Annotated in this window: 55 protein-coding genes, 2 tRNA genes and 2 pseudogenes (1 of these 59 only partly in view); 40 read left to right on the top strand and 19 right to left on the bottom strand. The window is 35.7% G+C overall.

What is annotated here, in order from left to right:
* The first annotated feature begins 3 nt into the window (after positions 1-3).
* From BAU28_RS07455 to BAU28_RS30340, 4 genes are all read left to right on the top strand, one after another.
* A tRNA-Ser gene (locus BAU28_RS07455) sits at positions 4-94 on the top strand.
* 5 nt (positions 95-99) lie between these two features.
* Positions 100-171 (top strand) — tRNA-Glu (locus BAU28_RS07450).
* 508 nt (positions 172-679) lie between these two features.
* The gene (locus BAU28_RS07440; protein WP_071718203.1) at positions 680-1,033 is read left to right on the top strand and encodes a hypothetical protein; all 354 of its coding nucleotides are present in this window, start codon (positions 680-682) and stop codon (positions 1,031-1,033) included.
* A gap of 521 nt (positions 1,034-1,554) precedes the next feature.
* Positions 1,555-1,713, top strand: a complete 159-nt coding sequence (locus BAU28_RS30340; protein WP_165615151.1) for a hypothetical protein — start codon at positions 1,555-1,557, stop codon at positions 1,711-1,713.
* A 215-nt stretch (positions 1,714-1,928) separates the two neighbouring features.
* On the opposite strand, the gene BAU28_RS07435 is transcribed toward BAU28_RS30340, so the two are convergent.
* On the bottom strand, positions 1,929-2,363 hold the full coding sequence (locus BAU28_RS07435) for a hypothetical protein (protein ID WP_083594594.1): 435 nt from the start codon (positions 2,361-2,363) through the stop codon (positions 1,929-1,931).
* A 381-nt stretch (positions 2,364-2,744) separates the two neighbouring features.
* Here BAU28_RS07435 and BAU28_RS07430 point away from each other — a divergent pair, with 381 nt between their 5' ends.
* Positions 2,745-3,689: an L-lactate dehydrogenase gene (locus BAU28_RS07430; RefSeq protein ID WP_002173979.1), complete on the top strand. Its 945-nt coding sequence runs from the start codon at positions 2,745-2,747 to the stop codon at positions 3,687-3,689.
* 190 nt (positions 3,690-3,879) lie between these two features.
* Here the strand turns inward: BAU28_RS07430 and BAU28_RS07420 are convergent.
* A pseudogene (locus BAU28_RS07420) lies at positions 3,880-4,134 on the bottom strand (dockerin type I domain-containing protein); the annotation flags it as partial.
* A 371-nt stretch (positions 4,135-4,505) separates the two neighbouring features.
* Here BAU28_RS07420 and glgB point away from each other — a divergent pair.
* The 6 genes from glgB (at position 4,506) to BAU28_RS07390 (ending at position 13,335) form a co-directional block, all read left to right on the top strand.
* Complete coding sequence (glgB, locus tag BAU28_RS07415) at positions 4,506-6,443, top strand: 1,4-alpha-glucan branching protein GlgB (RefSeq protein ID WP_071718201.1); 1,938 nt, start codon at positions 4,506-4,508, stop codon at positions 6,441-6,443.
* Positions 6,391-7,521 carry a glucose-1-phosphate adenylyltransferase gene (gene glgC / locus BAU28_RS07410; protein WP_002173977.1) on the top strand — a complete coding sequence of 377 codons (1,131 nt, stop codon included), beginning with the start codon at positions 6,391-6,393 and terminating at the stop codon, positions 7,519-7,521. The genes glgB and glgC overlap by 53 nt, the downstream gene beginning before the upstream one ends.
* Before the next feature lie 18 nt (positions 7,522-7,539).
* Positions 7,540-8,574, top strand: coding sequence for a glucose-1-phosphate adenylyltransferase subunit GlgD (gene glgD, locus BAU28_RS07405; RefSeq protein ID WP_071718200.1), 1,035 nt, complete (start codon positions 7,540-7,542; stop codon positions 8,572-8,574).
* Between the two features lie 139 nt (positions 8,575-8,713).
* Positions 8,714-10,144, top strand: coding sequence for a glycogen synthase GlgA (gene glgA / locus BAU28_RS07400; protein WP_071718199.1), 1,431 nt, complete (start codon positions 8,714-8,716; stop codon positions 10,142-10,144).
* Between the two features lie 18 nt (positions 10,145-10,162).
* A complete protein-coding gene (gene glgP / locus BAU28_RS07395; protein WP_071718198.1) occupies positions 10,163-12,571 on the top strand; it encodes a glycogen phosphorylase in 2,409 nt (802 codons plus the stop codon).
* Positions 12,572-12,777: 206 nt separating this feature from the next.
* The gene (locus BAU28_RS07390) at positions 12,778-13,335 is read left to right on the top strand and encodes a GNAT family N-acetyltransferase (RefSeq protein WP_048374363.1); all 558 of its coding nucleotides are present in this window, start codon (positions 12,778-12,780) and stop codon (positions 13,333-13,335) included.
* A gap of 251 nt (positions 13,336-13,586) precedes the next feature.
* On the opposite strand, the gene BAU28_RS07385 is transcribed toward BAU28_RS07390, so the two are convergent.
* Positions 13,587-14,309 (bottom strand): lipase family protein, encoded by a 723-nt coding sequence (locus tag BAU28_RS07385; protein WP_048374364.1) that lies wholly within the window; start codon positions 14,307-14,309, stop codon positions 13,587-13,589.
* A gap of 81 nt (positions 14,310-14,390) precedes the next feature.
* Between BAU28_RS07385 and BAU28_RS07380 the strand changes: the two are divergent.
* Positions 14,391-14,609, top strand: a pseudogene (locus BAU28_RS07380) (hypothetical protein); the annotation flags it as partial.
* Between the two features lie 26 nt (positions 14,610-14,635).
* On the opposite strand, the gene BAU28_RS07375 reads toward BAU28_RS07380, so the two are convergent.
* Positions 14,636-15,418: a TIGR00266 family protein gene (locus tag BAU28_RS07375; protein ID WP_025148825.1), complete on the bottom strand. Its 783-nt coding sequence runs from the start codon at positions 15,416-15,418 to the stop codon at positions 14,636-14,638.
* 321 nt (positions 15,419-15,739) lie between these two features.
* Between BAU28_RS07375 and cspD the strand changes: the two genes are divergently transcribed.
* Positions 15,740-15,940, top strand: coding sequence for a cold-shock protein CspD (cspD, locus tag BAU28_RS07370; RefSeq protein WP_001193053.1), 201 nt, complete (start codon positions 15,740-15,742; stop codon positions 15,938-15,940).
* 44 nt (positions 15,941-15,984) lie between these two features.
* Here cspD and BAU28_RS07365 read toward each other — a convergent pair whose 3' ends face one another.
* Positions 15,985-16,716 carry a yteA family sporulation protein gene (locus tag BAU28_RS07365; RefSeq protein ID WP_071718197.1) on the bottom strand — a complete coding sequence of 244 codons (732 nt, stop codon included), beginning with the start codon at positions 16,714-16,716 and terminating at the stop codon, positions 15,985-15,987.
* A 155-nt stretch (positions 16,717-16,871) separates the two neighbouring features.
* Positions 16,872-17,825: a 1,4-dihydroxy-2-naphthoate polyprenyltransferase gene (locus BAU28_RS07360; RefSeq protein ID WP_025148827.1), complete on the bottom strand. Its 954-nt coding sequence runs from the start codon at positions 17,823-17,825 to the stop codon at positions 16,872-16,874.
* A 193-nt stretch (positions 17,826-18,018) separates the two neighbouring features.
* On the opposite strand from BAU28_RS07360, the gene BAU28_RS07355 reads away from it, so the two are divergent.
* The 10 genes from BAU28_RS07355 (at position 18,019) to BAU28_RS07310 (ending at position 29,380) form a co-directional block, all read left to right on the top strand.
* Positions 18,019-19,413, top strand: coding sequence for an isochorismate synthase (locus BAU28_RS07355; protein WP_071718196.1), 1,395 nt, complete (start codon positions 18,019-18,021; stop codon positions 19,411-19,413).
* Positions 19,410-21,164: a 2-succinyl-5-enolpyruvyl-6-hydroxy-3-cyclohexene-1-carboxylic-acid synthase gene (menD, locus tag BAU28_RS07350; protein WP_071718195.1), complete on the top strand. Its 1,755-nt coding sequence runs from the start codon at positions 19,410-19,412 to the stop codon at positions 21,162-21,164. The genes BAU28_RS07355 and menD overlap by 4 nt, the downstream gene beginning before the upstream one ends.
* On the top strand, positions 21,161-21,973 hold the full coding sequence (gene menH, locus BAU28_RS07345) for a 2-succinyl-6-hydroxy-2,4-cyclohexadiene-1-carboxylate synthase (protein WP_071718194.1): 813 nt from the start codon (positions 21,161-21,163) through the stop codon (positions 21,971-21,973). Before menD ends, menH begins: the two co-directional genes overlap by 4 nt.
* A gap of 67 nt (positions 21,974-22,040) precedes the next feature.
* Positions 22,041-22,859: a 1,4-dihydroxy-2-naphthoyl-CoA synthase gene (gene menB, locus BAU28_RS07340; RefSeq protein ID WP_000963881.1), complete on the top strand. Its 819-nt coding sequence runs from the start codon at positions 22,041-22,043 to the stop codon at positions 22,857-22,859.
* 320 nt (positions 22,860-23,179) lie between these two features.
* On the top strand, positions 23,180-24,625 hold the full coding sequence (locus tag BAU28_RS07335) for an o-succinylbenzoate--CoA ligase (RefSeq protein ID WP_071718193.1): 1,446 nt from the start codon (positions 23,180-23,182) through the stop codon (positions 24,623-24,625).
* Positions 24,626-25,732 carry an o-succinylbenzoate synthase gene (menC, locus tag BAU28_RS07330; RefSeq protein ID WP_071718192.1) on the top strand — a complete coding sequence of 369 codons (1,107 nt, stop codon included), beginning with the start codon at positions 24,626-24,628 and terminating at the stop codon, positions 25,730-25,732.
* 309 nt (positions 25,733-26,041) lie between these two features.
* A complete protein-coding gene (locus BAU28_RS07325) occupies positions 26,042-26,740 on the top strand; it encodes a response regulator transcription factor (protein WP_071718191.1) in 699 nt (232 codons plus the stop codon).
* Positions 26,733-27,839, top strand: coding sequence for a HAMP domain-containing sensor histidine kinase (locus BAU28_RS07320; protein WP_071718190.1), 1,107 nt, complete (start codon positions 26,733-26,735; stop codon positions 27,837-27,839). Before BAU28_RS07325 ends, BAU28_RS07320 begins: the two co-directional genes overlap by 8 nt.
* Before the next feature lie 82 nt (positions 27,840-27,921).
* Positions 27,922-28,782: a M15 family metallopeptidase gene (locus tag BAU28_RS07315; protein WP_071718189.1), complete on the top strand. Its 861-nt coding sequence runs from the start codon at positions 27,922-27,924 to the stop codon at positions 28,780-28,782.
* 403 nt (positions 28,783-29,185) lie between these two features.
* The gene (locus tag BAU28_RS07310) at positions 29,186-29,380 is read left to right on the top strand and encodes a YjcZ family sporulation protein (RefSeq protein WP_025148836.1); all 195 of its coding nucleotides are present in this window, start codon (positions 29,186-29,188) and stop codon (positions 29,378-29,380) included.
* 54 nt (positions 29,381-29,434) lie between these two features.
* On the opposite strand, the gene BAU28_RS07305 is transcribed toward BAU28_RS07310, so the two are convergent.
* From BAU28_RS07305 to BAU28_RS07280, 6 genes are all read right to left on the bottom strand, one after another.
* A complete protein-coding gene (locus BAU28_RS07305; protein ID WP_071718188.1) occupies positions 29,435-31,408 on the bottom strand; it encodes an ABC transporter permease in 1,974 nt (657 codons plus the stop codon).
* Complete coding sequence (locus BAU28_RS07300) at positions 31,405-32,157, bottom strand: ABC transporter ATP-binding protein (RefSeq protein WP_002173956.1); 753 nt, start codon at positions 32,155-32,157, stop codon at positions 31,405-31,407. Before BAU28_RS07300 ends, BAU28_RS07305 begins: the two co-directional genes overlap by 4 nt.
* Positions 32,158-32,177: 20 nt before the next feature.
* Positions 32,178-34,133 (bottom strand): FtsX-like permease family protein, encoded by a 1,956-nt coding sequence (locus BAU28_RS07295; RefSeq protein WP_071718187.1) that lies wholly within the window; start codon positions 34,131-34,133, stop codon positions 32,178-32,180.
* 93 nt (positions 34,134-34,226) lie between these two features.
* Positions 34,227-36,197, bottom strand: coding sequence for an FtsX-like permease family protein (locus BAU28_RS07290; RefSeq protein WP_071718186.1), 1,971 nt, complete (start codon positions 36,195-36,197; stop codon positions 34,227-34,229).
* Between the two features lie 94 nt (positions 36,198-36,291).
* Positions 36,292-37,314, bottom strand: a complete 1,023-nt coding sequence (locus BAU28_RS07285) for a sensor histidine kinase (RefSeq protein ID WP_071718185.1) — start codon at positions 37,312-37,314, stop codon at positions 36,292-36,294.
* 2 nt (positions 37,315-37,316) lie between these two features.
* Positions 37,317-38,012: a response regulator transcription factor gene (locus BAU28_RS07280; RefSeq protein WP_071718184.1), complete on the bottom strand. Its 696-nt coding sequence runs from the start codon at positions 38,010-38,012 to the stop codon at positions 37,317-37,319.
* 374 nt (positions 38,013-38,386) lie between these two features.
* On the opposite strand from BAU28_RS07280, the gene BAU28_RS07275 reads away from it, so the two are divergent.
* The 5 genes from BAU28_RS07275 (at position 38,387) to BAU28_RS07255 (ending at position 42,381) form a co-directional block, all read left to right on the top strand.
* Positions 38,387-38,659 (top strand): autorepressor SdpR family transcription factor, encoded by a 273-nt coding sequence (locus BAU28_RS07275; RefSeq protein WP_025148842.1) that lies wholly within the window; start codon positions 38,387-38,389, stop codon positions 38,657-38,659.
* Positions 38,656-39,291 (top strand): SdpI family protein, encoded by a 636-nt coding sequence (locus tag BAU28_RS07270; protein ID WP_071718183.1) that lies wholly within the window; start codon positions 38,656-38,658, stop codon positions 39,289-39,291. The genes BAU28_RS07275 and BAU28_RS07270 overlap by 4 nt, the downstream gene beginning before the upstream one ends.
* Before the next feature lie 24 nt (positions 39,292-39,315).
* A complete protein-coding gene (locus tag BAU28_RS07265) occupies positions 39,316-39,954 on the top strand; it encodes an SdpI family protein (protein WP_071718182.1) in 639 nt (212 codons plus the stop codon).
* A 146-nt stretch (positions 39,955-40,100) separates the two neighbouring features.
* Positions 40,101-40,817, top strand: a complete 717-nt coding sequence (locus tag BAU28_RS07260; protein ID WP_002173949.1) for an ABC transporter ATP-binding protein — start codon at positions 40,101-40,103, stop codon at positions 40,815-40,817.
* A complete protein-coding gene (locus BAU28_RS07255) occupies positions 40,807-42,381 on the top strand; it encodes a putative ABC transporter permease subunit (protein WP_071718181.1) in 1,575 nt (524 codons plus the stop codon). The genes BAU28_RS07260 and BAU28_RS07255 overlap by 11 nt, the downstream gene beginning before the upstream one ends.
* Positions 42,382-42,447: 66 nt before the next feature.
* On the opposite strand, the gene BAU28_RS07250 is transcribed toward BAU28_RS07255, so the two are convergent.
* Positions 42,448-43,320 carry an AraC family transcriptional regulator gene (locus tag BAU28_RS07250; RefSeq protein ID WP_071718180.1) on the bottom strand — a complete coding sequence of 291 codons (873 nt, stop codon included), beginning with the start codon at positions 43,318-43,320 and terminating at the stop codon, positions 42,448-42,450.
* 306 nt (positions 43,321-43,626) lie between these two features.
* Here BAU28_RS07250 and BAU28_RS07245 point away from each other — a divergent pair, with 306 nt between their 5' ends.
* From BAU28_RS07245 to BAU28_RS07230, 4 genes are all read left to right on the top strand, one after another.
* Positions 43,627-44,397 (top strand): ABC transporter ATP-binding protein, encoded by a 771-nt coding sequence (locus tag BAU28_RS07245; RefSeq protein ID WP_002173944.1) that lies wholly within the window; start codon positions 43,627-43,629, stop codon positions 44,395-44,397.
* Positions 44,384-46,333, top strand: coding sequence for an ABC transporter permease (locus BAU28_RS07240; RefSeq protein ID WP_071718179.1), 1,950 nt, complete (start codon positions 44,384-44,386; stop codon positions 46,331-46,333). Before BAU28_RS07245 ends, BAU28_RS07240 begins: the two co-directional genes overlap by 14 nt.
* 144 nt (positions 46,334-46,477) lie before the next feature.
* Positions 46,478-47,056: a class I SAM-dependent methyltransferase gene (locus BAU28_RS07235; RefSeq protein WP_071718178.1), complete on the top strand. Its 579-nt coding sequence runs from the start codon at positions 46,478-46,480 to the stop codon at positions 47,054-47,056.
* Complete coding sequence (locus BAU28_RS07230; protein WP_071718177.1) at positions 47,056-47,655, top strand: DedA family protein; 600 nt, start codon at positions 47,056-47,058, stop codon at positions 47,653-47,655. The genes BAU28_RS07235 and BAU28_RS07230 overlap by 1 nt, the downstream gene beginning before the upstream one ends.
* A gap of 84 nt (positions 47,656-47,739) precedes the next feature.
* On the opposite strand, the gene BAU28_RS07225 is transcribed toward BAU28_RS07230, so the two are convergent.
* The 3 genes from BAU28_RS07225 to BAU28_RS07215 are packed head-to-tail and all read right to left on the bottom strand — an operon-like array spanning position 47,740 to position 49,140.
* Entirely contained in the window at positions 47,740-48,123 is a 384-nt protein-coding gene (locus BAU28_RS07225; protein WP_071718176.1) for a hypothetical protein, read from the bottom strand.
* A 35-nt stretch (positions 48,124-48,158) separates the two neighbouring features.
* Positions 48,159-48,629 carry a hypothetical protein gene (locus BAU28_RS07220; protein ID WP_071718175.1) on the bottom strand — a complete coding sequence of 157 codons (471 nt, stop codon included), beginning with the start codon at positions 48,627-48,629 and terminating at the stop codon, positions 48,159-48,161.
* Between the two features lie 52 nt (positions 48,630-48,681).
* Positions 48,682-49,140 carry a helix-turn-helix transcriptional regulator gene (locus tag BAU28_RS07215; protein ID WP_071718174.1) on the bottom strand — a complete coding sequence of 153 codons (459 nt, stop codon included), beginning with the start codon at positions 49,138-49,140 and terminating at the stop codon, positions 48,682-48,684.
* 178 nt (positions 49,141-49,318) lie between these two features.
* Here BAU28_RS07215 and BAU28_RS07210 point away from each other — a divergent pair, with 178 nt between their 5' ends.
* Complete coding sequence (locus BAU28_RS07210) at positions 49,319-49,666, top strand: YxeA family protein (protein WP_071718173.1); 348 nt, start codon at positions 49,319-49,321, stop codon at positions 49,664-49,666.
* A gap of 87 nt (positions 49,667-49,753) precedes the next feature.
* Positions 49,754-49,933 (top strand): hypothetical protein, encoded by a 180-nt coding sequence (locus BAU28_RS07205; protein ID WP_071718172.1) that lies wholly within the window; start codon positions 49,754-49,756, stop codon positions 49,931-49,933.
* 89 nt (positions 49,934-50,022) lie between these two features.
* Here BAU28_RS07205 and BAU28_RS07200 read toward each other — a convergent pair whose 3' ends face one another.
* Together BAU28_RS07200 and hpt are read right to left on the bottom strand one after the other, a co-directional pair.
* The gene (locus BAU28_RS07200) at positions 50,023-50,925 is read right to left on the bottom strand and encodes a diacylglycerol/lipid kinase family protein (RefSeq protein ID WP_071718171.1); all 903 of its coding nucleotides are present in this window, start codon (positions 50,923-50,925) and stop codon (positions 50,023-50,025) included.
* A gap of 78 nt (positions 50,926-51,003) precedes the next feature.
* Entirely contained in the window at positions 51,004-51,531 is a 528-nt protein-coding gene (gene hpt, locus BAU28_RS07195) for a hypoxanthine phosphoribosyltransferase (RefSeq protein ID WP_025148857.1), read from the bottom strand.
* 161 nt (positions 51,532-51,692) lie between these two features.
* Between hpt and BAU28_RS07190 the strand changes: the two genes are divergently transcribed.
* The 6 genes from BAU28_RS07190 to BAU28_RS07165 all read left to right on the top strand — a co-directional run bounded on the left by BAU28_RS07190 (position 51,693) and on the right by BAU28_RS07165 (position 56,381).
* Positions 51,693-51,908 carry a hypothetical protein gene (locus BAU28_RS07190; RefSeq protein WP_071718170.1) on the top strand — a complete coding sequence of 72 codons (216 nt, stop codon included), beginning with the start codon at positions 51,693-51,695 and terminating at the stop codon, positions 51,906-51,908.
* A gap of 185 nt (positions 51,909-52,093) precedes the next feature.
* Complete coding sequence (locus BAU28_RS07185; protein WP_071718169.1) at positions 52,094-52,426, top strand: hypothetical protein; 333 nt, start codon at positions 52,094-52,096, stop codon at positions 52,424-52,426.
* A gap of 177 nt (positions 52,427-52,603) precedes the next feature.
* Positions 52,604-53,095: an LPXTG cell wall anchor domain-containing protein gene (locus BAU28_RS07180; protein ID WP_071718168.1), complete on the top strand. Its 492-nt coding sequence runs from the start codon at positions 52,604-52,606 to the stop codon at positions 53,093-53,095.
* A gap of 89 nt (positions 53,096-53,184) precedes the next feature.
* Complete coding sequence (locus tag BAU28_RS07175; RefSeq protein ID WP_071718167.1) at positions 53,185-53,805, top strand: class D sortase; 621 nt, start codon at positions 53,185-53,187, stop codon at positions 53,803-53,805.
* 39 nt (positions 53,806-53,844) lie between these two features.
* Entirely contained in the window at positions 53,845-54,534 is a 690-nt protein-coding gene (locus BAU28_RS07170) for a response regulator transcription factor (protein ID WP_071718166.1), read from the top strand.
* Entirely contained in the window at positions 54,531-56,381 is a 1,851-nt protein-coding gene (locus tag BAU28_RS07165) for a sensor histidine kinase (protein WP_071718165.1), read from the top strand. Before BAU28_RS07170 ends, BAU28_RS07165 begins: the two co-directional genes overlap by 4 nt.
* Before the next feature lie 219 nt (positions 56,382-56,600).
* On the opposite strand, the gene thiT is transcribed toward BAU28_RS07165, so the two are convergent.
* Positions 56,601-56,850: the final stretch of an energy-coupled thiamine transporter ThiT gene (gene thiT / locus BAU28_RS07160; protein ID WP_071718164.1), read on the bottom strand. It continues 416 nt past the right edge of the window; 250 of the gene's 666 nt are visible here — the last part of the coding sequence; its start codon lies beyond the right edge, outside the window; it ends in the stop codon at positions 56,601-56,603.

Genomic DNA, 56,850 nt, shown 5'->3' with positions numbered 1-56,850 from the left:
TATAGAGAAGTACCCAAGTGGCTCAAGGGGCTCCCCTGCTAAGGGAGTAGATCGCGAACGCGGTGCGAGGGTTCGAATCCCTTCTTCTCTGCCAGAACTGGCCCGTTGGTCAAGTGGTTAAGACACCGCCCTTTCACGGCGGTAACACGGGTTCGAATCCCGTACGGGTCATACTAAAAGAGATAGCATAATCTGCTATCTCTTTTTTGTTATGTAAAAGTAGACTTTGAATAGTCTGCTTTTTTTATGGATTTTTGTATACTTTTTTCTATTTCAATCGTCTAACTAATAGAAAGGAGAGCGCGATGGAGTATGAACAGGTCATTATAGAAACCTCTAAGAGTATTTATAGATATTTTCTTAAAATAGGGCTAACACCACATACCCATCAAGCTAACATTTTGAAGTGCCCCCAAAACGAAAATTTCATCTTTTCATATGTGTCCATGAGAATTCAGTTCATTTTTTTTCGTTTTGGGGAACATTTAATTTCTTAAGTTGATAACGATGTGGTGGGGCCCATTATGGTCTTAATTCAAAATTGATTTTAATAATATGTTCTTGCCTACACACCAAGCGACCATCTATTTTTCTTTACATAATCTCCAGATACAGTCCATATCAACTATAGATTCTTCTCTTATGCTAAATGTATTCCCAAACAAGGAGGTAATGAAAAATGTTTAAAACATTATTAGCAGGAACACTTTTAAGTACAGGATTATTAGCGGGTGGTGCAGTTGGTGCAGAAGATGTAAAATCAGATCAAAAAGTAGAAAAAGCAAAATATAGCGAAACAATTGAAAGAACAGAAGATACAGAATCAAAACCTGTATTTGAAATGGGAGACCCTGAGAAATCGGAATATACAACAACTGTTAAAAGAACAGAAGGTACGGATTCTCAAGAAGGAAAAAATTTACCAATAAAGGAAGGTACAGAATCAAAACCTGAATTTGCAAAAACTGTTGAAAGAACAGAAGGTACAGACTCTCAAGAAGGAAAAAATGTGCCAACAAAAGAAGGAAATTAAATAATATATAGTTATAACGAAGAGCATCCAAAAAGTGGTGCTCTTTTTATATTATAGGGATCAACTAGTTTTACTCAATATAGAACTGTAGCAGGAATTAAGGCTAGAACATGAGGTACTGTCTTTTCAAATCATGGTGTTTGGAGCAATAGTTTCGGTGGTAACGTTACAACATAAACATTTTATTAGAGATTTTTTAAATTTACATACACTCTAGATAAACTACATATCAACTTCAGATACTTGTTTTATGATACAAGTAATCAAACAAAAGGAAGGCAATACAAAATGATTAAAACAGTATTAACAATGCACTCTTTTAAGTACAGGAGATTATTAAACGTACGATTCGAAGAAGTTTGAGTTATAAAAAGAAAATAGATAAATATAGTGAAAATAGATAAATTGACAAGAGAAAAGTACTTTGTGTATATCACAGGTGCTTTTTATTTTCATTTTGATATAGGGCTTGAATTAAATTTTTACACTAAAATATATACGGCAAAAAAGGGGGGAGTTCATTGCACAAAATTATTTATGGAATATTAATTTTAATTTATACTTTGTATTCATTTTTTGTAAGTGATGGAAGTGAAATAAGGTTTATTATGGTGTTAACTATAGTACTTATCTTTTCTGTGGTTTTAGAAAAAGGAAATGCAAACAAAACGACTGATTAAAGGTCGTTTTGTTTGCATTTTTTTAGTTGGCTATTAAAGTCCAGATGTTTTAGGGATGCACCAAATCGCCATCAAGCTTAAAGAACGATTTATCCCCAAACAATAAATACGAGCAAAATGCACAAAATTTTCGTTCTGGGAGTGGGATGAGATTTTAACTTGATGGCATGGGGTTTACCCTCTTACAGAGTTAGAAGACAACTCGGACATCTCTGTTACTGTGGTTGCTGACCATCGTACTGCTTTTTCTTCATTCTTGTGCCTAGTATGATGAGGGCGACATAGATTACGATGGCAATCGAATCTATAAGCGTATTCGTAAGCCCGGATACGTCAAGCAATGCCGTTACACCAAGAATAACCATCAGTCGGACGGTCAGGATCGCCGCAATCAACCATGCGGCAAACCGGATCTTTGATCGCTCGGTTTGGAATGACATGAAAATGAAAGTGATGCCGAAGACCAGATTTTCCGCCGTGATGATGTGCCAGACATACGTGAATACTGTCCGGGTACCCACGGATATCGCCTCAGTGTTGAGCGTCGGTAGCACAGCGGATTGCCCGTTCCATGCGTGCGTGACGGCAAACAGCATCGCAAGGACGCCTGCAATCAGATAATAAAAATTCCTAACCTTGATGTTCACCACAACCTTCCTTGGAAATTCCCGGTTTCTTCTTTCTCTTTTTTGTTTACTTCTTTATTATTTTTAATTTATTTTCTTAAATTGATTTTATTCACTTTAATGCAGAAAGAACACCTTTCATTTTTAAAGTGGTAATTAAACTTGTTTATTTTGATTCACAATCTTTATAAACCATCTTCATTGAGATTGATTCCACACTTGATTTAATCATTTTACACTCTATGTGAAAAAGTTCACAAATAGGTCATAATTTGTGAAGAGATTCACAATAATCCGTGCTACAATATGAATGTAAAGAAGTTAAACAACATTAAATTAGTATTTTAATTAATTACTTAAACAATAATAAAAAATAGATGTGAACAATAGAGAGGGGAAATTACAATGAAAAAAGGTATCAATCGCGTAGTATTAGTAGGAACAGGAGCTGTAGGTTGTAGTTACGCTTACTCAATGATCAACCAAGGTGTAGCTGAAGAATTCGTACTTGTAGATGTTAATGAAGCAAAAGCAGAAGGGGAAGCAATGGACTTAAGCCATGCGGTACCATTCTCTCCAGCACCAACAAAAGTTTGGAGCGGTAGCTATGCAGATTGTAAAGATGCAGACTTAGTAGTTATCACTGCTGGATTACCACAAAAGCCAGGTGAAACTCGTTTAGACTTAGTTGAGAAAAATACAAAGATCTTTAAACAAATCGTTCGCGGTATTATGGATAGCGGATTCGATGGAATCTTCTTAATCGCAACTAACCCAGTTGATATTTTAACTTACGTAACTTGGAAAGAATCTGGTTTACCGAAAGAGCGCGTAATCGGTTCTGGTACAACTTTAGACTCTGCTCGTTTCCGCTACATGTTAGGTGACTACTTAGATGTAGATCCACGTAACGTTCATGCTTACATCGTTGGTGAGCACGGTGACACTGAACTTCCAGTATGGAGCCACGCTACTGTAGGTGTACAAAAGCTAGAAACAATCTTAGCGAACAACGAACAATACAAACAAGAAGATTTAGATAAAATCTTTGAAAATGTACGCGATGCAGCTTACCATATCATCGAACGTAAAGGCGCAACTTATTACGGAATCGGTATGTCACTACTACGCGTAACTAAAGCGATCTTAAGTAACGAGAACAGCGTATTAACTGTATCTGCATACCTTGAAGGTCAATACGGTGAGAAAGATGCTTACGTAGGTGTTCCAGCTGTTATTAACCGCGAAGGTGTACGTGAAATCGTAGAACTTGAATTAAACGAAGAAGAAAAAGCGAAATTCGCTCATTCTGTGAAAGTATTAAAAGAAACAATGGCACCAGTACTATAATAATTGCTAAATGAATCAGAGGCGGGAAACTGCTTCCTACCTCTGATCATATATAAATGAATATAAATTCCTTTTCCGGTTTCCCTTGTATATCCCCAATATACCCCTGTTGCTGGAGAAGGGGCGTTTATAGAAAAAAGCACTCTATTTTCGAATAGAGTGCTTTTATGTGTTATTTTTTCGGTGTTAGTCCTAATTTCGTTGTTAGACGGCTTGTTAAATGACCTGGCACTTCTACATAGAAGTTATAGTCACGTGTATTTACAGGGAGTCTGTTTATGCTGAAGAAGCCATATTTGTCTAATTTACTTTCGTATTTATGGCGATAAGCATCAGTAGCATATACTTTTGCACCAAGTTTCGCATAATCGAATGTTTCATCTAAATATCCACGTTCGTTTACGAATGCTTCAGGCGTAATGTTTCCTTCAACTAATGAATTGTAGTTCTTTATTAAGAACAAGTATATGCTTATGAATTTTTCATTTCAATAAAATTTGTGACAAAAAATGTTGAGAAATATTATTATATGGCAGATTAATTTGTTGGTATTTTACATGGAAAATAGCGTGAAAAACGGAGAGAAATCAATAAAATAAATATTGAGCAATAAAGAATGGTGAGAAATAGTGAGGAGAAATGAAGCGTTTGCAATGAATATTCGTCAAAATTCGATATTTTATATGGAAATATGAAGAAAATTCAACATTTTCAAGAAAAAAACGTATATTTTTAAAAAAATAACAAGGATATTTCAGTTTTTCGCAGAAATGATAAAGTGTTAAAAATTTCTGTCATCTTAGTGAGGTGAGCATATTGGATGTAATAAAGTGTGAAGAAGTGAAACGAGATGAGTTTCATACAGAAAAGTACTATGACAGTTATAACATCTTTGGGGCACATATTGTGACGGAAGATGGGATGCGAGGTGTACGATTTACAGTATGGGCTCCTCATGCTAAAGCAATGAGTGTTGTTGGAGATTTTAATGAATGGGATTATGAGCAACATAAGATGCTACAAGTGACAGAAGAGGGGATTTGGTCCTTGTTTGTACCGCATATTGAAGAGAAGGAAATATACAAGTATGCGATTGAAACGATGGACGGTGACGTTATTTTAAAAGCGGATCCTTATGCAGTATATGCAGAAGTAAGACCAAATACGGCATCTGTAGTTTTTGATATAGAGGGATATGAATGGAATGATAAAAACTGGGTCCGTAAGAGAAAGAAAAAGTCGATTTATAAAGAAGCGATGACAGTTTACGAATTACATTTCGGTTCTTGGAAAAAGAAAGAAGATGGAGCTCTGTATTCTTACCGAGAAATGGCCGAGGAACTCATTCCGTATGTGGTGGAACATCAATTTACACATATTGAAATTATGCCGCTTGTTGAGCATCCATATGATCGTTCTTGGGGATATCAAGGAACGGGATATTATGCAGCAACAAGTAGATTCGGCACGCCACATGATTTGATGTATTTTGTCGACGAATGTCATAAATATGGAATCGGTGTCATTTTAGATTGGGTGCCGGGGCATTTTTGCAAAGATGCTCACGGTTTATATTTATTTGATGGGACACCGACTTATGAATATAAAGATATAGATGTACAAGAAAACCCGGTATGGGGAACTGTTAATTTTGATTTAGGAAAGAGGGAAGTACGTAATTTCTTAATTTCAAATGCGTTATTTTGGATGAAGTATTTCCATATTGATGGTTTCAGGGTAGATGCAGTTGCGAATATGTTGTACTGGAATAAAGAAGGAAAAGAGCAAAGCAATGAACACGCTGTTTCTTTCTTACGAGAGTTAAATGAAGCTGTGTTTGCAGAAGATGAAGACTTTCTTATGACAGCAGAAGATTCAACAGCTTGGCCACTTGTAACAGCTCCAACATACGAGGGTGGACTTGGATTCAATTACAAATGGAATATGGGCTGGATGAATGACGTGCTGAAATATATGGAATGTGCACCCGAGTACCGGAAATATATTCATGAGAAAATGACATTCTCTTTACTATATGCTTACTCTGAAAACTTCATATTACCGCTTTCTCATGATGAAGTCGTTCATGGGAAAAAGTCGTTATTAAATAAAATGCCGGGAGATTACTGGGATAAGTTCGCCCAACTTCGTTTATTATATGGATATTTCTTTACTCATCCAGGTAAGAAATTACTCTTTATGGGTGGAGAATTCGGGCAATTTGATGAGTGGAAAGACCTTGAAGAGTTAGATTGGAATTTACATGATTTTGAAATGCATCGTTATATGCATGATTACTTTAAAGAGCTCATAGCATTGTATAAGCGCTCAAAACCACTTTGGCAGCTTGATCATTCACCTGAAGGATTTCAGTGGATTGATGCTAATAATAATGAGCAAAGTATTTTCTCGTTTATCCGCCAAGGGGATAAGCAAGAAGATGCGTTAGTTGTCGTATGTAATTTTACGAAAGCTACATATGAAAACTATAAAGTAGGTGTACCAGATTTCGAGTATTATAACGAAGTTTTAAACAGTGACGCTGCACAATATGGCGGTTCGGGGCAAGTCAATAAGAAACGTCTCAAGACGATTCTAGAGCCGTACCATAATCAAGCAGCACATGTAGAAATTACAATTCCACCATTTGGCGTATCCATATTACGACCAGTGAAGACGAGAAAGGGGAGCAAAAAACAAGATGGCTCAAAAACAAAAGTGCGTAGCAATGTTACTAGCAGGGGGAAAAGGTAGTCGTTTAAGTGCATTAACAAAAAATTTAGCCAAGCCAGCTGTTCCATTTGGTGGTAAATATCGCATTATTGATTTTACGTTAAGTAACTGTGCGAACTCCGGTATTGAAACGGTTGGGATTTTAACACAATATCAACCGCTAGAACTTCATAATTATATTGGAATCGGAAACGCTTGGGATTTAGACCGTGTAAACGGTGGGGTCACAGTTTTACCTCCTTATGCGGAGTCTTCAGGTGTGAAGTGGTATACAGGTACGGCAAGTGCCATTTATCAAAACTTAAACTATTTAAGCCAGTATGAACCAGAATATGTCCTTATTTTATCAGGTGACCATATTTATAAAATGGATTACAGCAAAATGTTAGATTACCATATTGAGAAAGAAGCGGACGTTTCGATTTCTGTTATTGAAGTGCCTTGGGATGAAGCAAGTCGTTTCGGTATTATGAATACAAATGAAGAGATGGAAATTGTTGAATTTGAGGAGAAACCGCAATTCCCAAGAAGTAATCTTGCATCAATGGGAATTTATATTTTTAACTGGGCTATTTTAAAAGAATATTTAGAGATGGATGCAAGAAATCCTGAATCTAGTAATGATTTCGGAAAAGATGTACTTCCGCTTTTATTAGATGAAGGGAAGAAGTTGATGGCGTATCCGTTTGAAGGATATTGGAAAGATGTTGGAACGGTAAAAAGCTTATGGGAAGCGAATATGGATTTACTTCGCGATGAAACATCGTTGAACTTGAATGATCGTAATTGGCGCATTTATTCTGTGAATCCAAATGAGCCACCTCAATATATTGCAGAACAGGCAAAAGTAGAAGAATCGCTTATTAATGAAGGGTGCGTCATTGAAGGGGACGTGAAGCATTCTGTTTTATTCCAAGGAGTGACGGTGGAAGAAGGTAGTATGGTAATCGATTCTGTCGTTATGCCGGGGGCAAAGATTGGTAAAAATGTTGTGATTGAAAGAGCAATCGTTGGATCGGAAATGGTTATTGAAGATGGGACAATAATTCGTCCGGAAAAAAATGTTGATGATGTAGTGCTAATTGCTGAAGGGAAATAGAAAAGGGGGATGAAATGAATGGGAGAAAAAATGTTAGGAATTATTAATGCAACGGGAAGTTTTCCTTCCTTAAAGAAAGTAACAGGGCATCGTTCACTAGCGGCGTTACCGTTTGGGGGCCGTTATCGACTCATTGATTTCATGCTTTCAAATATGGTGAATTCTAATATTCATAGTGTGGCAGTTTTTACAAGTCATAAAAACCGTTCGCTAATGGACCATGTCGGTTCAGGAAAACAGTGGGATTTAGATAGAAAAAGAGACGGACTGTTTTTATTCCCGCCAAATTGCCAATGTGACCAAGATGAGTTTGGGTCTTTTGCACATTTTAGAAGACATATTGATTATTTTCTAAGAAGCAGAGAAGAGTACGTTGTTATTACGAATAGCCATCTCGTAACAGCATTAAATTTTCAAGCGGTGTTAGAGCGACATATACATACGGCAGCTGATATTACAGAAGTTTGCCATGAAGGGGTTTCGCTTCAAACATACGTGTTAAAGAAACAATTATTGTTAGACTTATTTGAGACATATAAAGATGTGGAGCAATATAGTTTATTCGATGTAGTGAGAGAAAAGCGGGGAAAATCACTGCATATTGCTACGTATGAGCATACAGGATATGTAGCTATTATTGACTCGATTGAAAGTTACTATAAACATAGCTTAGAAATTTTGCAACCTGTTATTTGGAAGCAATTATTTAAGAAAGAAGCACCAATCTTTACGAAAGTAAAAGATGAGCCGCCAACTCGTTACTTAAAGGGTGCAGTCGTGAAAAACACAATGATTGCAAACGGCAGTATTATTGAAGGCGAAGTAGAAAATAGTGTTGTCTCCCGTTCTGTTAAAATTGGAAAAGGTTCAATTGTTCGTAATAGCATTATTATGCAAAAGAGCCAAATTGGAGATAATTGTATAATAGACGGTGTTATTATTGATAAAGATGTGAAACTTGGCGACGGTGTAGTTTTAAAAGGGACTGCTGATAAGCCATATGTTGTAGAAAAGGGTAGTGTTCAAAATAGTACAATCAATAGTTATTCGTAAATAGCGGGTGAATAATCAGTGGGGAGGATGAAGAAAATCTCCACTGATTAAAGTTTCAATTTACATGAAAACTTGAAGGGAGGAAGCTGTAAGAAGAGCAATTTATGATGTATACGCTTTTCGCGCAGTGGGACAACAGGTGAATATTTTATTTGCAGTATCAGAATGTGTACCGTTTATTAAATCAGGAGGTTTAGCTGATGTAGCAGGAGCGCTCCCGAAAGAACTAAAAAAATTAGGGGTGAATGTTCGCATTATACTTCCGAACTATAGTCTTATCCCGAAAGAGCTAAGAGAAGGATGTACGCTTCATAAAGTAATTAATATTCCTCTTGGGTGGAGAAACCAATATTGCGGGATTTTAAAAGGTGAGCAGGACGGAATCACGTATTACTTAATAGATAATGAATATTATTTTAAGAGAGATTCTCTGTATGGTCATTATGATGATGGGGAGCGTTTTTCTTATTTTTCGAAAGCAGTTTTAGAGTGTATTCCGCATCTTGATTTTGAAGTAGATGTTCTTCATAGCCATGATTGGCATACAGCTATGGTTAATTTCTTACTTCGAGAAAAGTATCAAGATAACCCGTTATATGAGCGTATTAAAACGGTATATACGATTCATAACTTGCAGTTCCAAGGTGTATTTCCTCCTGAAGTGATGTACGATTTACTGGAACTTGGTCATGAATATTTTCATAGTGAACAGCTGGAGTTTTATGGAAATGTGAACTTTATGAAAGGCGGTATTATCGCATCTGACAAAATTACAGCGGTTAGCCCGACATATAAAGAAGAAATTCAATATGAGTTTTTCGGTGAGAAGTTAGATGGGTTGCTACGAAAATATAATGATAAGCTTAGTGGCATTGTAAATGGAATTGATACGAGCGTATATAATCCAGAAACAGATCCATATATTACAGCTCAGTATAGTGCAGAGTCATTAGATGAAAAGAATGAAAATAAACGCGCATTGCAGCGTTATTTTGGTTTGCCAGAAAAAGAAGATACACCAGTCATTTCGATGGTAACACGATTAACGAAGCAAAAAGGTCTTGATCTAGTACGTACTGTATTCCGTGAAATAATGGAAGAAGATGTACAATGTATAATTCTAGGATCGGGCGATTCGGAATACGAGCAGTTCTTTGAATGGATGGCATATGAGTATCCAGAGAAGGTAAAAGTATATATCGGATTTAATGAAGAGTTAGCACACCAAGTGTATGCGGGAAGCGATTTATTTTTAATGCCATCGCTTTTTGAACCGTGTGGACTTGGACAACTTATTGCACTAGCATATGGCACAATTCCAATTGTAAGAGAAACAGGCGGACTAAATGATACTGTACATTCTTACGATGAAGAAACTGGAGCTGGGAATGGCTTCAGCTTTACGAATTTTAATGCACATGACATGTTACATACGATTCTTCGTGCAATTGAGTTTTATCAAGATAAACCGGTATGGGAGCAACTTGTAAAGCAAGCGATGACTGAGGACTATAGCTGGAGAAAATCAGCTCTTGCATATAAGGAATTGTATAAGAGTCTCATGGAATAACATTTAGGTGGTGAAAAAATGTTTACTCATGTTGAATGTTTCAAATCAGCTTTTCTAGAAAAACTAGAGACGATGTATGGGAAAAGTTTCAAAGATTCTACAACTCGTGATCAGTATAATACGCTTGGTCATATGGTTCGTGAGTATATGAATAGTCAATGGATTGCAACGAATGAAAGTTATCGGTCTGGAGATCAAAAGCAAATGTATTACTTATCCATTGAGTTTTTACTTGGGCGTTTGCTTGGAAGTAACATGTTAAATTTAGGCATTCGAGATGTGTGTGAAAAGGGACTTTCTGAACTTGGAATTTCTTTGCAAGAGTTAGAAGAGATTGAAGCAGATGCTGGCCTTGGTAATGGTGGACTTGGACGTTTAGCAGCCTGTTTCCTCGACTCGCTCGCTTCTTTAAACTTGCCAGGACATGGCTGTGGTATTCGTTATAAACATGGCTTGTTTGATCAAAAAATTGTTGATGGCTACCAAGTGGAATTTCCAGAACAGTGGCTTCTTCATGAAAATGTTTGGGAAGTAAGAAGGTATGATCAAGCTGTAGAAGTAAGTTATTTTGGAAACGTTGAACCACTAGAAATTGATGGACGTTTAGAGTTCCGGCATACAAACGCAGAAGTTATTATGGCAGTACCATACGATGTTCCAGTTGTAGGCTATGAAACGAGTACTGTAAATACGCTTAGACTTTGGAATGCAGAGCCAGTTCCTTTCCCGCAAAATTGTAAAGATATTTTGAAATATAAGCGTGAAACAGAGGCAGTATCGGAGTTTTTATATCCAGATGATACGCATGATGAGGGGAAAATACTTCGTTTGAAACAACAGTATTTCCTCGTATCAGCAAGTTTGCAAAACATCGTTCGTATGCATAGGGAGCGACATGGTAGTCTTCGTCAGTTACATGAAAAAATTGCGATTCATATTAACGATACACATCCAGTTCTAGCTATTCCGGAACTTATGCGTATTTTATTAGATGAGGAAAAACTAGCATGGGAAGAAGCTTGGAACATCACAACGCAGACGATTTCCTATACGAATCATACGACGTTATCAGAAGCGCTTGAGAAATGGCCAATTCACATTTTTAAACCGTTATTACCGAGAATTTATATGATTATTGAAGAGATTAATGAACGTTTCTGTCGTGAGCTTTGGGAACGTTATTCATACGATTGGAATCGCATTGAGAACATGGCAATTATTGCGCATGACCTTGTGAAAATGGCTCATTTGGCAATTGTCGGAAGTCATAGTGTAAATGGTGTAGCGAAAATTCATACGGAAATTTTAAAGCAGCGTGAAATGCGATTGTTTTATGAATTTTATCCAGATAAGTTTAATAATAAAACGAATGGAATTGCTCATAGGCGCTGGTTAATGAAGGCGAATCCGCAGCTGACGAATCTTATTTCGGAAGCGATTGGAGAAGAGTGGAAGAAGCAGCCAATTAAACTGCAAGCGTTACAAGCTTTTCATCAAGATGCTAGTTTTCAAGAAAAGCTTGCAGGGGTAAAAAAAGAGCGTAAGGTCATTTTAGCAGAGCGCATTCAAAATAAAATGGGGATTCATATTGATCCAAATTCTATTTTTGATGTGCAAGTGAAAAGGTTACATGCCTATAAACGACAATTATTAAATGTTCTTCATATTTTATACTTGTATAACCGTTTAAAAGAGGATACTAGTTTTTCATTTTACCCGCGCACTTTTATTTTTGGAGCGAAAGCATCACCTGGCTATTATTATGCGAAGAAAATTATTAAATTAATAAATGAACTTGCAAGAAAAGTAAATAATGATCCATACGTAAGTCAATATATGAAAGTTATCTTTCTAGAAAACTACCGAGTTTCTTTAGCGGAAGATATATTCCCGGCAGCGGATGTAAGCGAACAAATCTCAGCTGCAAGTAAGGAAGCATCAGGAACAGGGAATATGAAATTCATGATGAATGGTGCAATTACACTCGGAACGTTAGACGGGGCTAATATTGAAATAAAAGACCGGGTCGGTGATGAAGCCTGTTTCATTTTCGGCTTAACAGCGGAAGAAGTGCTTCATTACTATCAAAATGGTGGATATCGTGCAGGTGACTATTATCACCACAATATGCACATTAAAAAAGTAGTAGATCAGTTAACGAATGGTTTCTTTGCACATGCTGGGGCTGAATTTGAAGCAATTTACGATTCCCTCGTTATTCAAAATGATGAATACTTCGTTCTTCGAGATTTTAGTCCATATGCTGAAAGACAAGAAGCTGTCGGTAGAGCCTATGAAAATAGGACGAAATGGTTAGAAATGTCGATTTTAAATATTGCACAATCTGGGCATTTTGCAAGTGATCGAACAATTTTGCAGTACAGCAATGAAATTTGGGGTATTGGTAATACGGTAAAGCTATTTTAAATAGATTGCCATATTTGGAACGGTACGATAATGCATGAAATTATATCGGTGATTCTTCGAATATATCGACCGCAACTCCAAATATATCAGCGATTTTTAAGCTATATCGATTTACCGACAAAAGTTTACAATGGTAGCAAGTTATGAATCAGAAGAGGGTGTTCCAAAACGGGGGCATCCTCATTCATTATGTTAAAACGTGGTGAATGGGATATATGTATGAGCAATCTAATTTGGAAAGTGAAAGATTAATATTAACGCAGGTACAACATTCGCATGTAGATGATTTGTTTGAAGTGTATTCGGATTCCGAAGCGGCTATATATGTACCTCGGGAAGTGCATAAAACGAAAGAGGAGACTCATAGTTTATTAGAAAATATGCTTGTAACGATAAGAGAAGGTAAGGCTCTTATATGGTCTATTATGCTGAATGATAAACAAAAGGTAATTGGAACGTGTGGAATATGGCTCATGCCACATAATAGTGCATCGATCGGGGCTGTAATTAGCCCAGTATATTGGGGAAAAGGATTTATTGTGGAAGCTTTAGAGAAACTTATTGAAGTTGGCTTTCAGGAGCTAAGTTTGAACCGCATTGAAGGAAGATGTGATGTGAAAAATGTAGCTTCTGAACGCGTGATGCAAAAATTAAAAATGTCATATGAAGGTACATTGAGGCAGAGTGTAAAAATTAATAATACGTATAGTGATTCTAAAATATATTCACTTTTAAAACAGGAATACGATTACTTAGAAAAGTAAAACGAGCTTAATGAGATTAAGCTCGTTTTACTTTTTTTGCTTAAGAAAGAAATGAGATAGCGGTATAAATTATACCTGTTCCGCCATATTCCTCTGTCGCAAAGTATGAAAATGTAAAGAAACCTGTAAACGAAAAAATTATCATGAGAAAAAGTGCAAAGAAAAATTTTAGCATGTAAGGTCCCCTCATCCGAAAGTAAATTCATATATTATTATAGTCTACAAATGTTTAATTTCCAATTGTTTACTGTTTAAAAATGAGAAGTCAGACATGTTTTGTATGTTGTAATGGAATGATTATTCGCAATAGATTTTGTGTTCTTCGTAAATGTCATGTTGTGATGAACGTGTGCATATTCCCAATCTTGTTCATTAAAATGGACATGTCGCGGAGGAAGAAGAGGAACGACATCGAATAAATTGACAAAGCGAAAGCTGCTAGCTACTTGCAATTTATAATAATTTCGAAAGGCAATATCTCCAACTTTTGGAGAGGCAAATGTATAAAGACCGTATTGTGCGAAGGCAGTATTTATACGTGCATCTAGTATGTGTAATGTAGCGAGTGCTCCCCCTAAGCTATGGCCTGTTGCAAGAAGTTTCTTATGGGCTGGTAACGATACGAGCATATCCATAATGGAATCCCGGCAAGATTCATAAATTGAAAGAAAGCCATTATGGACATTTCCGCTATTTAAAGCATAGGGGTATGGCCTTTGGTTGACGAGTGAATCGATAATCCAATCTGTATCTGTTTGTGTGCCCCTAAAAGCTACAATAATCGTATCCTCAGATTCTAATATGAACCCAAACCAATCCGTCGTTTGAATCGCTTTTCCTTGAAAGCCTTGTACATATTGGAATCCATCAGGTATTTCAAAAATCCCGTTGTGTTTATATTGTTCATATGTTAGACCGCAGCAGGATGCTAACAATATGGCAGTATCTTTATCAAAGGATAAAGGAGTACGCATCAAGCAAGCCCTCCTTAAGAAAAGGTATAGTTCAATATATGAGTGAGGGACTTGATTCATTCTTTTGGAAAACCGGTTGATGATCCAGAAGTCCAAAACCTTGTCGATCAGCATATGAAGGCAACTCTTAAGTATGTCGGAGAAGGGACGATGTATTCTTTAAGTAAAAAAATAGAGGATGTAGAAGAACAATATAATAAGATGATGCCATCTCCTTATACAGAGGAAGAAGAGGTATGGCTTAATGAAGTGATGGAATATTATATGATTCAAAATGGCTTGTATAGCCCGCCTAAGTAAAAAGCGCCCTATAAGGGCGCTACTTTTTACTCTTTTCCATCTAACAAGCGACCAAGTCCGCCTAAAACGCTGCCTTCACCGCTGTTTTGAGCTGCTGGGCTTGTAAGGCGTGCTGCTAAGCGGCTAAGTGTTAAGGACTGGATCCAAACCGTTCCAGGCCCTTCTAACGTTGCGAAGAATAAACCTTCGCCGCCAAATAGAGCTGTTTTTACTTTTCCAACGAATTCAACATCATAGTTAACGTCTTTTGTCATTGCAACGAGACAACCTGTATCAATGCGAAGTTTTTCACCAGGTTTTAATTCACGCTTATATACTGTTCCGCCTGCGTGCATGAAAGCAAGTCCATCACCTTCAAGTTTCTGCATGATGAAACCTTCACCACCGAAGAAACCACTGCCTATTTTTTTCGTAAATTCAATACCGATAGAAACACCTTTTGCAGCGCAAAGAAATGCATCTTTTTGGCAGACTACTTTTCCTTGATATTCTGTTAAATCAACTGGAACAATCTTTCCTGGATAAGGAGCGGCGAATGATACGTGTCGTTTGCCATGGCCCGTATTTGTAAATACAGTCATAAACATACTTTCACCTGTAACGAGACGTTTACCAGCGCCCATTAATTTGCCGAATAAACCGCCAGATGGTCCGGAACCATCACCGAAGATCGTTTCCATTTCGATATGATCTTCCATCATCATCATTGCACCGGCTTCAGCGATAACGCTTTCTTCTGGGTCTAATTCAATTTCAACGAACTGCATATCATCGCCATATAATTTATACTCGATTTCATGTGCTTGCATTTTTTCACCTCATAATATGTAGTAATTATATTGTATAGAAATTAAAGGAATTAGAATACTGTATTTTTGTTAATTTTTGAATAAAAATAGAATGAAAATTTAAGGTTATACTAGGATTATAAAAAACGATGGGATGAAAGTGTTCTCATTTGACGTATTGGATTGAGCGTGATATAGTGAAGTCACTATTGAGCTACATAATGTGGTACGGAAATAAAGCACGTTGAATTAAAGGCTGTAAGCTTGTTATACATTCATGTCCTTTATATCCACCTTTTCATGTGGATTCATAGTTTCATTTTTATTTAGGAGGTACATGACATGCAAACAGGTAAAGTTAAATGGTTTAACGGCGAAAAAGGTTTTGGCTTCATCGAAGTTGAAGGCGGAGAAGACGTATTCGTACATTTCTCAGCAATCCAAGGCGAAGGCTTCAAAACTTTAGAAGAAGGTCAAGAAGTTTCTTTCGAAATCGTTGAAGGCAACCGCGGACCACAAGCAGCTAACGTTACAAAAAACTAATTAGCTAGCGAAAAGAAAGCATTCCGAACTTCGGAATGCTTTTTTTATGCTTTAGAACCAGACTCATCTGAAGATAATTCACCTTTAAAAGTGCGTTCTTCAAAGTCATCAAGCATTTGTTCATATTCTTCATGTTCCTCTGTTGCGAAAACTTGCGGGTTTTTTCCATACATATCTGTTCCGATAAAGTTTTCGAAATCCTCTACATAGCCAACATTCTCTTCACTATTTACGTACATTCCATTAAAGTTTTTTGAATCATGTCTTTCTAAATCAGACGGTGTTTCTGACGTCCCGTAGTTTGCAACATCTTGCCATGCATCTTCAGCATCGTATTCAACAGAGCGATCTTCGTCGTGTTTTTGAAACGAAGGAGCCAACACTTCTTCTTCAACTGGGCGCGCCTTCATATCTAATTTGTTTGTAGTGTGCTGAATACACGTTGTAGCAGTCGGCATTGCTTCTAATCTTTCGAACGGAATTTCTTCACCAGATACTTCGCAAATTCCGTACGTACCAGCTTCAATTTTTTGCAGGGCATGTTTCGTATCTTCTAACTGTTTATGCCAAAATTCGATGAGACCGAAATCTTTCTCACGTTCGTACAATTCTGTAGCCATATCACCAGGATGGTTGTCATAAGCAGATAATTCTCCCACTGAATCACGTTCAGAAGCGCGGTCTGTATTCTCATGGGTTTGTATTGTTTGTTCAACTTCTTGCTGTTGTTTTTCTAAAATGGATTTAAATTGATTTATTTGTTGTGGAGTTAACATAGTCGTCCACCCTCCTACAATTCAGTTTCTTTATGTAGTATGAGCGTTGGCGAGAGGAATTATGAGATGAATTTCAGTGCCGTGATTTGGCGAGAGGTCGATATAACTGAAAAATCGCTGATATATGAAAAAGGAGCCGCCTAAGCAGCTCTTTCTTATAGGAAATATCCAAGTAATAATCCGATTCCCATTAGGAGACCGAAGATTGTGTTTGTTTTTGCTGTTGCAATCATAGCAGGTACCATTTCCATTGGAATGCTTTTGCCGATAAAGCCCTTTGTCGCTTTAAATGCTTTTGGTGCACTTAAGAATACGATAAGCATCCATGGTGATACGATGTTAACGATAATTAAAGCAATTGTCCAAATGTAGGAAACGATGAACATAGAAGCAAGAACACCAACTGCTCTTTCGCGTCCAACGAGAATCGCCAATGTTTTACGACCATTTTCTTTATCACCATCTAAATCACGGATGTTGTTAGATAGTAAAATTGCACCGATTAAAATGGAGCTTGGAATAGATAGTAAAACTACTTCTGATGTTACTGCTCCTGTTTGGATAAAGAATGAAATACCGATAATAATGACACCCATAAATAATCCTGCTGTTAGCTCTCCAAATGGTGTATATGCAATTGGAATTGGGCCACCCGTGTAAAGGTAAGCAACAGCCATACAAACAAGACCGATCGCGGCAAGCCACCAGCTAGAGTTCATACAAATATAAACACCTAATAGTATTGCGATACCAAAAAATCCGAATGCTAAGTTAAGCACGGTTTTTGGTTTAATGCCATCGCGGACGATAGCGCCGCCAATTCCAACTGAACCTTCATGATCTAATCCTCTTTTATAATCAAAGTATTCATTAAACATGTTTGTTGCTGCTTGAATGAGAAGGCAAGCAAGAAGCATCATAAAGAATAGAGGAAGATGTATTTGATTTATACCTCCGACCTGCATTGCATAAGCTGTTCCGATGAAAACAGGAACGAAAGCTGCTGTTAATGTATGGGGACGTAATAAACTCCACCAAATGCGCCAGCCTGTTTGTTTACTTGGCTTTGGCGCCGTAGGAGAGGAATTCGTTTCGACGTTCATTTCCATGTTGAATCCTCCTTGGTCACATATTGTACACAATTAAGTGTAGAAAAAGCATCATTTAGTGTCAACGTTTATTTTCTAGGAAGAGAAGGTGAATTTCTCAGAAATGCTAAACGTTGACAGGCCTTTCCTTTGAGGTGTATCTTAAAATCAAGCGTAATTATGACTATTTTTCGCCCATAGGGGGGAGACAATTGTGATTCAAACGAAACAAAAAGGCTTACAAGAAGTTCTTGTTACAGCTATTAAGCGTGCGACTGATGAAAAAACATTGGTTAGTTTTGTAAAACAAATAGATTGGGTGGATCCACTTCTGTTTTATGCAGCAGGAAAAAGGATTGCATTCGAAAATAGATGTTATTTTGCAGACCCAGCTCAGCATGTAATATTTGCTGGAATTGGCTCTGTTTTCACTATAGCAAATTCTTCTCACGAACGCTTTCAAAGTGCTCGTGATGAGTGGCATCAATTGCAGGAAAAAGCGATTGTTCAAAGAGAAGGATACGAATTTGGAACAGGACCTCTTTTATTTGGCGGATTTTCATTTGACCAAGAAAAAGAGAAAACGGATCTTTGGAAGGAATTTAAAGATACAACATTTTTACTACCAGCATTTTTATTAACTGTAAAAAATGAAAAAGCGTGGTTAACGATTAATAAGTTTGTTTCAGCTGAAGATTGTGCAGAAACTCTTTATAACGAAATTATTTCTTTAGAAGAGAGAATTTTACAAGAGAGTAAATGTGCACTAGAAGGAGAACAACTAACAGTTACTTCTAAAGTAGAAGTTGATCCGAAGGGCTGGATGAATGCGATTGGAAAAGTGCAAGATGAGATGAAGCAAGGGAACGTGCAGAAGGTTGTATTAGCAAGGGAGCTAAAATTAACGATGGATCAGCATATTGATTCCTCTCTTGTTTTAGAAGCGCTTCGCATTGGGCAACCGGATTGTTACGTATTTTCTTTTGATTATAAAGGAGCATGCTTCTTAGGGGCCACACCTGAGCGATTGATTCGAAAAGAAGGCGAGAAGTTTACATCAATGTGCCTTGCTGGTTCAATTGGTCATGGTAGTTCTATAGAAGAAAGTAAACAAAATGGTGAGACGCTTCTTCATGATGAAAAGAATTTGGCAGAACACGGCTATGTAGTTAACATGATTCGAGGTGTACTAAGCGAGCATTGCGAATCTGTTAATATTCCGGAGAGCCCAGGCTTATTAACGACGAAAAACTTAATCCATTTATATACACCTGTGGAAGCAAAAGGTGACTCAAGTCTTTTAACGATGGTAGAAGAATTGCACCCAACGCCAGCTCTTGGTGGTACACCTCGTCATGAGGCGTTGAAGTTAATCCGTGATATAGAGGTTTTAGATAGAGGATTGTATGGTGCACCAATTGGCTGGATAGATGATGAAGGAAATGGTGAATTTGCGGTTGCGTTGCGTTGCGGATTATTAAATGGCGAGAAAGCATCCTTATTTGCCGGCTGTGGTATTGTAATTGATTCAGTAGCGCAGCTTGAATATGAAGAAACAAGTTTGAAGTTTAGACCGATGCTTGGTGCTTTGGAGGAATTAATGAAATGAACAATCATATAGAAGCATTATCATATTATTTAGGCGCGTTCGTGGATGAACTGACGCGTCTAAATGTATGTGATGTTGTCATTAGTCCAGGCTCACGATCAACGCCGATTGCCTTACTAATGGAACAACATGAAGGAATGAAAACATATTTACATGTAGACGAAAGATCAGCGGGATTTTTTGCGCTCGGTATTGCGAAAGCAAAAAAACGTCCTGTTGCACTATTATGTACGTCAGGAACGGCAGCAGCGAACTATTATCCAGCTGTATGTGAAGCTTTTCATTCACGAGTACCGCTTATCGTATTAACAGCGGATAGACCACATGAATTAAGAGATGTGGGTGCACCACAGGCGATGAATCAATTTAATTTATATGGTACTTTTGTAAAGCAATTTATGGAGATGGCACTTCCGGAGGCGAGCGAAACGATGTATCATTACGCTCGTATGACGACCCAGCGTGCTATAGCAAGCGCACTCCTAGCACCGCAAGGGCCTGTTCATCTTAATTTTCCGCTTCGCGAGCCGCTAATCCCAGATTTCTCATTAGAAAACTTATGGGATAAAGGTCGTGGTGAATATACAGGAGTAGTTCAACAAGGGAATGTGACGATGCCGAGTGAATATGTGAATTCTCTTGTAGGGCGCCTTTCAAATATGGAAAAGGGGCTTATTATTTGTGGAGATGATAGTCATCCAGAAATTACAGCGGTTGTTACGAAACTTGCTGAGAAAACAGGGTATCCAATTTTAGCAGATCCACTTTCTAATATTCGTAGCGGGCATCATGATAAAATGATGGTGATTGATTGTTATGATACATTTTTACGAAATGAATTGTTAAAAGAATCATGGAAGCCAGATGTGATTATTCGCTTCGGTGGTATGCCTGTTTCTAAAGCGTTAACTCAGTTCATAAAGAAACAAACGACAGCGGTTCATATCGTTGTAGATGAATCAGGGCAATGGAGAGATCCAGCTCTTGTTGCGACTGAAGTAGTATGTGCAAGCGATAACGATTTTTGTAAAGCATTAATAGAGAAAATGCCAGTTATGAAAAAGAATGATTGGTTCGGAATGTGGAAACATATAAACGAGAAAACGAAGGAAACGCTTCGTGAGATGGAAACATATGAAACTGCATTTGAAGGGAAAGTAATTACGGATATTGTACGTGTATTACCAGAAGGGGCAACGTTATTTGCAAGTAATAGTATGCCAATTCGCGATACAGATTCATTTTTCTTCACATCGGATAAAAACATTCAAGTAATGGCGAACCGTGGTGTAAATGGTATTGATGGAATCATTTCGACAGCATTAGGAGCGAGCATTATTTGTGATCCGCTCGTATTAGTAATCGGCGATTTATCATTTTATCACGATTTAAACGGACTATTAGCCGCAAAATTACATGAGTTAAATATAACGATTGTTGTTGTAAATAATGATGGTGGAGGTATTTTCTCATTCTTACCACAATACGAGAAAAAGGAACATTTCGAATCATTATTTGGAACACCAATTGGGCTTAATTATGAACATGTTGTCAAAATGTATGATGGTTCATTTAGTCGTGTAAACGGGTGGGAAAATTTCCGAGAAGAAGTACAAAAGGGAACGACGACAAAAGGATTACACGTTGTAGAAATTTGTACGAATCGCGAAGAAAACTTGAAATTACATCGTGAATTATGGGCAAAAACAATGGATGTTATTACTACATCTCTGCAAGGTGAATCAAAATGAAAGTAACGTTGCAAGGTGTGACGTATGAATATGGGGTAGTAGGAAGCGGGGAACCACTTCTACTTCTTCATGGTTTTACGGGAAGCATGGAAACGTGGCGTTCCTTTATTCCTTCTTGGAGCGAGCAGTTTCAAGTCATCCTAGTAGATCTTGTTGGACACGGGAAAACGGAAAGTCCTGAAGATGTGACGCAGTATGACATTCAAAATGTGGCACTGCAAATGAAAGAACTACTGGATCATCTTCATATTGAAAAAGCACATATACTTGGCTATTCAATGGGCGGTAGACTTGCGATTACGATGGCGTGTTTATATCCAGAATATGTGCGTTCTCTTCTTTTAGAAAACTGTACAGCTGGGCTCAAAAGTGCAGAGGAGCGAAAAGAACGCCGGGGGAAAGATGAACGACTTGCCGATAAAATTGAACAAGAAGGCATCGAAAGTTTTGTATCGATGTGGGAAAATATTCCGCTGTTTGAAACGCAAAAACGTTTATCCCAAAACGTAAAAGAAGATGTGCGGAAAGAACGACTTGCTAACAATCCAAAAGGACTTGCAAATAGTCTTCGCGGCATGGGAACAGGGGCTCAACCTTCATGGTGGAACGAGCTACAAAACCTAAAAATGCCTGTCCTTTTACTGAATGGAGAAAGCGATGAAAAGTTCTTTCGCCTATTAAAAAACATCGAAAAATGCATCCCACACGCGAAATTTGTCAAAATTGATGGTGCTGGCCATGCAATTCATGTGGAACAACCGGAAAAGTTTGATACAATAGTAAAGGGATTTCTTAAAACTATGCAGTGATACTTTTTCGTCGAGAAGGAAGTTGAACTTATAGAGGAGATCAGAACTATAAAAGGAGGTAATAGTAATGGCTATTGAATGGGTAAAAGAAGGCAATTACGAAGATATTATTTATTCAACATACAATGGTATCGCAAAGATTTCGATTAACCGCCCTGAAGTACATAACGCATTCCGTCCTAAAACGGTAATGGAGTTAATCGATGCATTTGCACAAGCTCGTGATGATGCAAATGTTGGCGTTATCATTTTAACAGGTGAAGGTGGACGTGCATTCTGTTCTGGCGGCGACCAAAAGGTTCGCGGTCATGGTGGATATGTAGGTGACGACCAAATCCCACGTTTAAACGTATTAGACTTACAACGTCTAATTCGCGCAATCCCTAAACCGGTTATCGCAATGGTAGCAGGTTATGCAATCGGTGGTGGACACGTACTTCATATCGTATGTGACTTAACAATCGCTGCAGACAACGCTGTATTCGGACAAACAGGTCCTAAAGTAGGTAGCTTTGATGGTGGATACGGAGCTGGTTATTTAGCTCGTATGGTAGGCCATAAGAAAGCTCGTGAAATTTGGTACCTATGCCGTCAATACAACGCACAAGAAGCGCTTGATATGGGCTTAGTAAACACAGTTGTACCATTAGAAGAACTTGAAGCAGAAACAGTACAATGGGCACAAGAAATTTTAGCAAACAGCCCAATGGCACTTCGTTTCTTAAAAGCTGCATTCAACGCAGACACAGACGGTTTAGCTGGTATTCAACAACTAGCTGGAGACGCAACGTTATTGTACTACACAACTGACGAAGCAAAAGAAGGCCGCGACGCGTTCAAAGAAAAACGCAGCCCGGACTTCGGTCAATTCCCTCGTTTCCCTTGATCAAAAGCGGAAGCGGCTCGCTCAGAATGTGAGGGGGATGGAGCTTCTGACAAAGAGGCGCTTTTTGCCTCGTAGGAAGAAGCGAAGCCACCGAACATTCTAGCTGCTGTAGCTGGATGAAATTAAAAGCGGAGCCGACTGTTTAGCCCCGTCGGCTAAGGTTCTTTCGCACAGAAAGTGTTTTTTACTTTCTCGTGCGGAAGGTTCTTAGACGGAAGGGGCTAGGAGGCGCAGCTGGATAAGATCAAAAGCGGAAACAAAACAACTAAGAGACTTGATTTCATATCAAGTCTCTTTCTTTCATGAAAGGAGAATGAATAATGGAGACGATGCCGAATTGGTTAATGCAACGCGCATTTTTAACACCTGATCGCACTGCAATTGAAATTGAAGAGGAGAAGGTTACCTTCGTGCAGTTACATGAAAAAGTAGTATCTGTTTGTGAACACCTTTCGCATGTAGGAGTAAAGCGGGCTCAAAAGGTGGCTGTTCTGATGAAAAATGGTATGGAGATGATTACAGTTATTCACGCCTTATCTTATGTAGGTGCAGTAGCTGTGCTTTTAAATACGCGTCTTTCAAGAGAAGAGCTACTTTGGCAAATGGATGATGCTGAAGTTGTTTGTTTAGTGACGGATCAAGAGTTTGAGACGGAAAATGTTCCAGTATATTCATTTGCTGAAGTGATGAATGGACCGAAGGCGGAAGCATCTATACAAGAAGAATTCTCTTTAGAAGAAGCGATGACAATTATTTATACGTCAGGGACGACAGGAAAACCGAAAGGCGTTATTTTAACGTACGGTAATCATTGGGCAAGTGCAGTTGGTTCTTCACTTAATTTAGGACTTCGTGAAGATGATTGTTGGTTAGCTTGTATGCCAATGTTCCATGTTGGTGGGTTATCTCTTTTAATGAAAAATATTATGTACGGTATGCGTATTTTACTCGTTCCGAAATATGATGCTAACTTCATTCATGAAGCACTTCAAACGAGAGGCGTTACGATTATTTCTGTCGTTTCTAAAATGCTAACAGATTTATTAGATAGACTTGGAGACGAAACATATCCATCTTCTTTACGATGTATGTTATTAGGCGGGGGACCCGCGCCGAAACCGTTATTAGAAACGTGTGTGGAAAAGGGAATTCCGGTTTATCAAACGTACGGTATGACAGAAACGTCTTCGCAAATTTGTACGTTATCAGCAGATTATATGTTAACGAAAGTAGGATCAGCTGGAAAACCTCTATTCCAGTGTCAGCTTCGTATTGAGAAAGACGGAGTAGTAGTACCACCTCACACTGAGGGCGAAATTGTGGTAAAAGGACCGAACGTAACAGGTGGCTACTTTAACCGTGAAGATGCGACGCGCGAGACAATTCAAAATGGCTGGCTTCGTACTGGTGACCTCGGTTATTTGGATGAAGAAGGTTTTTTATATGTATTAGATCGACGCAGTGATTTAATTATTTCTGGTGGGGAAAATATTTATCCAGCTCAAATTGAAGAAGTATTGCTTTCCCATCCGGTGGTAGCGGAGGTGGGTGTTGTTGGTATGAAAGATGAAAAGTGGGGGCAAGTGCCAGCTGCTTTTATCGTGAAAGCTGGTGAGGTAACAGAAGAGGCGATTATCCATTTTTGTGAGGGGAAATTAGCGAAATATAAAGTACCAAAGAAAGTGTATTTCCTAGAGGAATTACCAAGAAATGCTTCGAAGAAATTGTTAAGACGAGAGTTAAGACAATTAGTGGAGGAGATGTAAGTGGAGATCAAAAAAGCGACACTTTATATAACGGAAATGCCACTCGTAATCCCATTTTCCGCAAGTTACGGAACTTACGAAAAGCGTGAGAGTATTGTCATTGAATTAGAAGACACAGATGGATACGTTGGTTTTGGTGAAGTCGTTGCATTTTCTGAACCGTGGTATACGGAAGAAACTGTGAAGACAGCGCTGCATGTACTTCAAGACTTTCTATTACCAGATTTATTGAAAGCTGAAATCTCTCATCCGAATGAAGTGCCAGGTCTGTTCCAACATATAAAGAGAAACCGGATGGCAAAGGCGGGAATTGAAGGAGCCATTTGGGACTTATATGCGAAACGTCAAAAGAGTTCTTTAGCGACATTACTTGGTGGAACTAGGCCTGAAATTGAAGTTGGCGTTGTTATTGGGATAAGTATAATTCCAATTATGTTAAAACAAATTGAGAAGTACGCGGAAGACGGATACAAGCGTTTTAAAGTGAAAATAAAGCCGGAACATGATTACGAATTGCTTAAAGAAATTCGTAAAGAGTTTCCGAGCATCCCATTAATGGCTGATGCAAACTCAGCGTACACATTAGCGGATATTGACAAGCTCAAAAGATTAGATGAATTCCAACTTATGATGATTGAACAACCACTGGCAGATTATGATTTTCTTGATCATGCTGAATTACAAAAGAAAATTGAAACACCGATTTGTTTAGATGAAAGCATCCATAGTTTAGAGGATGCGCGCGTTGCCATTACACTTGGCAGTTGCCGTATCGTCAATATTAAGCCGGGACGAGTGGGCGGATTAACAGAATCAGTTCAAATTCATAATTATTGTATGGAGCATAATATACCAGTTTGGTGTGGCGGTATGGTAGAGATGGGGATTTCGCGAGCGCAAAACGTTGCCCTAGCTTCGTTACCAAACTTTACGATTCCAGGAGATATATCTGCTTCTAGTAGACATTGGGAGAAGGATATTATTTCACCGGAAGTGATGCTAGAGGGCGGGAAAGTAATTGTACCGCAAAGTATTGAACGTGAGTATGAAGTAGACCGCGAGAGGTTAGAAAAAATCACGAAGCAACGGATTCTGTTTGAGAGGTAATAATCAGTGTGGGGGCATCCCACTGATTATCAGCCTTCATCAATTGGGCTGCCCGCCAATAGCGTGATAATTTTGTCGTTAATTGTCGGTAAGTCGATATATTTAAAAAATCGTTGATATATTTCAAGTTACGGTCGATATATTTGGAAAATCGCCGATATATAATTTCGTTCACTAATATGCGATGCGTTACTTCTTCAACAGAATCAAGAAAAGGTTACTCTCACGGGTAGCCTTTTCTTATTGTACAAATTGGATAGACTAGTTTACAATCGAGCGTATAAAAACGGAATGAGGTGGGGGACAAAAATGAAGCGCATTTCAATTTTAATAGCTGAGGATGAGGCGGAAATTGCTGATTTAATTGCGATACATTTAGAAAAAGAAGGTTACCATGTCGTTAAAGCAGTTGATGGAGAAGAGGCGATGCATGTTATTCAAACTCAGCCAATCGACTTAGTGGTTTTAGATATTATGATGCCGAAAATGGACGGTTATGAAGTGACGCGTCAAATTCGTGCGAAACATCATATGCCGATCATTTTCTTAAGTGCGAAAACATCTGATTTTGATAAAGTGACAGGTCTTGTACTCGGCGCAGATGATTATATGACGAAACCTTTTACACCGATTGAATTAGTCGCGCGTGTAAATGCACAATTGCGCCGATTTCTTACGTTAAATCAACCGAGAGTAGTGGAGAATAAATCGGCTTTAGAGGTCGGCGGAGTTGTTATTGATTCTGAGCAAAGAACGGTCAATGTGTACGGAGAACAAATTGAGTTAACGCCAAAAGAATTTGATATTTTATATTTATTAGCGAGTCATCCGAAGAAAGTGTACAGTGTGGAAAATATTTTTCAGCAAGTATGGGCAGAAGGCTATTATGAAGGCGGAAATACAGTAATGGTGCACATCCGTACGTTACGGAAAAAACTTGGGGAAGATAAAAGAAAGAATAAATTAATAAAAACAGTGTGGGGAGTAGGGTATACTTTCAATGGCTAAAAAGATGAGAAGCTTTCGCTCAAAGATGGTTATGCTATTTGCGTTAAGTATGGTATTAGCAGCTGGCGTAACGTATTTAATGTATGAAGGATTACGGATCTATTATAAATTAGTAGTTCGTTATGAGGATCCCTTAGCTCAATTTCGCTCAGTTATAAGACAAATTGGAGATATTAATTTCTTTTTAATTATATTTATTCCTCTGTCCATTATGTTTTTCTTCTTTCTTACTAGACCTTATTTAAAATATTTTGATGAGATTTCTAATGGGATTCATCATCTTGCGAACGGTGATTTCACAAATCAAGTTGGGATTTCATCAAATGATGAGTTTGGATATATCGCACGTGAAATTAATGTAGCGAGTGAAAAGTTAAAAGAAGCGGTTGAACGAGGAGATTTTGCGGAAAGTAGTAAAGACCAGCTAATTGTTAACTTAGCTCATGATTTAAGAACACCGTTAACATCTGTTTTAGGTTATTTAGATTTAATTCTTAAAGATGAGAATCTGACGAAGGAACAAATTAAACATTTTTCCACAATTGCTTTTACGAAATCCGAAAGGCTGGAAAGCTTAATTGATGAATTATTTGAAATCACGAGAATGAATTATGGTATGTTGCAGCTTGAGAAAAGACCAATTGATATAAGTGAATTACTCATACAGTTAGATGAAGAATTATATCCGTTATTAGAAAAAAAGGATTTAGAAGCGAGATTGAATATTGCTCCCCATTTACCTATTAACGGTGATGGGAAATTATTAGCCCGAGTATTTGAAAACCTTTTAACAAATGCGATTCGCTATGGGTACGATGGAAAGTTTGTTGATGTGAACGGATATATTGATCGTGAAGAGGTAGTTATACAAATTATTAATTATGGAGATAGTATTCCAGAAGAAGATTTGCCGTATCTTTTTGATATGTTTTATACAGGGGATAAGGCTAGATCGGAGCAACAGGGCGGCACAGGTCTTGGTTTATTTATTGCAAAAAATATTGTTGAGCAGCATAATGGGAAAATCTCTGCTGAAAGTAATGTAATTAGAACAATATTTGAAGTGAGATTACCAAAAGAGGATAATTTGGAAATTTAATAAAAATTTAAACTTTACCCCACTTTTTATTTTAATAGTTTTTTCTATCCTATATGTATGTTAGGTCAAGGAGGAACTAGAAATGAAAAAGTGGGTATTTATTTCTCTTTTTATATTATGTACAGTCTGTGTAGGCTTTTATATATCACCATTATTTCAAAAGGAGATCGATGTTAAAATCGGCGGAAAAGATAGTGCGATAAAGGATGCAAATACGAAAAAAATAGAGATTACAGAAGAACAAGTTTATAAAGGAAATCTATTATTAGTTAATAAAGATTACCCGGTTAAGAAAGATAGCATAAGGTCTGATATTATAAATGTAGCTCAAAATAGTGAATTAATAAGAGGCTATGTTGTATTGGATAGAAACATTCGCTTATCAAAGGATATTGTGAAAAAGTTTTTGAACGTTATAGATGCGGCAGGAAAAGAAAGTGTTAATCATTTTTTGATTAGTAGTGGCTATCGAGATTTCCAAGAGCAAAGACAACTATATGAAAAAATGGGATCTGATTATGCACTCCCAGCAGGATATAGTGAACATAATTTAGGGTTATCACTGGACGTTGGGTCTACCCAAAAGAAAATGGAGAAAGCTCCTGAAGGAAAATGGATTGAAGAAAACGTATGGAAATACGGATTTGTTTTACGTTACCCGAAAAATAAAAGTAACATTACTGGCATTCAATATGAGCCGTGGCATATACGTTATGTCGGTTTACCTCATAGTGCGATTATGCAAAAAAAGAAAATTACATTAGAAGAATATTTAGACTTCCTAAAAGAGAGAAAAGAAATTTCAACCGATGTTGAAGGTAAGAAATATACGGTTTCTTATTATAAAGTTTCAGATCGTATGAACGTGAATGTTCCGGTGAATAAGCAGTATGAAATTTCGGGGAACAATATGGATGGGGTTATTGTGACGGTTCAGGAATAGAGAAAAAGGCTGTTCCGTTTTTGAACAGCCTTTCATCATATATTGAATATAGTGAGGGCTACTACAATACGGAAATGCAGCACTATGTAGTTAATTATGATTTGTAGGAAGTGAAGAGGGAGGAGAATACTCCCTCTTTTTTTATAAAAATAATCCGTATCAAGGGGGATAGGATATGGATACATACTTATTAATTATCACTTTAGCTGAACATATTTACTAAAAGAAAGAAGGTACATAATTAAAGATATCTTCTTTTTCTTTTGCAGCCCTTTTCATGAAACAAGCCCGTTTTTAAGAAGGGCAAGCTTCCGATTTGCCCTGAAAACATAATATAAATGGAATCCCCTCATTTAGAACAAGAAGAACTTGTTATGAATGATACTAAAGGAGGAATAGAATAATGGGCGAAAATTGTGAACACAGACATGATGATTGCGACCGCAGACGTGGCCACGGAGGCGGCTTTGCGCTTCTAATCGTATTGTTTATTTTATTAATCATTATCGGTGCTAGCTGCTTCGGCGGATGCGGTTATGGTGGCTACGGCGGCGGTTATGGTGGCTATGGCGGCGGCTATGGTGGATATTGCTGCTAATTATTTAAAAACTATTGAAAATAGCCTTGTGCATACTGCACAAGGCTATTTTATTCATATTTTAACATGCTGTGATAATTTATTAATGTAAAGAGAACGGATTAAGAAGAAGAAAATAATCTCGATAATCCCGAATAAAGTGAGTATAATTAATAATTCTTTTAGTAAAGAAAAGGCAAACATACTTTGTAAAAACTGAATCGCAAATATGGTATGAATACCAGCAACGATATAGGGAACGAAAAATAGAATTCCTAATTGAATTGTTGCAGAGCGAAACATTTCTGTTTCTGTCAATCCGAGTTTTGTAATCGTAATATATTTTTGTTTTTCACTCGTTAAATCATTATACATACGGAAATATAAAACACTAGCTGCACCGATAAAGAAAATAAAACCGAGAAACGCCCAAATAAAGAAATATGCGATTGAGCGTTCTTTACTATGAATTAGTTCGTCAGTAGCTGTAGCAATGTGAAAAGGAATTGGCTCTTTTCCTTCTTTACTTTTTTCGTAAAAGTCATGTGCATCATCACCAATAGCACGCAACATATTTTTTGTCGGAACAATCGCATTTTCCCAGTTCTCTACAAAATAGTTATAAACAGTTATTGTTTCAATATGAGGAATCATATTATCAATTACATCATCTTGTATAACAATTAAATGGGGTAATGCAAAGGATGGTTCTATTCCTTTATTAATAAATCCTTTAATATAAAACTCTTTTTTATTTGATCCGAGTGTAATTGTATTTTGTTTCGCAAATGGATTTGATACAAGATTTAAGAGCTCTGGTGAGTGGCGAGAAATAATATAAACTTGTGAAGAATCAAGAGCTATTTCTGGCCTCTGTAATTGTTTAGCAATTGCGTTATAATCACTCATTTTCATAAGAGCAATGTCTTCTTTTAAAGCTGTATCCTTTAATAATGTAAATTTATATTTTTGGTATTGAAAATTAGCATTTGTAAGCTCAGTTTCAATTGTAGCAATGTGCTTTTGTTCCAGTAAATTGTCACCTTCAGATGTATATGTGAAAGGAACAGGATAGCGTTCTAGTATCGATGCTTTCGTATTATTATTAGCAGCAAATAACCCGATAATAATTGTAAATGCAAGTGCAGATAACATAGAAACGATAAAGAGTACATTAATATTGCTACGAGTACGAGCAACTAAATCTGAAATCCATAACATATTTATTTGCTTCATATAAAACTTTCTTCGCTTTTTTAAAATAAAGATAAAGAGAAGAAATGTTTGTGAAAAGAATAAATATGTCCCGATCACTACGAGTGGCAAAATGGATAACATAATAAAGAATACAGATCCATTTTGGACATTTTTTTCTGTTACGTAGCCTTGCGGGTAACAGGCAATATAATAGCATAGCCCTAAACACGTTAAAGCGAATAACGAAATGAGTATAGACGGTCTTTTTTCGGCTTTTATTTTCTTGTTATCTTTAATGAGATGTAACGTTTTACGAGTACGAATGAACATTGGTGTAAACGTAGAAACGATAAGAAATAAAATGATAAATGTTACGGTTGTAACGATTATTGCTTTTGTTGGCAAATATAAATTGAGGCCTTTCGCACTTGTTAATTTTGAAGTGACTAATAAGAAAAAGTTAGAAAAAACAAACCCACCTTGAATACCGATAAAGATAGATAATATCCCGATTATCATGTTTTCGGTAAATAAAAGTCTTTTTAATTGTTTCTGTGAGATACCGAGAATAGTGAGTACCCCGAATTGTTGTTTCCGCACATTTAAAAATGTTCCGATTGAATATAAGAGAAAGAAGAACGAGAACATAACGATAACAAACTGTGCTGTACTAGCTAAATTCATTAGAGGATCACGTTCTTGATAGTCCAGTGCATTTTTTAGGCGCGGATGATACATATAAACAGCAAAAGAAAAGAAAACCATTATAGAAAACGCACTACTTACAAAATAAGCAAAATATGCTTTAGAATTACGCGAGACATTTTTAAATGCAAATTGCCAAAATGTCATCCACGTCTTCCTCCTAATAGTGCTAGAACATCTAATATTTCTTGATAAAACTTTTCACGGTACAATCCGCGGTGTAGTTCATTGTAAAGTCCACCATCTTTAATGAAAATAACACGGTTACAATAACTTGCTGCAAACGGATCATGTGTAACCATTAAAATGGTCGCATTTTCTTCTTTGTTTAACTTCGTAAATAGCTCCATTACATCAATAGCTGCTTTCGAATCTAAGTTCCCTGTCGGTTCATCCGCAAGTAGAAGTGACGGATGATGAATAACGGCACGCGCTACTGCAGTACGCTGTGCTTGTCCTCCAGAAACTTCAAAAATACGTTTATTTAAAATGTGATCAATTCCAAGTTTTTTTGAAATGTTATCGAGTTTTTCGTCCATTTCTTTCAAAGGAACATTATCTAGCGTTAAAGGTAATACGATATTTTCGCCGATTGTTAGTGTATCTAGTAGGTTAAAGTTTTGGAAAACAAATCCTAATTCTTGGCGACGAAAAATAGCTAACTTTTCTCTACGGAATGTGTGCGGTTGTTTTCCGTTAATAACGACCTCACCAGAAGTAGGGGAATCAATTGTAGAGATAACGTTTAAAAATGTGGATTTCCCACTTCCAGATGGTCCCATAATCGCAACGAATTCACCTTTATCTACGTGTAAATTTATATTTTTCAAAGCAGTATGAGGGACTTTTCCCTCATACACTTTTGAGACGTTTTTAATGTGTAATACTTCTTCCATAATAATCACCTTTCTATTCTTTAAAACTTAATATGTTGTGATAATTTTTGCATATAAAAGGAACGAATTAAAAGAAAAAAGAGAATTTCAACCGTTCCAAAGATTACAAGTACAACTGTAATCTCAGCGAATAAAGAGAGATTTAATACTTCTTGCAACATCTTTGTCGCAAACATCGTATGGATGGACGCCATAATGTAAGGAACAAAGAATAAGATCGCAAGTTGAATTGTCGCTGAACGTTTCATCTCAGTTTCTGTTAAACCAATTTTTGTAACAGTTATATACTTTTCTTGCTCATTTGTTAAGTCCGTATACATACGGAAGTAAAGAACACTACCAGCTCCGATAAAGAAAATAACGCCAAGGAAAGTGCCAATTAAGAAGAACGAAGCGGCATTTAGTTTTGTCTTGTATAGAGAGTCGCTCGCTTCACTTGCATGGAACGGTGGATGTTCTGCTTGAATTGCTGCATTGTCATTACCGATTTTTGTTGTAAATGCTGAACCAATATTATGTGCTTTTTCCCAATCAGTAACTTGGAAGCTATATACACTCATCTGTTTTGAAGCAGTTGATAAGGCTTCTACATTTTCATCAGATAGTACGATTAATTGGGATATTAGGCTATTTGGGAAAGGGTTATAACTTTTATATTCTTTCACTTTTAGATGTAAAGAGTTTTGATTAAGTGTAAGAGTATTTCTCTTTTCTTGCTCATGAATTGTTCCAATGACTTGATCATCTAAGTCTTTCATAAGGATATAAGATTCATTACTATTCACGGTGAGATTTTCCCAGTTTAATGCTTTAGCAAGTATATTATAGTCACTTTGTTTAATTGCATAATAGAGCTGCGGGCTTTCTTCGGCCGAAGAAACTTCATATATATCCGTTTTAAATTTCTTATAAGTAAATTGCTCTTCATTGAATTTTTGTTCTAACCAATTTAAATGTTCATCAGCTAATGTATTTTCAGTATGTGATAAATAAGTAAAAGGGAAAGGATTTTTCCTTATTTCATCAAATTTTGTGAATTTCCCAAATCCATATAAGAAAGTAATCATTGTGAAAGCGAGCGTTGATAACATCGTCACAATAAAGAGCATGTTAATGTTTGTCCGAATACGGGTTGCTAAATCAGAAATCCAGAGCATATTAATACGTTTCATATAAAATTTTCTTCTTGTCTTTAATATGCGAATGAGTAAGAAGCTAATTTGTGAAAAGAAAAAATATGTCCCAGCTGCAAAAAGTGATGGAATGACAAATATACTAAAGACGGCATACAAAAGACCAATTATACCTCCAAGTGACATAAAGTATAGCGGATTTGCTGCTAATATATATCCAGATATTAAACATATCGTACCAAATAGAGAGATGAGTATGGATGCTTTTCTTTCTTTATGTTGTTTACCTTCTTTTAAAAGCCGTACAGCTTTTCTCGTACGGATCAGCATCGGTGTAAAGGACGATACGAGAATAAAGAGTCCGAGAAAGATTATTGTTGTTAAAATAATAGCGCTTGTAGGCCAATATAAATATAGACCCGGTACATGTGTGATTTTGGCGGTAACTAGTAGAAAGAATTGCGAAAAGACAAGCCCGAGTTGAATACCGAAAAATATGGAAAGGACACCAATTAACATATTTTCTATAAATACGAGCCTTTTTAACTGCTTTTGAGATATGCCAAGTACTGTTAAAATTCCAAATTGTTTTTTTCGTACCTTCAAAAATGTCCCGATCGAATATAGTAAAAAGAAAAATGAAAAGAACACAATGACAACTTCTGAAATTGTCATTAATATGTTCAGATCATAATTCACGTCTGTCATATGCAATTTAGGATGAAATAAATAAACTGCAAATGAGAAAAAAATCGCAATAGAAAACGCACTGCTTACAAAATAGGCGAAATAAGCTCTGGCGTTCCGCGTCACGTTTTTAAATGCAAACTGCCAAAATGTCATTCACCTAAACCTCCTAGTAGAGTGAACATGAAAAGGGTATCTATTGTACCCTTTTCATGTAATAACTTTTTCATAAAGTTTGTTTTAAATATTTTATCCATTTGTATACTGTGATAATTTTTGCATATAAAGTGAACGAATTAATAAGAAAAAGATGAATTCTACGGTCCCGAAAATAATAAGAACGGCTGAAACTTCAGTGAACAATGATAAATTAATTACTTCTTGTAGCATTTTTGTCGCAAACATTGTATGAATGGATGCCATAATGTATGGAATGAAAAACAAAATACTAAGTTGAATTGTTGCAGAGCGTCTCATTTCCGCATCTGTTACACCAATTTTTGAAATCGCTACATATTTTTCTTGTTCATTCGTTAAGTCTGTATACATCCGGAAATAAAGAACGCTACCAGCACCAATAAAGAAAATGACTCCAAGGAATGTCCCAATCAGAAAGTATGAAGCACTACCTGATGTTATTCTATATAATGAAGCTGCTGATTCATATGGACGCATAAGAAACCCATTATATTGTACTTTTTCCCGATCTTTTTGGACTCTCTGTATAAATGCATCAGCAATTTTATACGACTTCTCCCAGTTGGATATTTTGTAATTGTAAGCTGAAATATGCTTTGTCGTATTCGGTAAACTATTGATAACAACATCAGGTAAAACTAATGTTTGATATGCAAAGCTAGTTGGCATCGCATTTACATGTTCATACCCTTTCACTTGTAATTTCTGATTTGTACTAGAAAGTGTAACGTATTTTCGATTATAACTTTGCTCAAACTCGCTAAATAAAGTGATATAAGATGTACCTGCTAAGACATACGTTTCGTTATCGTTTATAAAGAGTTGTTTCATATTTAAGGATTTAGCAAGTCTATTATAGTCACTTTGATTAATTGCATATACGTCATTATAAATAGCTACACCTTCATCTTCTTTCAATGGTGTTTCATATAAGTCGGCCTTTATTTTCTTATAAGAGAAGTGTTCAGCTTGTAGTTGTTGTTCAAGCCAATTTAAGTGTTCAGTAACAAAAGGATTCGTATCATATGAAAAATAAGAAATTGGAAAAGGTGAACTTCTCGTAACATCTAGTTTTGTAAACTTACCGAGCCCATATAAAAACGTAATCATTGTAAAAGCAACTGTAGATAGCATTGCTACAATAAAAAGCATATTAATATTCGTTCGAATACGACTTGCTAAATCAGAAATCCAAAGCATATTAATCCGTTTCATATAAAACTTTCTTCTCTTTTTTAAAATATAAATAAGTAAGAAACTAGTTTGAGAAAAGAAAAAATATGTCCCAATTGCAACAAGTGCTGGAATCATAAAAATACTTGAAACCATATATATAACGCCTACTTGCGGGTTTATTGAGAAGAAATATTTAGGGTTTACAGCTAAAATATAACCACCTAATAAACAGATAGCACCAAATAGAGAAATGAATATGGATGGCTTTCTTTCTTTTTGTTTTACATTGTTTGTTTTTAAAAGGTGCACTGCTTTTTTTGTTCGAATAAGCATTGGTGTGAATGCAGATACAGCGATAAAGAGACCAAGAAACACAATCGTTGTTAAAATGAAAGCATTCGTAGGTATATATAAATATATCCCTGGTAGGTGTGTAATTTTCGCTGTCACTAATAAGAAAAATTGTGAAAATACAAATCCAAACTGCATACCGAAAAAGATAGATAAAATACCAATTAACATATTTTCAGTGAAAACGAGTCGATGTAATTGCTTTTTTGATATACCTAAAACAGTTAAAATCCCAAATTGTTTTTTACGAACTTTTAAAAACGATCCGATTGAATAGAGTAGAAAGAAGAACGAGAATAAAACAATGACAACTTCTGAAAAAATCATTAATCCTGCAATTTCAGAAATCATAGTGGAATTTTGTAATTTCGGATGAAACAAATAAACAGCGAACGAAAAGAAAACAGCAATTGAAAAGGAACTGCTTAAAAAGTAGGCAAAATAAGCTCTTGAGTTGCGCGTTACATTTTTAAACGCAAATTGCCAAAACGTCATAATATGTACCTCCGTTTAGAAGGACAATATGTAGTTTCATTGCAAAAAATGTATGAGAGTAAGTTCTCATACATTTTGCTAGCATATGTTATGATCATGCTTCGGTCACCTTCTCCGTAGTTTCTGCTTGATTATTTGCAGCGTTGTGGAAGATGATTTTAATCGTCGTTCCTTTACCAACTTCAGAGTCTAGTTTCACGGAATGACCTAAATAATCACAAATTTTACTTACGATATAAAGTCCCATGCCAGTAGATTCTCCGAATGTACGACCATTTTTTCCAGTGTAAAATGGTTCAAATACTCTTCGAACATCTTCTTGCGGAATACCGACGCCTTCGTCACGAACTTCCAAGATAATATCTTTTCCGTTTCGATAAGCTGATAAGAAAACTTTCTTTCCGCGTTCACCAGAATAGCGAACGGCATTTGTCATTAACTGATAAATGATGAACTTTAGCCATTTCGCATCAGAAGCAACTTTTAAATCAGAATGAACTTCTAAAACAGGGAAGACACCATTACGAATGAATAGTTCTTTTAATCCGTTAATATTTTTTGTTACAGTATCTTTTAATGAGATTGTCTCAACGTGGAAGTCTTCATGGAAATTATTCAATCTTGCCATGTATAAAGCCATATCGAGTCCTTGATTTAGTCGCTCTAACTCTTTTTTAAATTTCGGGATTAAATGTTCATCTTCCATTTCAAGTACCATAAGCTGCATGACAGAAACAGGCGTTTTCATTTGATGTACCCAATGGTTAATAAATAGTTGGTGTTCTTGTTGTTTTACTTCGAATGTTTGTAGGTCTTTTTGGAATAGGCGATATTGCGTACGAACGAGCTCGTTTACACCGTGGGGCATAGGAGCAGTCGCTCTTTCAATAAATGCATCTTCCATTTTTTCTGGTGGTTCACTTAATCTGTGATACATTCTACGGTTACGAACGTAACGATAGACGAGGAAACAGATGAATAAGTATAAACTTAAAACGATGAAGTAAAACTTATTATTTTGAAATCCATCTACTGCATCATAGAGAACGAAAATGATTCCGAAGTTTAATACATATAATAGAAAAAATGCAAAATGATCACGTAAAAATAGCTTCATGCTTATTCACTCCAAGTTGCGTTAAAACGATACCCGAGTCCACGTACTGTTTCAATAGAGTTCTCAATACCAAGCTCATTAAACTTTTTACGAAGACGCGTAATGTTTACGTTTAATGTATTTTCTTCAACGAAGCTCTCATCATCCCAAAGGGCAGCTAATAAATCTTCACGGCTTGCTGTACGAGGGAATTTAGATAATAGCATTTCTGCTAAAATCGCCTCTTTCTTTGTTAAAAGAACTTGTTCAGCCCCAAAATGAATTTCTGGGCGCTCAGGGAATAATTTTAGCCCTTCTACTTCAACAATGCGCTCAGAAATATTTGGTGCATAATCACCGTAAATACGACGTAATTGCCCTTTAATTTTCGCCATTACAACGTCGTAGTGGAACGGTTTTGTAATGTAATCATCCGCACCGCTTTCAATCGCCATAATTTGTTCCATTTCACCTGCACGTGCCGAAATGAAAATAATTGGACAAGTCGATTCATGACGAATTTGACGGCACCAGTAGAATCCATCGAATTTCGGTAAATTTACATCAAGTAAAACAAGATGTGGCTTCACTGCGTTAAACGATTCCATAATATCATCGAAATTCTCCGCAACAACAGCTTCATAACCGTACTTTTGAATGTGAGATTGTAGTAATGTTGAAATATTTGGATCGTCTTCAACGATTAAAATTTTATACATATGTATATTCCTCCTAAAAAAACAATTGTAGCTATAGTGTATCATGTGTTTCAAGTCTTTTCATTATGTTGAAATATAAGCTATATAAATATACAAATTAAAAAAGGACATAGAACCTTTCTTTTTAGGGAGAGAGAGGATCCAGCCATGCATAGAAGCGGTCAGAGCCTTTTTCTGCCCCGTACGAAGTAAAAATAAAGATATCAACTGTCCGTAAAACCCCCACTGATTAAAGTTTCACTTTATATAGTAAACAGTATAGGTCAAAAGTGGAAAAAGTAAAAAGGGCCTTATATATAATTGACAATTAACTGAAATCATTTTAACATTTAGATAAATATCTAAATGTCTAATTATTGAAAGGAAGAAAGACATTGAATCAAGCATTTAAAGCATTAGCAGATCCAACAAGGCGAAAGATTTTAGATTTATTAAAAGAAGGTGATTTAACCGCTGGTGAAATTGCCGAACATTTCAATATGACAAAACCAAGTATTTCACACCACTTAAATGCACTTAAAAATGCTGAACTTATTCAAGATGAAAAAAGAGGACAATTCGTTGTGTATTCTTTAAACACAACTGTATTTCAAGATTTATTAACTTGGGTGTTTACATTTACGAATAAGGGGGTAGAGGGGAAATGAGGAAGCATCTTATCGCAATTATATTAATTTTTATAACTGGTCTAGCTTGGGCATATGCATGGCCGAATTTACCGGATACTATGGCAATTCATTGGGGAACTGAAGGTGTGAATGGCTTTGCTTCAAGGTTTAATGCAATGCTGTTGACATTTGGGATTATGATTTTTGTTTATATTTTATTAACAATTACCCCAAAGATTGATCCTAAGAAAAAGAACTACGATAAATTTTCTAAAAGTTATACGATAATGAATTATAGCGTACTAGTAGTATTATTTTTAGTAAATATGCTTGTAATTGGAGTAGGATTAGGTTACGAAATTCCGATGAATAGTACACCGTATATTATTGTTGGTCTTTTATTTATAGTGATGGGAAACTATTTACCGCAGTGCAAACCAAATTACTTTGTAGGTATAAAAACCCCTTGGACATTAAGTAACGAAGAAGTGTGGAGAAAGACACACCGTTTTAGCGGAAAAGTGTTTGTTGTATTAGGAGTTATTATGATTTTAAGTATTTTTGCACCAGCAGCATGGAAATCTTTCTTAATAGTTGGAATTATTATTGGGGCAGTAGGACTAACGATGGGATATTCCTATGTGGCTTATAAGAAAGAGATAGGGGCTTAATAAAAAATTTATGGGGGAGAGAGGATGAAAAGACACGTATTACCATGGAGTTTAATTATTGCAATTGCAATTGGATGGTATATTGTATGGCCATATTTACCGGAACAAATTCCGCGCCATTATAATGCGGCAGGAATAGTAGATGGATATTTTTCTAAAGTAGAGGCGAGTTCATTTTCAATAGGTAGTATGGTGTTGCTATATTTGATATGGCTAGCTATGGGGTATATTGATGTAACGAAAGGTAAGTATAAACAGCAAGCTAAAGTCCTCTCTGCAATTAACTATGCCATTCTTTTTATAGGGTTCGGATGTAATATATTTGCGCTCTTAGCTGCATCTAATTATATTGCTTCAGGCTCAATCGCCTTTAATTTCGGACTTGGAACGTTGTTTCTTGTACTGGGTAATTACATGCAACAAACGAAGCCGAACGGTTTAGTAGGTATTCGAATGGACTGGACATTAGAAAATCCTGTAGTTTGGAGAAAAACACATAGATTTGCTTCGAAGGTATTTGTAATAGGAGCACTTTGTATATATGCGGGAGCGTTACTGCCAGATCCATTCAATATCTTTATGGCGGTTGGAGTGATACTAATATGTATCTTCATATCAACAATAAAATCATATGTTATTTATAAAAAAGAAATGCAATTGTGAGCTATACTAGTCAAATTTTATATTTATAGTTTCTATGTGTTAAGAGATTTTAATACTCAGTGGGGATAACGAAAAGCTCACTGAGTAAATTTTTTGTTATTAGGTCTGAAAATTCAGTTAACTAATAGGTGATTGGGGGAAATCATATGTTAGAAATTATAAATTTTAGCAAGACATACAAAGGTGGCAATAAAGCAGTAGATCAGTTAAATATTACTGTTCAAGCAGGAGATATCTTTGGGTTTATTGGACATAACGGTGCGGGGAAAAGTACAACAATTAAGTCGTTAGTAGGAGTTATAGATTTTGAAGAGGGTGAAATTTTTGTTGATGGACATTCAGTAAAAAAGGATCCGATTGCATGTAAGAGAGTAATGGCGTATATTCCTGATAATCCAGATTTATATGAGCAATTAACGGGAATTCAATATTTGAACTTTGTCGCCGATGTTTTTAAGGTGTCTGCAAAAGATCGGGAAAAGGAGATACAAAAGTACGGAGATGCTTTTGAGATTACACCGTATCTAGGAGATTTAATATCTTCTTATTCACATGGTATGAAACAAAAAGTGGCGATTATATCAGCGGTTTTGCATAAACCGAAATTATTAGTTTTAGATGAACCTTTCGTTGGTCTTGATCCAAAGGCTGCTGTAGTATTGAAAGGGATTATGAAAGAGCTTTGTGAAAAGGGAAGTGCGATTTTCTTTTCTACGCATGTTTTAGATGTGGCGGAGAAGTTATGTAATAAAATAGCGATGATTAATAGAGGGAAATTAGCACTTTCAGGGGAAGTGAATTCTTTAATAAAGGAAGGCTCATTGGAAGAGCTCTTTATGAAGGAGCTTGCTAATGAATACTAATAGTCTGGGCCTTTTGAAAATCCGGTTGATAACGCAGCTTGGTTTAAATACTTTTAGATACGAAAAAGATAAGAAAAAGAAGCAGAATAAGATTTGGCTGTCAGCATCTCTTGTCTTAGTTGGTGTCATGTTAATGCTATATTGTGGGGCCTCAGCATATGGGTTGGTGAAACTAGGAATAAGTGAAATTATCCCAGTTTATGCACTAGTTATTAGCAGTGTATTGACGTTGTTTTTCACTATATTTAAGGCAAATGGAGAGATTTTTGCTTTTAAGGATTACGATTTTTTAATGTCATTACCGATTCGTGTAAGTACTGTTATTACAAGTAGGTTTTTGTATTTATATTTGCTAAATACACTCTTTTCAATCATAATCATGCTACCAATGGGAGTTGTTTATGGCATACATGAGAAGCCATCAATTTCTTTTTACTTTATGTGGTTTATCAGTATGTTTATAGCATCTTTAATCCCAACAACAATAGCAGCGATCTTTGGAGCTGGGATTACGGCAATTGCTTCTAAATTTAAAAATACGAATAAAATAACTACGATTTTAAGTTTTATAGTAATTATTACATTCGTTTTCTTCATGCTAAAAAACGGAAATGCTCAATATAGCCTTAATGATATGAATGGAATTAGTACAATGGTTTCAGAGCAATTAACGAAAGTGTATCCATTAGCTAGCATGTTCCAAAAAGCAATTGTTCATGCTGATATTGTAGCTTTCATCTTATTTGTTGGGATATCAGTTATTTGGTATTATCTTTTTGTAAAAATACTTTCGTTAAAATATAAGCAAATAAACACAGGGATTACCACTTATCATATGCTTTCAAATTATGAGATTACTAGTATGAGAAAAGAAAGTGTATTGGTCGCATTGTATAAAAAAGAACTGAAGCGTTTCTTTTCTTCTACAGTGTATGTAATAAATAGTGGAATGGGAGTTGTGCTGGCGATAGCTTTCTCGCTGGCTATAGTTGTGATAGGACCAAGTCAATTAATAGCGTATCCTGGAATTGAGACGATTTTGCAAAAGGTTGCACCATTTGCTATTGCAGCAATGATTTCGATGACATGTACAACATGTGTGTCATTGTCTTTAGAAGGAAAAAATGTATGGATTATTAAGTCATTGCCTATTACCCCAAAGATGATTTATGACAGTAAAATTCTTATGAATCTTTCATTAAGTATACCTGCATCATTTATTAGTGCCGTATTACTGATAATAGGGTTAAAACTAGATGTTTGGAGTTCTCTTTTAATCGTAATAACACCGATAATATATTCATTCTTTTCGGCAGTATGGGGGATTTTTATTAATAATCGATTTGGTTATTATGATTGGGGATCAGAAACTCAAGTAGTAAAACAAAGTGTAGGATCATTTGTTGGCATGTTTGGTGGCTTAATTGTGGCTGTTATACCGGCCTTGTTAATCGGTACTGCTGCTATCTCGAACTACAGAGTATTTACTTTTGTAGTTGTTATAGTGCTTGCGATTATTACTATATTCTTGTATAAGAACGAGTCGAGAAGAAGTATAAAATAAAAAGCTGCTTTTCCTTTAAATAGGAAGAGCAGTTTCTTTGTTTTGAAAAAGGTTTAGACTCTTATATTACCTCTTCAAAACGGGTATCCAAATTTCACTTTTAAAGTTTGGTGATGTTATATCTTTCTGTTCATTCCATAAAATCTCTGGTCCTTCTGCTAGTTCATAGTTTGAAGAAGGGAACCATTCGGAATAAATACGTCCCCACACGTTTTGCAAAGCATCAGGAAATGGACCAATAGCTTCAAATATAGCCCACGTTGAAGCAGCAACCTCAAGTTGCTTGAATTGCTTTGGACAATCTTTCGTTGTAGCTACTCCAATATAGTGATCGAGTTCTCCTTTTTCCTCCATTCTTCCTTCAGAAAAGTTAGTAGAAGCACTAATAAATCCTGTAGGTTCAATATTTGAAAGGGACTTTAATATTTCGATTGATTGGCTATCTAAACTTTTCCACATAGAAGCAATTTCTTCATTTACACCAGTAAAAACAATCGGGACTCGTTTTTGTATGCCAACGATTTGAAATGGATCTTTTTCTTCAATTCGATAGTTCATTTCATTTCCTCCTTTAATCGATAACTGGAAGGTCATTGGTGAATAAGCTTTCAAAGAACGGCTAGTATTTCGAGCTTCTGAAGGTGTTATTCCGTGCAAATTTTGAAATGCACGTGAAAAAGAATCTGGTGAGTTGTATCCATATTTTATAGCGACATCGATGACTTTTATATCGCTATCTTTTAGTTCAAAGGCCGCAAGAGTAAGACGTCGATAGCGAATATATTCCGATAGTGATATGCCGGCTAGAAAAGAAAACATTCTTTTGAAATGATATTCGGAGCAGAAAGCTAGCCTTGCTACTTTTTTAAAATCAATTTCGTGTGCAAGGTTGTCTTCAATATATTGCATTGCCGCATTCATATTTTTAAGTGAATCCATTATATGACCTCCTCTGTAAATAGAATAGCAGGAATGAAATAGCTCCATCCGACATTTCATGCACAACTTTGTCGGGTGCATTTTTAACCTTACAAAAATGTAATGTTCCTGTAAGGAGAATGAATGGATGGCATGATATCCCAATGTTATAGTAACAAAGTACTTTCATTCAGTAGGTTAAATTATGATGTCTTTACTTGTGTGCCTTACATAACTGTCATGTTTGTGTAAGAGACATCGATAGTGGCAAGAGTAGAGAGTGTATATAGTTGAAAATAGAGAATAGAAGAAATGAGGGATGTCGAGATGAAAACGGTGTTAGAAGCAAAAAATATAAAAAAAGTATATGACACAGGTGGTAATAAATTTGAAGCGTTAAAAGGTATTAACCTACAAGTAAAAGAAGGTGAGTTCGTTGGAATTATGGGACCTTCTGGTTCTGGTAAGACAACTCTTTTAAATGTTCTTTCTACAATTGATAATGCGACGGACGGTGAAATTTTAATTGATGGAAAAGACATCGTGAAGATGAATGATGATAAGCTAGCATTATTCCGCCGCGATCATTTAGGATTCATTTTCCAAGATTATAACTTATTAGATACGTTAACGGTAAAAGAAAATATTGCTTTACCTCTTGCATTATCAAAGGTGAAAGCGAATGAAATTGATCGCCGCGTTCTTGAAATCTCGAAGAAATTCGGTATTGATCATATTTTAAGTCAGTTTCCATATCAAGTATCTGGTGGACAGAAGCAGCGCTGTGCGGCATCGCGTGCGATCGTTACCAATCCTAGTATGATCTTTGGGGACGAGCCGACTGGAGCGCTTGATTCTAAATCAGCGACAGATTTATTAGAAAGTATGAAGTCGTTAAATGAATATGATAACTCTACAATTTTAATGGTAACGCATGATGCGTTTGCGGCGAGTTATTGTAAACGAGTTATTTTCATTAAAGATGGTGAGTTATATAAAGAATTGCACCGCGGTGAATCAACGCGTAAACAATTTTTCCAAAAAGTCGTTGACGTAATGTCTTCCATTTCTGGAGGTATGGCTGATGACCTTATCTAGCATTGCCCTCCGCAACATACAGCGGAACTTTAAAGACTACTTTGTATATTTTGCATCTATGATTTTTAGTATTGTAATTTACTTTACATTTAAAGCACTGCAGTACAATTCGCAAATGGAAAAAGCCGCGGAAGGTTCTAAAAAAATTAGCGGTGCATTCCAAGTTTCCAGTGTCATGCTTATTATTTTCGTAGCAGTGTTCATTATATATTCAAACGGATTCTTTACACGAAAACGTAAAAAAGAAGTTGGATTATATTCCTTATTAGGTATTCGTAAAAGACAGATTGGTAAAATGCTCTTTTATGAAAATATGTTAATGGGATTAATGTCTTTAATTATCGGGATTGCGATTGGTAGTGTCCTTTCAAAACTATTCCTTGAACTACTAGTAAGTATGATGGGATTAAACTTAAATGTTCATTTTGAAGTGCCGATGGCTGCAGTTATTGATACGGCAATTATTTTCTTCGTGATTATATTGTATACATCACTTCAAGGATATCGTTTAATTTATCGTTTTAAGTTAATTGAACTTTTCCGCGCAGAACGTGAAGGTGAATCAATGCCAAAAGGATCAGTAGTTATGGCATTAATTTCAGTGTTCCTAATTGGTTCAGGTTATTTCTTAGCGTTAATGTACATGAAAGCAGTTATGTATGCAGACTTTATGGTCGTTGCATTATACATTTTGCTGGCAACAGTAGCAGGGACTTATCTATTATTCATGTTCTTCACAGTATTCGTATTGAAACGTGCAAGAAATAATAAGTCAGCGTTTTATAACGGTATGAATATGGTAACGACATCTCAGTTACTATATCGTATTAAAGGAAATGCGAAATCACTTGCGACAATTGCTATTTTAAGTGCGGTAACATTAACAGCAGTTGGAACGTCAGTAACGATGTATTACAACACATTTACACAATCAAAAGATGCGGCACCATTTAGTTATTCTTATGTGAAACAAGATGCGGCATTAGATAAGAAAGTAAATGAAGTACTTGCTGAAGAGAAGAAAAATCATCCAGTAACGCATCAATCAGAAATTGAAATGGTACCTGTACAAGGAACCTTTAAAGGAGAAAGAGCAGATCAAGTTTTAAATACACATTACAATGTGACGAAACAGTACCAGCTTATTTCTCAATCAACATTTAATAAAATTGCAAAACAATTAGATGTAAACAATGTGAATTTAAGTCCAAATGAAGCGTTTGTATACGACAGTTTATATATTGAAACATTAGATTTTGGTCCGCTTTATACAGGAAATACAGCTGTATTCCCTGTTGGAAATGAAACGAAAGAATTGAAAATTAAAGGTGTAAATAATAGAAACGTTACAAACTTAGGTGAACTATTTGTAATCGTTTCAGATGAAACATATGAGCAGGCGAAACAAGGACATGAAACGCGCACTGTAAAAAATATTGATGTAAAAGGTGAACGAAATAGTAAAGAGTTAACAGAGAAATTAGCAAGCATTATGCCGGCTGGTGAATCGGAAGTTTTAAAACCATTTAACGATTTTTATACAGGATTCCAAATGGGTCTTGAAACGACAGGATTAATGATGTTCATCGGTATGTTCTTAGGACTTGTATTCTTATTAGCGACAGGATCTATCATTTACTTCAAGCAATTAACAGAGGCAAGTGCTGACCGTGATCGTTACGTTGTCCTTCATAAAATTGGTGTAACGAAACAAGAGATGAAGAAAGCTATTGCAAAACAAGTAAGCTTTATCTTCGCTATTCCGTTAATTATCGGTATTTTACACAGTCTATTTGCTTTAAAAGGTTTATCAAATATATTACCATTTGAAATTATGATTCCGCTCTTAATTAGTATTGGAGTATACGGTGTCATTTATATCGGATATTATTTCTTAACAGTTCGTTCTTATTATAAGATTGTGAGTGCGAAGTAATAACGAAACAGCTATCGCTATAGGCGATAGCTGTTTTTTTAATTCTTCATAAAATCTTAAGAAATCTCCTCAATTTTTGTTAAGAAACGATAGTTATACTTAGACACAAGTTAAAAACAATTGAACGAATGGGGAGAGGTTTACATGCAGCTCATAACATTCTTAAATGAATTTATTAAACATCCGAAGCATACTGGTGCAATTGCGCCAAGTTCAAAAATATTAGCGAAGAAAATGGTAAATATAATCGATTTTAATAGAGCGAAGTGTATCGTGGAGTTAGGGCCTGGTACAGGGGTTTTTACGAGAGAGATTATGAAGAGAAAGAAGAAGGAGACAATATTTCTTCTTATTGAAATTAATGAAGTGTTTTTCAAAGAGTTAAAGAGAAAGTTTAAAGATGAGCAGAATGTCATTGTTGTACACGGTTCAGCTGAAAATATAAAGAAGTATATGGAAGAGTTCAATATAGAATACATTGATTACGTCTTATCTGGATTACCTTTTACTTCTTTACCAGAAGAAGTTTCAAAGCGTATTTTAAACAATGTCATGGAAGTGATACATGAGAATGGAGAATTCATTACATTCCAATATTCACTTGTGAAAAAAGGGTTTATACAGCATTTCTTCCCTGAAATTGCGCTAGAAAAAGTGTGGCTCAATTTCCCGCCAGCTTACGTCTTTAGCTGTAAAAAAGAGCTAAGGAGAGCATATGCGTAATGGAATTAAATGAATTATTATCCTACATTGAGCAATACGGTTATTGGGCACTATTTTTCTGTTTATGGTTAGGGATTATCGGTATGCCGATTCCAGATGAAATGATTGTAATGAGTGGAGGTTTTGTATCCTCACTAGGGGTATTAAGCATCATTCCTACATTTTTATTAACATATTTAGGTGTTGTATCCGGGCTTTCTTTAGGTTATATACTAGGGAAAATATTTGGTACGAAAGTACTTGATAAGCTAATGAAAAAGAAAAAAGCGAAATATCTTTTGAAATCTCAACAAATGGTAGAGAGGTATGGTCATTATGCGTTAGTCACAAGTTACTTCATACCAGTTGTAAGACATATCGTACCGTATTTAGTTGGAATGAATAACATGCGATTTAAGACGTATGCTTTGTATTCCTATACGACAGGATTTGTTTGGACACTCGTTTACTTTGTACTCGGTTCTTTATTTGGACAACATATTGAAAGTATTGTAGCGATCGCGATAGAGTATGGTATGTATTTTGGCGGGATTGTTCTTGTTGTTACGAGTGGTACTTATTTGTATAGGCAAAGAAGAAGTACAGTGATGAGTAAGTAGATAGAATAAAGGTTTATGATCATTGGGAGTAGTGTAAAAAATTATAAAAGGAGAGTTATTTTGTAGAATAACTCTCCTTTCTTTTTAATGTAATAGATTCTTATTACTTAAATTAGGCTTTGTTTGAAATACAATTATATAAATTGTTAATAAAATTGTATTGATCAGATTGGCTACTATAGTCATAAAATCACTTGATGGAATCATAAGAACAAAGATTGAAAGTATGGCAGAAATAAGAGGGATGAACTTTTGTAAAGAAGTTAATTCTCCATTTTTATGAAGTTGCCAAGACATAAAGAAGCTAATTAAGAAAACAACGGATGTAAATAATAATCCTAAATATCCCCAACCATCTTCAATATACCAAGGTAAAAAGCTCATTCGTGATGTGAAAATAAATAAATTTAATATTAGCATACTAATTATTAAGGCGTTTAAAGTGGTAATGATTGTTTGTTTTTTCATTTGAATTACGCTCCGAAATGTGATTATAGTATCAATTAGCGCTTAGTTAATTGAGTTAATTCTTGTAAATCTTTTTCTTTAAAGGACTTAAAATTATTCTTTTCAACTGTATACATATCTTCTTTTATGAGACCAGCTTTATATTGCGCATCTAAAAACTGAAGCTCTTCATCCCAAATTTTGATACTTAGCTGAAGGCACTTTTCTCGCTGAGCCGTTGGTAAATCATCTAGGTGTTTCGATTCTTTATGTGGATTTTTTGTATTATCAACACGAATTCCATAACGCAGTTCTAATTCATCTAGCTGTTTATATAATACATCTAATTCTTCTCTTTGCTTCATTATTGAATCGACTTCTGAGCTTGTGATATTAGGATTAGTTAATTTGAAATGAGTTAATTCCGCCGTGTAACCTTCAGTTTTTGAACTTGTATTTGCAAACACAACAGTTGATAATCCCATTAATAGGCCAAGGGATAAAGTTGTAATAATTATTTTTTTCATATCATTTTATTCCTTTCATTGTTTCGTATAAATAAAATATTTTTCGATATTTTTATTCAGCTGTTTTTGCCATTTCCATAAATCTTTGTTCAATTTCATCCAATTCAAATGAATGACATATTCTGTGGTCTTCTTTATCTAAAATTCTGTAGTGTTGAGATAGAATATTTTGTTGTATTTGATAACCGTTTAATTCTTTTATTTGTCGCCACCATACTTTTCCTCCTAAAGTCTTCGGGAAATTCGTATTGTAATGTGTAAAAGCGATTGTTTTTATAATTTCATTCACATCATCTCCGAAGGTCATCTGGACTGTATCGCTCTGTTCAAAGAGTGTTACGACACAAACTGCGCCTGCCCATGTGAGGGTGCGTCTACCCTTTTCAATTTCTACTAGTGTTTTTTTTGATAAACCGATAATCTCTGACATTTTATCTTGTGATAAATCGTTTTCAACACGGATTAGTTTTAATTTTGAATTGACGAGTTCAATAAATTCTTGCTTATCCATCATACATCTTCCTTTCTTGTATAGTGTAAAGAGTTACCTTATATTATTTTGATCTTGTTAATTAATATTTCACTTTTAGTTTAAGAAAATGTTAAGAAACCGTACGAGTTTTTATTAAGAAATACGCTCTATACTTAAAAACGTCCTACAGAAAAACATAATGAAAGGTGGAATATAGATGAAAAGATTTATACTTGTATCAGTATTTATCATCGTGGCAGGAGCAGCATATTTATTAAACGGGAGTGCTGCGATTGATAGAATGAATCCATTTCTTGATTTAGAATATCGTTACGCAGTGATTGATAATGATGGAAAAGAGTTAAGCGGAAATAAAGGCCGTGAATATAAAGTGACAGCTTATAATGAAAAAGGAGAATCAAAAGAAGTTACGATTGATGCAGTAGATGAATTACCGAAAGGCTCGTATTGGCATGTCATTACGAGAGGGCAGTTCTTACATGATAAAGTACAAGTAACGACAGATAAAATTCCTGATGGTGCGAAGGCGAAGTTAGGGTTGTAAGTATAAAACCGATTCTCGATGAGAGCATCGGTTTTGTTATTTTATGGTGATATATAATTGTATTGATAGCGGAGGAGGGGGAGAGTTGTGCTACTCATTTTTAGCCTTATTTTAATTGGGATTATGTGTAGTATGAGAATAGTGTCCTTAAATATGATGGAACGACAGAAGATAGAAGAACGATATGTATATTGTCCAAAATGTAATGCGAAAATTAGGAGAGGGAATTCCACTCCTTTTTGTTCGAAATGTAATTTAATATTTTAATAATAAATTCATAGAAGAAATACAAGAAATGATCCAACGACATAACTAGATTAGAAGAGAAAAAACGAGTGATATCACTCGTTTTTTTATTACACAACCGCAGGATTATAAATCATCGTAAAGTGTCCTTGTAATAGTTCAATATGACAAGGTGTATGTAGTGAACTTTCCCCATCCGTATCTACTTCTTTTTCTTCTTCTGTTTCAATATGAATGGATTTTGCTTTTACGTGGAAGATGTCATTTTCGTTTGTGTCTTCAAATAGCTTCTTCCCGATATAATCTTTAAATGCTTGAATGCCTGTTGATTTTACGACGAAAATATCAAGTGTTCCGTCGTCACATTTTACGTTCGGAATAAAGGACGGGATACCCCCGAGATATTCACCGTTTCCAACCATAACAAGAACAGCTTCGTTTTCATATACTTGTCCGTCGTAAGTGATTTTTACTGGGAATGTTTCAGCGTTTTTTACAGTTCGAATTGTGCTTAAATAGTAACCGATTTTACCAAGCTTTGCTTTTTCTTCAGCATCGATATTGTTTGATACTTCAGAGACGAGTCCAATGCCCCAAAAGTTTAAGAAGTGTTGTCCGTTTGCTTTTGCGACGTCAACAGGTTTTACATGTCCTTTTGTAATGAGTTTTGCTGCTTCTGCGATGTTTTGCGGAACGCCGAGTGTGCGAGAGAAGTCGTTGCAAGTTCCGCCTGGAATGATTGCAAGTGTAGGTCTAATTTCAAGAGGGGCTAATCCGTTTGTGCATTCAAATACAGTTCCGTCACCACCGAAGACGATAATTAAATCTACTTTACTAGCAAACTCCTGACAATAGTTTGTTGCATCACCTTGTTGTTTCGTATGAAGGATGCGTAGGTCAGGAAAAGCGGCAGCAAGTGGTGGTACGATTTTCGCTAAGTTCGTATGTAAATCACCATGTCCTGCTTTTGGATTTACGATGAGGAGTACTTTTTCAAATTTTGTCTTTGTCATTTTTATTCTCTCCCTTTGTCTTTTACGAATCGTGATAGAAAATAAACTTCCATCAGTAATTGATGGAAGTTTATTTTATTATTCCGTTACAACTGAAGCGATAAATGGTAAGTTACGATATTTTTCCGCACAGTCGATACCGTAGCCAACGATAAATTCGTCTGGAATTTGGAAGCCAACATATTCAGCTTTTAAATCCACTTTACGACGCTCGGGCTTATCAAGTAACGTACAGAATTTCAATGCTTTTGGTTTATGCATGAAGAAGTGATCTTTTAGGAAGTGAAGTGTTAAACCAGAATCGATAATGTCTTCTACGACAATTACGTTTTTTCCAGTAATGTTTACATCGATATCTTTTAACAGTTTTACTTTTCCAGATGTTTCAGTTTGATTTCCGTAACTAGATGCAGAGATAAAGTCGATTGTTACATCGTTTTTAATGTGACGAATTAAATCAGCAGCGAATACGAAAGATCCTTTTAATACAGCGATTACTACGATTTCTTCCCCTTCAAAATCACGTTCGATTTGAAGAGCTAGTTCTTTTACTTTTTCTTGTAATTGTTCTTCAGAAATTAAAGTGTCTTTTATTTCAATATTCATTTGAATCCTCCTACAATGTAAAACTTATGAACATTTCGACTGTAAAGGATAGAATGGAAAAAGTCAAAGAAGAATAGAGTTTTTTACAGAAATACCCACAATATAATCAGATGATATGATATACTGATCATATTAAGAAAACGCTTCCAAAAAGGGTGATTATGATGAAAAAGAAACAGTATACGAGTGTAACATTTATAAAAGCATTACTTTTAACAATTGTTCTTGGTATGTTGGCTTACGTAATTGATGTACCTGCGATTCGCATTTCACTAATTGGAATGACTTTAGTATTAGGTGCAATTTCCCACGGTATGATGTCGCAGCTGCAAGAAGCTGGATTGGATAATATGAAAGATCATATAGATAAGAAATGAGAAACCTTCACGTATATAGAATGAAGGTTTTTTCTTTTCTTACAAAAATGTAAGGTAATTTGTAAGACAAATCGATAGTTGCATAGTAGTGTTTTGGATAAACTATAAGTGTAAGGTAAAAGGCAAGCATATTTTAGGTAAATTAAGTTTTAGGCACTCTATATGTGAAAAAGGAGTAGGAGGGCATGGAGAAACGTTGGACGACCTTTTCTTTTTTAGCTACTAGTAACACCGTAATGCTAGCTGGAGAAATGGATTTTTTGCATATGTTTGATCGAGAAGACGATCATTCTTCTTCTAAGTTTACAATGAAATGGAGTAAATGGAGCGATAGTTGTAAATCGGAAGAAGAGGCCCCTAACGAAAGGCAAAAAATTATTTTAACAAACCCTATTAAAGCATGGGTCGTTCAACGTCGTAAGTGTAACGTCAAAAATCACTTCAAGAAAACTGAGCCGAGACAATTAGTTATCACTCCGGCCCTTCCTACTTCTAAATCACGCGAAAGTAACAAATAAATATCGAGACACACATCCAAAAAAACATCGTATATATTACGGTGTTTTTTTCTTTTTCTGAAATGAAATCTTTAAATGAAATATATTTCATCTGCATCTCATATTTACATCTGTTATTTATTCTAGTAATACATCCGGTGCGAAGTGATGTGAATAAAGTATAAGGAGAGAATGAAGATGAAAAAGAGACTATTACCAATTTGTGCAATGGCACTTTTAACAGTAGGTTATTCTTCGGTAGCGAGTGCTTCAACTGGAACACTGACAAAGGAAGAAGCAGCGCAAGTGCAGTCAGATGTAGCTAAAAAGGAAGAAGCAATTAAGGCACAGCAAAAAAATGATGCAGAGAAAAAGCAAGCGGCGCAAGTACAAGAAAAAAGTGATATGGCTAAAAAAGAGGAAGCAATAAAAGCCGAGAAAAAGAGTGAAGAAGAGAAAAAGAGAATGGCACAAGAACAGTTAAAAAGTGATATGGCCAAAAAAGAAGAAGCGATAAAAGCCGGGCAAAAAAATGATGTAGCCAAAAAAGAAGTAGCGAAGCCAGTTGTACAAGGTGAAAAATTACCAAACACAGCATCAAATAATGTAGCAATGATGGCATTCAGCGCCTGTCTTGTCGCAATAGGTACATTATTTGGATTGAATCGTCGCAATAAGGTTAAAGCGTAAATAAAATATTAGCCTATAAAGAATGGGATAATTTCATATATTAAAAATGGTAGGTTACTCCTACCATTTTTTGCATGGAGGGATGAAACATGAAGCTACTCAATTATATCGGTATTATATTAATGGCTATAGGGCTATTTATGGGATCATATTATGCGGTGGAATGGTATAAAGGAAAAAGCTCCGCTCAAGAATTAACAAAAGAAGAAATAAAGAGCCTTAAAAATATACAAGATAATCAGCTTTCTAATGAAAAACCAGTAACTTCCCAAGTGCCTTCTACTCAAACACAATATAAAGAAGGAGAAAAAGTAGCCATGTTGCATATTCCAAAAATAAAAAAGAAATTTTCTATATATTGGGGAGCAAACGAGGCAACTTTGAAAAAAGGAGTCGGTATGTTTGTTAGTGATTTAACGACAACGCCATCTGGTGAAGGACATACTGTACTGAGTGGTCATAGAGATACGGTATTTACAGATTTAGGGGATTTGAAAGAGAAGGACAACATCATTTTAGAATATAATAACAACATGTACACATATAAAATTCAGAAGATATGGATTACACATGCGGATGATCGCACTGTTATTGTGAAAAAAGAAGAACCGACTTTAACACTGACGACTTGCTATCCATTTGATTATATAGGGGATGCACCAGATAGATATATTATCGAGGCAAAGTTAACTGGTAGTTATTCAAAGTGAAATTGTAGTTTCTGAAAGCGGAAGGGGGATACATAAGTTATGTCAAAAAACATTTTAATTGTTGAAGATGAAGAGATTTTGCGTGAAATATTAAAAGATTACTTTTTAAGTGAACAATATGTAGTGTTTGAAGCGAGAGATGGGAAAGAAGCCTTAGTTATATTTGAAGAAGAAGAGGTTGATTTAGTAATTTTAGATATTATGTTGCCGGAACTAGATGGATGGTCTGTTTGCCGAAGAATCCGTAAGACGTCCGGGGTTCCGATTATTATGCTGACGGCACGTGTTGATGAGGATGATACGTTACTTGGATTTGAACTTGGAGCAGATGACTATGTGACGAAGCCGTATAGTCCGCCTATTTTATTAGCAAGAGCGAAACGATTATTAGAAAGTAGAAAAGCATCGAAAAAACCTTTAGAGAATGAAGATGATACGTTATCAATCCATGGCATCCACGTCCATTTTCCGTCACGTACTGTTACTGTTGATAAGGCAGATGTTAGTTTAACGCATACGGAGTTTGAAATATTAGTGTATTTCATGAAAAACCAAGGAATTGTACTAACAAGGGAACAATTAATTTCAAGAATTTGGGGATATGAATTTGCTGGCGATGATCGAACGGTGAATAGCCATATTCGTAATTTAAGAAATAAATTAGGAGAGAAAGCAAAGTATATTACAACTGTAGTACGAACTGGTTATAAATTTGAGGGGAATATATGAGAAAAGGGATTGTACTAAAATTATTTACTCTTACAACAGCATTATGCATGCTAATTTTAGCGACGATTTTTATTGGACAAACGATATTTTTTAAACAATATTATGCAAATCGAAAAGTAGAAGATATTAAAGTGAACTTAGATTCCTTTAAAAAGAATTATTTAAATTATGCAGGAAATGCAGAAGGAATTCAGAAACTGGAGCAAGACTTTTTAAGAGAAAATAATACGTGGATTACGACATTAGATAAGAACGGGAATTTAAAACATGCAGATGATTTTTATTTTGAAGTAACGATAGATCGTAGGCAACAAAAGAGCTTTGGACAACAAATATTCAAGATTCCCTTAGGTAATCTCGTTAATATAGAGGAGATTGATAATAAATTATCAGAGCAGTTTTTAGGACAAGAAATTTATTTTTCTGGAGTGAGAAAAGAAGATAGTTTTATTCCGTTCTCTTTTTCTTTAGCTAAGCAGAATTTAAGCGGATCTAATAAACCGCTAGAAAAAGCATTTAATGAGAAAATGAAATTAGATGAGGAGAAAAGGAGCGCAGCTAGGGAGCAACTTGTTAAGGAAAAGAGGCCGGCCGTCCAGGAACAAGCTGCCGAAGAACCAAATGTTTATATAGGGGGGCGTGTTACGAAAGTACAGTTCCCAGATGTAAACGGGCCTGTGAATCCAATTTATAAAAATGGCATCTTCTTAGATAACATAAAAGAATTTCAAACTGATTTATTATTAAAAGAGAACAAACACATACAATATACAACACAAACAATGGATTATGAAAAAAATGATATAAAATATAAATTATTAATTAAACCAATAAAAGATAAAGACGGATCAGTGACATATATATATGCAATGGCATCTTTGCAACCAGTCGATGAAGCTGTACAAATGGTGCAAGATTATTACATCTACATCATTGCATTTGTGGTCGTTCTTATTTTCCTAGCTTCATTTTACTATTCAAAACAAATTGCAAAACCATTACTAGTAATAAATGATACAACGAAGAAAATAGCTCATTTAGATTTCACAGAAAAAATACCGATTACTTCAAAAGATGAAATTGGTGATTTATCACAAAATATTAATGTACTATCTAATAAACTCCATTCTCATATTGGACAGCTAGAACAAGATATTGAAAAGGAAAGAAAGTTAGAAAAGACGAGGAAAGAATTCATTTCTGGTGTTTCACATGAATTAAAAACACCGTTAAGTATTATGAAAAGTTGTATTTCTATTTTAAAAGATGGGGTAGCTGAACATAAGAAAGAGTATTATTTTCAGGCGATGGAGAGAGAAGTAGACAAAATGGATACTTTAATTTTGGATATGCTGGAGTTAGCTAAATTTGAGTCAGGCACGTATAAAATGAAAAAGGATTCATTTTATATTGATACGATAATTGAAGACATATGCGAACAGCTTTCTGTAGAGATAGAGAAAAAAGAGCTTCGTGTTCATAAAAATATATGTTCAGTTGAAGTAATTGCAAATCAAAGTCGGATTGAACAAGTCATCGTGAACTTCATTACGAATGCAATACGTTATACATCAGATAAAGAAGATATTATTATTTCCACAATAGACGAGACGAATCATATAAAAGTGTGTATTGAAAATAAAGGTGCTCACATTGAAGAAGAACAATTAGATAAAATTTGGGATCGTTTTTATAGAGTGGATGTAGCTCGCCAGCGTTCACAAGGTGGAACGGGGATTGGGCTGGCCATTTCTAAAAATATTTTAGAATTGCACGATGCTGAATATGGGGCAAAGAATACAGAAGATGGTGTGTTATTTTACTTCTATTTACCGAAAAAAGCGTAGATGATACAATCTACGCTTTTTTAATTTAATTTCATATTATCTTTACTTAATCTTTATTTTTAAGCGATATAATCTGGTTAGAAAAAGAGGTTATGTAAGGAGTAGATTAGCCGTGAATAGCAATTTACTAGGTGTGATGGTATTTATTTTTCTTTGTGCTTTTATTGTATTTATTATTGATATTACTCATTGAGAGCTTTGATAAAAAAAGAGCGCTAATTAAGCGCCCTTTTTTTGTGAATTCATTTGATAAGCACCAATGCTTTTGAATAAGCGTGGTGAAGTTGTAAATAAAAGAATTAGTAACACAGTACATAGTATGAAAGAACCGATCATTGTACTGCCGTTTACAATTAATGAATATAAAACAGCTGATTGTCCTTTCGGCGCGTATTGTCCCCAAAAAATAATACCAGCAATAAAGTGACAGAAATAACGTGCAAAGCTACCGATAAATGTAGCAAGGATA

The sequence above is a fragment of the Bacillus paramycoides genome, from assembly GCF_001884235.1.
Taxonomy (GTDB): Bacteria; Bacillota; Bacilli; order Bacillales; family Bacillaceae_G; genus Bacillus_A; species Bacillus_A paramycoides.
This window is presented reverse-complemented; position numbering and strand designations above follow the sequence as displayed.

Bases quoted from the DNA above. Each gene is read 5' to 3' on its own strand.
- BAU28_RS07200 (WP_071718171.1), bottom strand. From the start codon at position 50,925: ATGACAAAGACAAAATTTGAAAAAGTACTCCTCATCGTAAATCCAAAA.
- menB (WP_000963881.1), top strand. From the start codon at position 22,041: ATGGCTATTGAATGGGTAAAAGAAGGCAATTACGAAGATATTATTTAT.
- BAU28_RS07335 (WP_071718193.1), top strand. From the start codon at position 23,180: ATGGAGACGATGCCGAATTGGTTAATGCAACGCGCATTTTTAACACCT.
- BAU28_RS07265 (WP_071718182.1), top strand. From the start codon at position 39,316: ATGAAAAGACACGTATTACCATGGAGTTTAATTATTGCAATTGCAATT.
- BAU28_RS07325 (WP_071718191.1), top strand. From the start codon at position 26,042: ATGAAGCGCATTTCAATTTTAATAGCTGAGGATGAGGCGGAAATTGCT.
- BAU28_RS07175 (WP_071718167.1), top strand. From the start codon at position 53,185: ATGAAGCTACTCAATTATATCGGTATTATATTAATGGCTATAGGGCTA.
- BAU28_RS07365 (WP_071718197.1), bottom strand. From the start codon at position 16,716: ATGTTAACTCCACAACAAATAAATCAATTTAAATCCATTTTAGAAAAA.
- BAU28_RS07440 (WP_071718203.1), top strand. From the start codon at position 680: ATGTTTAAAACATTATTAGCAGGAACACTTTTAAGTACAGGATTATTA.
- BAU28_RS07375 (WP_025148825.1), bottom strand. From the start codon at position 15,418: ATGCAAGCACATGAAATCGAGTATAAATTATATGGCGATGATATGCAG.
- glgP (WP_071718198.1), top strand. From the start codon at position 10,163: ATGTTTACTCATGTTGAATGTTTCAAATCAGCTTTTCTAGAAAAACTA.
- BAU28_RS07300 (WP_002173956.1), bottom strand. From the start codon at position 32,157: ATGGAAGAAGTATTACACATTAAAAACGTCTCAAAAGTGTATGAGGGA.
- BAU28_RS07170 (WP_071718166.1), top strand. From the start codon at position 53,845: ATGTCAAAAAACATTTTAATTGTTGAAGATGAAGAGATTTTGCGTGAA.
- BAU28_RS07310 (WP_025148836.1), top strand. From the start codon at position 29,186: ATGGGCGAAAATTGTGAACACAGACATGATGATTGCGACCGCAGACGT.
- BAU28_RS07240 (WP_071718179.1), top strand. From the start codon at position 44,384: ATGACCTTATCTAGCATTGCCCTCCGCAACATACAGCGGAACTTTAAA.
- BAU28_RS07260 (WP_002173949.1), top strand. From the start codon at position 40,101: ATGTTAGAAATTATAAATTTTAGCAAGACATACAAAGGTGGCAATAAA.
- BAU28_RS07320 (WP_071718190.1), top strand. From the start codon at position 26,733: ATGGCTAAAAAGATGAGAAGCTTTCGCTCAAAGATGGTTATGCTATTT.
- BAU28_RS07185 (WP_071718169.1), top strand. From the start codon at position 52,094: ATGGAGAAACGTTGGACGACCTTTTCTTTTTTAGCTACTAGTAACACC.
- BAU28_RS07220 (WP_071718175.1), bottom strand. From the start codon at position 48,629: ATGAAAAAAATAATTATTACAACTTTATCCCTTGGCCTATTAATGGGA.
- BAU28_RS07295 (WP_071718187.1), bottom strand. From the start codon at position 34,133: ATGACATTTTGGCAGTTTGCATTTAAAAACGTGACGCGGAACGCCAGA.
- BAU28_RS07225 (WP_071718176.1), bottom strand. From the start codon at position 48,123: ATGAAAAAACAAACAATCATTACCACTTTAAACGCCTTAATAATTAGT.
- BAU28_RS07235 (WP_071718178.1), top strand. From the start codon at position 46,478: ATGCAGCTCATAACATTCTTAAATGAATTTATTAAACATCCGAAGCAT.
- BAU28_RS07180 (WP_071718168.1), top strand. From the start codon at position 52,604: ATGAAAAAGAGACTATTACCAATTTGTGCAATGGCACTTTTAACAGTA.
- menD (WP_071718195.1), top strand. From the start codon at position 19,410: ATGAACAATCATATAGAAGCATTATCATATTATTTAGGCGCGTTCGTG.
- BAU28_RS07245 (WP_002173944.1), top strand. From the start codon at position 43,627: ATGAAAACGGTGTTAGAAGCAAAAAATATAAAAAAAGTATATGACACA.
- BAU28_RS07360 (WP_025148827.1), bottom strand. From the start codon at position 17,825: ATGGAAATGAACGTCGAAACGAATTCCTCTCCTACGGCGCCAAAGCCA.
- BAU28_RS07280 (WP_071718184.1), bottom strand. From the start codon at position 38,012: ATGTATAAAATTTTAATCGTTGAAGACGATCCAAATATTTCAACATTA.
- BAU28_RS07210 (WP_071718173.1), top strand. From the start codon at position 49,319: ATGAAAAGATTTATACTTGTATCAGTATTTATCATCGTGGCAGGAGCA.
- glgD (WP_071718200.1), top strand. From the start codon at position 7,540: ATGGGAGAAAAAATGTTAGGAATTATTAATGCAACGGGAAGTTTTCCT.
- BAU28_RS07190 (WP_071718170.1), top strand. From the start codon at position 51,693: ATGATGAAAAAGAAACAGTATACGAGTGTAACATTTATAAAAGCATTA.
- BAU28_RS07165 (WP_071718165.1), top strand. From the start codon at position 54,531: ATGAGAAAAGGGATTGTACTAAAATTATTTACTCTTACAACAGCATTA.
- BAU28_RS07290 (WP_071718186.1), bottom strand. From the start codon at position 36,197: ATGACGTTTTGGCAATTTGCGTTTAAAAATGTAACGCGCAACTCAAGA.
- BAU28_RS07270 (WP_071718183.1), top strand. From the start codon at position 38,656: ATGAGGAAGCATCTTATCGCAATTATATTAATTTTTATAACTGGTCTA.
- BAU28_RS07230 (WP_071718177.1), top strand. From the start codon at position 47,056: ATGGAATTAAATGAATTATTATCCTACATTGAGCAATACGGTTATTGG.
- BAU28_RS07430 (WP_002173979.1), top strand. From the start codon at position 2,745: ATGAAAAAAGGTATCAATCGCGTAGTATTAGTAGGAACAGGAGCTGTA.
- menH (WP_071718194.1), top strand. From the start codon at position 21,161: ATGAAAGTAACGTTGCAAGGTGTGACGTATGAATATGGGGTAGTAGGA.
- BAU28_RS07390 (WP_048374363.1), top strand. From the start codon at position 12,778: ATGGGATATATGTATGAGCAATCTAATTTGGAAAGTGAAAGATTAATA.
- BAU28_RS07315 (WP_071718189.1), top strand. From the start codon at position 27,922: ATGAAAAAGTGGGTATTTATTTCTCTTTTTATATTATGTACAGTCTGT.
- BAU28_RS07385 (WP_048374364.1), bottom strand. From the start codon at position 14,309: ATGCGTACTCCTTTATCCTTTGATAAAGATACTGCCATATTGTTAGCA.
- BAU28_RS07215 (WP_071718174.1), bottom strand. From the start codon at position 49,140: ATGGATAAGCAAGAATTTATTGAACTCGTCAATTCAAAATTAAAACTA.
- BAU28_RS07255 (WP_071718181.1), top strand. From the start codon at position 40,807: ATGAATACTAATAGTCTGGGCCTTTTGAAAATCCGGTTGATAACGCAG.
- glgC (WP_002173977.1), top strand. From the start codon at position 6,391: ATGGCTCAAAAACAAAAGTGCGTAGCAATGTTACTAGCAGGGGGAAAA.
- hpt (WP_025148857.1), bottom strand. From the start codon at position 51,531: ATGAATATTGAAATAAAAGACACTTTAATTTCTGAAGAACAATTACAA.
- BAU28_RS07250 (WP_071718180.1), bottom strand. From the start codon at position 43,320: ATGGATTCACTTAAAAATATGAATGCGGCAATGCAATATATTGAAGAC.
- BAU28_RS07305 (WP_071718188.1), bottom strand. From the start codon at position 31,408: ATGACATTTTGGCAATTTGCATTTAAAAATGTCTCGCGTAATTCTAAA.
- BAU28_RS07285 (WP_071718185.1), bottom strand. From the start codon at position 37,314: ATGAAGCTATTTTTACGTGATCATTTTGCATTTTTTCTATTATATGTA.
- cspD (WP_001193053.1), top strand. From the start codon at position 15,740: ATGCAAACAGGTAAAGTTAAATGGTTTAACGGCGAAAAAGGTTTTGGC.